The sequence below is a fragment of the Dyadobacter linearis genome (genome assembly GCF_907165045.1).
Taxonomy (GTDB): Bacteria; Bacteroidota; Bacteroidia; order Cytophagales; family Spirosomataceae; genus Dyadobacter; species Dyadobacter linearis.
In genome coordinates, this window is sequence record NZ_CAJRAU010000007.1 from 288,358 (window position 1) to 334,057 (window position 45,700).

Annotated in this window: 44 protein-coding genes and 1 other RNA gene (1 of these 45 cut by a window edge); 23 read left to right on the top strand and 22 right to left on the bottom strand. The window is 46.3% G+C overall.

Annotated elements, in window-relative coordinates; genetic code table 11:
* A protein-coding gene (locus KOD92_RS22320) for an RNA polymerase sigma factor (protein WP_229254803.1) crosses the window boundary here: on the bottom strand, window positions 1-338 show its 5' portion. It extends 247 nt beyond the left edge of the window; the window shows 338 of its 585 coding nt (coding positions 1-338); it begins with the start codon at window positions 336-338; its stop codon lies off the left edge, out of view.
* 141 nt (window positions 339-479) lie between these two features.
* Between KOD92_RS22320 and KOD92_RS22325 the strand changes: the two genes are divergently transcribed.
* From KOD92_RS22325 to KOD92_RS22340, 4 genes are all read left to right on the top strand, one after another.
* A complete protein-coding gene (locus KOD92_RS22325) occupies window positions 480-1,181 on the top strand; it encodes an NUDIX hydrolase (protein WP_215235821.1) in 702 nt (233 codons plus the stop codon).
* Between the two features lie 297 nt (window positions 1,182-1,478).
* Window positions 1,479-3,164 carry a ribulokinase gene (locus tag KOD92_RS22330; RefSeq protein WP_215235822.1) on the top strand — a complete coding sequence of 562 codons (1,686 nt, stop codon included), beginning with the start codon at window positions 1,479-1,481 and terminating at the stop codon, window positions 3,162-3,164.
* A 22-nt stretch (window positions 3,165-3,186) separates the two neighbouring features.
* A complete protein-coding gene (gene araA, locus KOD92_RS22335) occupies window positions 3,187-4,677 on the top strand; it encodes an L-arabinose isomerase (RefSeq protein WP_215235823.1) in 1,491 nt (496 codons plus the stop codon).
* Window positions 4,678-4,682: 5 nt separating this feature from the next.
* The gene (locus KOD92_RS22340; protein ID WP_215235824.1) at window positions 4,683-5,384 is read left to right on the top strand and encodes an L-ribulose-5-phosphate 4-epimerase; all 702 of its coding nucleotides are present in this window, start codon (window positions 4,683-4,685) and stop codon (window positions 5,382-5,384) included.
* On the opposite strand, the gene KOD92_RS22345 is transcribed toward KOD92_RS22340, so the two are convergent.
* The 7 genes from KOD92_RS22345 to KOD92_RS22375 form a co-directional block, all read right to left on the bottom strand.
* Window positions 5,385-5,531, bottom strand: a complete 147-nt coding sequence (locus KOD92_RS22345) for a hypothetical protein (protein ID WP_215235825.1) — start codon at window positions 5,529-5,531, stop codon at window positions 5,385-5,387. It abuts the gene before it with no gap.
* Between the two features lie 128 nt (window positions 5,532-5,659).
* Window positions 5,660-5,848 carry a hypothetical protein gene (locus KOD92_RS22350; RefSeq protein ID WP_215235826.1) on the bottom strand — a complete coding sequence of 63 codons (189 nt, stop codon included), beginning with the start codon at window positions 5,846-5,848 and terminating at the stop codon, window positions 5,660-5,662.
* A 333-nt stretch (window positions 5,849-6,181) separates the two neighbouring features.
* Window positions 6,182-6,571, bottom strand: coding sequence for a response regulator (locus KOD92_RS22355; protein WP_215235827.1), 390 nt, complete (start codon window positions 6,569-6,571; stop codon window positions 6,182-6,184).
* A gap of 13 nt (window positions 6,572-6,584) precedes the next feature.
* Window positions 6,585-7,676 carry a sensor histidine kinase gene (locus KOD92_RS22360; protein ID WP_215235828.1) on the bottom strand — a complete coding sequence of 364 codons (1,092 nt, stop codon included), beginning with the start codon at window positions 7,674-7,676 and terminating at the stop codon, window positions 6,585-6,587.
* Window positions 7,673-9,835: a sensor histidine kinase gene (locus KOD92_RS22365; RefSeq protein WP_215235829.1), complete on the bottom strand. Its 2,163-nt coding sequence runs from the start codon at window positions 9,833-9,835 to the stop codon at window positions 7,673-7,675. Before KOD92_RS22365 ends, KOD92_RS22360 begins: the two co-directional genes overlap by 4 nt.
* A 1-nt stretch (window position 9,836) precedes the next feature.
* Window positions 9,837-10,535 carry a hypothetical protein gene (locus tag KOD92_RS22370; RefSeq protein WP_215235830.1) on the bottom strand — a complete coding sequence of 233 codons (699 nt, stop codon included), beginning with the start codon at window positions 10,533-10,535 and terminating at the stop codon, window positions 9,837-9,839.
* Entirely contained in the window at window positions 10,535-12,808 is a 2,274-nt protein-coding gene (locus KOD92_RS22375) for an Rv1355c family protein (RefSeq protein ID WP_215235831.1), read from the bottom strand. The genes KOD92_RS22370 and KOD92_RS22375 overlap by 1 nt, the downstream gene beginning before the upstream one ends.
* Before the next feature lie 392 nt (window positions 12,809-13,200).
* Here KOD92_RS22375 and KOD92_RS22380 point away from each other — a divergent pair, with 392 nt between their 5' ends.
* The gene (locus KOD92_RS22380; RefSeq protein WP_215235832.1) at window positions 13,201-13,668 is read left to right on the top strand and encodes a response regulator; all 468 of its coding nucleotides are present in this window, start codon (window positions 13,201-13,203) and stop codon (window positions 13,666-13,668) included.
* On the opposite strand, the gene KOD92_RS22385 is transcribed toward KOD92_RS22380, so the two are convergent.
* Window positions 13,633-13,854, bottom strand: coding sequence for a hypothetical protein (locus KOD92_RS22385; protein ID WP_215235833.1), 222 nt, complete (start codon window positions 13,852-13,854; stop codon window positions 13,633-13,635). The two genes, KOD92_RS22380 and KOD92_RS22385, sit on opposite strands and share 36 nt — an antisense overlap.
* A 181-nt stretch (window positions 13,855-14,035) precedes the next feature.
* Between KOD92_RS22385 and KOD92_RS22390 the strand changes: the two genes are divergently transcribed.
* Complete coding sequence (locus KOD92_RS22390) at window positions 14,036-14,197, top strand: hypothetical protein (RefSeq protein ID WP_215235834.1); 162 nt, start codon at window positions 14,036-14,038, stop codon at window positions 14,195-14,197.
* A gap of 54 nt (window positions 14,198-14,251) precedes the next feature.
* Window positions 14,252-15,385: a carboxylesterase family protein gene (locus KOD92_RS22395; protein WP_215235835.1), complete on the top strand. Its 1,134-nt coding sequence runs from the start codon at window positions 14,252-14,254 to the stop codon at window positions 15,383-15,385.
* On the opposite strand, the gene KOD92_RS22400 is transcribed toward KOD92_RS22395, so the two are convergent.
* A complete protein-coding gene (locus KOD92_RS22400; RefSeq protein ID WP_229254804.1) occupies window positions 15,386-16,663 on the bottom strand; it encodes an acyltransferase family protein in 1,278 nt (425 codons plus the stop codon).
* Window positions 16,664-16,712: 49 nt separating this feature from the next.
* On the opposite strand from KOD92_RS22400, the gene KOD92_RS22405 reads away from it, so the two are divergent.
* The 3 genes from KOD92_RS22405 to KOD92_RS22415 are packed head-to-tail and all read left to right on the top strand — an operon-like array spanning window position 16,713 to window position 18,754.
* Window positions 16,713-17,141, top strand: coding sequence for an SRPBCC family protein (locus tag KOD92_RS22405; protein WP_215235836.1), 429 nt, complete (start codon window positions 16,713-16,715; stop codon window positions 17,139-17,141).
* Window positions 17,142-17,185: 44 nt separating this feature from the next.
* On the top strand, window positions 17,186-17,497 hold the full coding sequence (locus KOD92_RS22410; RefSeq protein WP_215235837.1) for a MerR family transcriptional regulator: 312 nt from the start codon (window positions 17,186-17,188) through the stop codon (window positions 17,495-17,497).
* A gap of 30 nt (window positions 17,498-17,527) precedes the next feature.
* Window positions 17,528-18,754, top strand: a complete 1,227-nt coding sequence (locus KOD92_RS22415; RefSeq protein ID WP_215235838.1) for a M20/M25/M40 family metallo-hydrolase — start codon at window positions 17,528-17,530, stop codon at window positions 18,752-18,754.
* Between the two features lie 3 nt (window positions 18,755-18,757).
* On the opposite strand, the gene KOD92_RS22420 is transcribed toward KOD92_RS22415, so the two are convergent.
* The gene (locus tag KOD92_RS22420; protein WP_215235839.1) at window positions 18,758-19,267 is read right to left on the bottom strand and encodes a metallophosphoesterase family protein; all 510 of its coding nucleotides are present in this window, start codon (window positions 19,265-19,267) and stop codon (window positions 18,758-18,760) included.
* A 273-nt stretch (window positions 19,268-19,540) separates the two neighbouring features.
* On the opposite strand from KOD92_RS22420, the gene KOD92_RS22425 reads away from it, so the two are divergent.
* The 5 genes from KOD92_RS22425 (at window position 19,541) to KOD92_RS22445 (ending at window position 25,873) form a co-directional block, all read left to right on the top strand.
* Window positions 19,541-22,381 carry an outer membrane beta-barrel family protein gene (locus KOD92_RS22425; RefSeq protein WP_310589451.1) on the top strand — a complete coding sequence of 947 codons (2,841 nt, stop codon included), beginning with the start codon at window positions 19,541-19,543 and terminating at the stop codon, window positions 22,379-22,381.
* Between the two features lie 23 nt (window positions 22,382-22,404).
* Complete coding sequence (locus tag KOD92_RS22430) at window positions 22,405-23,145, top strand: GLPGLI family protein (protein WP_215235840.1); 741 nt, start codon at window positions 22,405-22,407, stop codon at window positions 23,143-23,145.
* 198 nt (window positions 23,146-23,343) lie between these two features.
* Window positions 23,344-24,231 (top strand): OmpA family protein, encoded by an 888-nt coding sequence (locus tag KOD92_RS22435; RefSeq protein WP_215235841.1) that lies wholly within the window; start codon window positions 23,344-23,346, stop codon window positions 24,229-24,231.
* 76 nt (window positions 24,232-24,307) lie between these two features.
* The gene (locus KOD92_RS22440; RefSeq protein WP_215235842.1) at window positions 24,308-25,261 is read left to right on the top strand and encodes a threonine ammonia-lyase; all 954 of its coding nucleotides are present in this window, start codon (window positions 24,308-24,310) and stop codon (window positions 25,259-25,261) included.
* A gap of 135 nt (window positions 25,262-25,396) precedes the next feature.
* Window positions 25,397-25,873 (top strand): hypothetical protein, encoded by a 477-nt coding sequence (locus KOD92_RS22445; RefSeq protein ID WP_215235843.1) that lies wholly within the window; start codon window positions 25,397-25,399, stop codon window positions 25,871-25,873.
* A 59-nt stretch (window positions 25,874-25,932) separates the two neighbouring features.
* Here the strand turns inward: KOD92_RS22445 and KOD92_RS22450 are convergent, their stop codons facing one another.
* Genes KOD92_RS22450 through lpxK form a run of 3 tightly spaced genes read right to left on the bottom strand, consistent with a single transcriptional unit; the run spans window position 25,933 to window position 31,919 of the window.
* A complete protein-coding gene (locus KOD92_RS22450; protein WP_215235844.1) occupies window positions 25,933-28,839 on the bottom strand; it encodes a PD-(D/E)XK nuclease family protein in 2,907 nt (968 codons plus the stop codon).
* Between the two features lie 21 nt (window positions 28,840-28,860).
* Window positions 28,861-30,852, bottom strand: coding sequence for a putative porin (locus tag KOD92_RS22455; RefSeq protein ID WP_215235845.1), 1,992 nt, complete (start codon window positions 30,850-30,852; stop codon window positions 28,861-28,863).
* An 8-nt stretch (window positions 30,853-30,860) separates the two neighbouring features.
* Window positions 30,861-31,919, bottom strand: coding sequence for a tetraacyldisaccharide 4'-kinase (gene lpxK, locus KOD92_RS22460; RefSeq protein WP_215235846.1), 1,059 nt, complete (start codon window positions 31,917-31,919; stop codon window positions 30,861-30,863).
* A gap of 69 nt (window positions 31,920-31,988) precedes the next feature.
* On the opposite strand from lpxK, the gene KOD92_RS22465 reads away from it, so the two are divergent.
* Window positions 31,989-33,071, top strand: coding sequence for an o-succinylbenzoate synthase (locus KOD92_RS22465; RefSeq protein ID WP_215235847.1), 1,083 nt, complete (start codon window positions 31,989-31,991; stop codon window positions 33,069-33,071).
* A gap of 182 nt (window positions 33,072-33,253) precedes the next feature.
* Here the strand turns inward: KOD92_RS22465 and hemF are convergent, their stop codons facing one another.
* Complete coding sequence (hemF, locus tag KOD92_RS22470) at window positions 33,254-34,168, bottom strand: oxygen-dependent coproporphyrinogen oxidase (protein WP_215235848.1); 915 nt, start codon at window positions 34,166-34,168, stop codon at window positions 33,254-33,256.
* A gap of 110 nt (window positions 34,169-34,278) precedes the next feature.
* Between hemF and KOD92_RS22475 the strand changes: the two genes are divergently transcribed.
* Together KOD92_RS22475 and KOD92_RS22480 are read left to right on the top strand one after the other, a co-directional pair.
* Window positions 34,279-34,557 (top strand): type II toxin-antitoxin system RelE/ParE family toxin, encoded by a 279-nt coding sequence (locus KOD92_RS22475; protein WP_215235849.1) that lies wholly within the window; start codon window positions 34,279-34,281, stop codon window positions 34,555-34,557.
* A gap of 11 nt (window positions 34,558-34,568) precedes the next feature.
* A complete protein-coding gene (locus KOD92_RS22480) occupies window positions 34,569-34,904 on the top strand; it encodes a HigA family addiction module antitoxin (protein ID WP_215235850.1) in 336 nt (111 codons plus the stop codon).
* Between the two features lie 76 nt (window positions 34,905-34,980).
* Here the strand turns inward: KOD92_RS22480 and KOD92_RS22485 are convergent, their stop codons facing one another.
* The 3 genes from KOD92_RS22485 to KOD92_RS22495 form a co-directional block, all read right to left on the bottom strand.
* On the bottom strand, window positions 34,981-35,415 hold the full coding sequence (locus KOD92_RS22485) for a PepSY-like domain-containing protein (protein ID WP_215235851.1): 435 nt from the start codon (window positions 35,413-35,415) through the stop codon (window positions 34,981-34,983).
* Between the two features lie 103 nt (window positions 35,416-35,518).
* Window positions 35,519-36,967 (bottom strand): TlpA family protein disulfide reductase, encoded by a 1,449-nt coding sequence (locus tag KOD92_RS22490; RefSeq protein ID WP_215235852.1) that lies wholly within the window; start codon window positions 36,965-36,967, stop codon window positions 35,519-35,521.
* Window positions 36,968-37,002: 35 nt separating this feature from the next.
* Window positions 37,003-37,377 carry a BlaI/MecI/CopY family transcriptional regulator gene (locus KOD92_RS22495; RefSeq protein WP_215235853.1) on the bottom strand — a complete coding sequence of 125 codons (375 nt, stop codon included), beginning with the start codon at window positions 37,375-37,377 and terminating at the stop codon, window positions 37,003-37,005.
* A 172-nt stretch (window positions 37,378-37,549) separates the two neighbouring features.
* On the opposite strand from KOD92_RS22495, the gene KOD92_RS22500 reads away from it, so the two are divergent.
* Window positions 37,550-39,862, top strand: a complete 2,313-nt coding sequence (locus tag KOD92_RS22500) for a TonB-dependent receptor (protein ID WP_215235854.1) — start codon at window positions 37,550-37,552, stop codon at window positions 39,860-39,862.
* Between the two features lie 229 nt (window positions 39,863-40,091).
* Window positions 40,092-40,463: a transfer-messenger RNA gene (ssrA, locus tag KOD92_RS22505) on the top strand.
* 217 nt (window positions 40,464-40,680) lie between these two features.
* Here the strand turns inward: ssrA and KOD92_RS22510 are convergent.
* The 3 genes from KOD92_RS22510 to KOD92_RS22520 all read right to left on the bottom strand — a co-directional run bounded on the left by KOD92_RS22510 (window position 40,681) and on the right by KOD92_RS22520 (window position 42,470).
* A complete protein-coding gene (locus KOD92_RS22510; RefSeq protein ID WP_215235855.1) occupies window positions 40,681-41,040 on the bottom strand; it encodes a nuclear transport factor 2 family protein in 360 nt (119 codons plus the stop codon).
* Window positions 41,041-41,111: 71 nt separating this feature from the next.
* Window positions 41,112-41,765 carry a hydrolase gene (locus KOD92_RS22515; RefSeq protein ID WP_215235856.1) on the bottom strand — a complete coding sequence of 218 codons (654 nt, stop codon included), beginning with the start codon at window positions 41,763-41,765 and terminating at the stop codon, window positions 41,112-41,114.
* A 111-nt stretch (window positions 41,766-41,876) separates the two neighbouring features.
* Complete coding sequence (locus tag KOD92_RS22520) at window positions 41,877-42,470, bottom strand: Crp/Fnr family transcriptional regulator (protein WP_215235857.1); 594 nt, start codon at window positions 42,468-42,470, stop codon at window positions 41,877-41,879.
* 219 nt (window positions 42,471-42,689) lie between these two features.
* Between KOD92_RS22520 and KOD92_RS22525 the strand changes: the two genes are divergently transcribed.
* From KOD92_RS22525 to KOD92_RS22535, 3 genes are read left to right on the top strand one after another with little or no spacing between them, the layout of a single operon-like run.
* Entirely contained in the window at window positions 42,690-43,601 is a 912-nt protein-coding gene (locus KOD92_RS22525; RefSeq protein WP_215235858.1) for an NmrA family NAD(P)-binding protein, read from the top strand.
* Between the two features lies 1 nt (window position 43,602).
* Window positions 43,603-44,340: an SDR family oxidoreductase gene (locus KOD92_RS22530; protein ID WP_215235859.1), complete on the top strand. Its 738-nt coding sequence runs from the start codon at window positions 43,603-43,605 to the stop codon at window positions 44,338-44,340.
* Window positions 44,341-44,374: 34 nt separating this feature from the next.
* A complete protein-coding gene (locus KOD92_RS22535) occupies window positions 44,375-45,289 on the top strand; it encodes a helix-turn-helix domain-containing protein (protein ID WP_215235860.1) in 915 nt (304 codons plus the stop codon).
* Window positions 45,290-45,368: 79 nt separating this feature from the next.
* On the opposite strand, the gene KOD92_RS27560 is transcribed toward KOD92_RS22535, so the two are convergent.
* On the bottom strand, window positions 45,369-45,563 hold the full coding sequence (locus KOD92_RS27560; RefSeq protein ID WP_215235877.1) for a pirin-like C-terminal cupin domain-containing protein: 195 nt from the start codon (window positions 45,561-45,563) through the stop codon (window positions 45,369-45,371).
* Window positions 45,564-45,700: the final 137 nt, after the last annotated feature.

Below are 45,700 nucleotides of genomic sequence, written 5' to 3' on the forward strand. Positions count from 1 at the left end.
GTTTCCTCGTGGCCGGGCTGGTGGATAGTCCACTGGTCGTAATGGCGGCGGCGGGTAAGTTCTTTTCTGTAAAATGAAATAACCTGCCTTTTGGCGATCGTGAACAGCAGTGACTTGCAGCAATCGGCATGCATGCGATCGCGTTGCTGCCAAAGGTTCACAAAAAGCTCCTGAATAATCTCCTGAGCCGCAAATTGATCGTGAACTTTACTGTAAGCATAATTAAAAAGCGACTTGAAATAGCGATTGTAAAGCGCTTCAAATGCCAGCTCATCGTGCTGCTCACGGATCAGCGTAAGGATATTTTCATCGGAACAGTTGTCGTATATGTAGTTCATAATGAAGATGGCCTGTGAAATCTGACTTTAACGTGGTCGGAAGGGTTTACAAAATTCGCAATTAAATTTGTTCAGGGGTCTTTGTCCAGATTAAGTATTCTCTTTCTTTTTTTTACTTTCTTAATATAAAATTAACATCACTTGAAAAACTACCCACAGGCTGCACGCATTCTCGTGGCGATCGACTGCATCATTTTTGGTTTCGATGGCAAGGAAATCAAGCTATTGCTGATCAAAAGGAATTTTGAGCCGGAGAAGGGAAAATGGTCGCTGATGGGCGGTTTTGTGAATGAGGACGAGGATCTTTCCGACGGTGCTGCCAGGATACTTTATAACCTGACCGGCCTGAAAAATATTTATGTGGAGCAACTGGAAACGTTCGGTAAAGCCAGGCGCGATCCCGGCGAGCGGACTGTCTCGGTGGTTTTTTCTGCACTGATCAAAATTGACGCGCACGATTCCGAAGCTGTGCGAAGCCACAATGCATCCTGGATAGCCCTGGACGCGCGGCCGAAGCTGATATTCGACCACGAAGAAATGGTTGCGCGCGCTATCGAACATTTGAAATACAATGCAGCACTTCACCCGATCGGCTTCGAGCTGCTGCCCGAACGTTTTACGATCCCGCAACTTCAAAAACTCTACGAAGCGATTTATAATATCCCCATCGACCGGCGAAATTTCAGCAGGAAGCTGCTTTCAACCGGCTTACTGATCGATACGGGCGATAAAAATAACAACGGCGCAACGAAAAAGGCGACGCTCTACAAGCTGGACACCGAGAAGTATAAAGCCAATTTCCATTCCTTCTGGAATTTTATGCCCGATTCGATGAAGGAATGAAGGAATGATTGAATGATTGAATGATTGAATGATTGAATGAGATAGTGAATGATTGAATGACTGAATGATTGAATGACCGAATAATTGATTAGTGTTATTGAGTTTCTGTTGTGATTAAGAGCTATAAAGAATTACACAATTATTCATTCATTCGAAACTCCATTCATTCATTCGATCATTCAATCATTCAATCATTAATAAATTGTGTCAATTTTACACCAGAAACAAATTTAATTATATTTGGTAGTCGATAATTGAAATAAAAGTCAGCCGGTAAACTATCCTAAACCTATTCAGATGAAGCAAGATTATGTAATTGGAATTGATTTCGGGACCGACTCGGTGCGGGCATTGGTGGTGAATGCGCACACCGGCGAACAGGCAGGTACCGCTGTGCAGGAATATGAACGCTGGAAGCAGGGGAAATACTGCGACGCCTCGCAATCCCAGTTTCGCCAGCACCCGCTCGACTACCTGGAAAGTATGGAAAGGGCAGTGATCCAAGCGCTGGACAATGCACCTTTCGAAGCCAGGAATCTGGTGCGCGGAATTTCGGTAGATACCACCGGTTCCACTCCGGTAGCGGTTGACAAAAACGGCACGCCGCTCGCGCTGCTGCCTGAAATGGCCGAAAATCCGAACGGAATGTTCATTTTATGGAAAGATCATACTGCCAATGCAGAAGCTGAGGAGATCAACCGCCTCGCCGATTCCTGGCCTGAAAACTATATCCGGTTCGTAGGCGGTATCTATTCTTCTGAGTGGTTTTGGGCAAAAATACTGCGTACCCTGCGCGCAGATCCGGAAGTGCGCGAAAAAGCATTTTCCTGGGTCGAGCATTGCGACTGGGTTTCGGCTGAGCTGACGGGTGATACCGATCCTTTAAAACTGAAAAGATCACGCTGCGCGGCTGGGCACAAGGCGCTCTGGCATCAGGATTTCGATGGGTTGCCTTCCAATGATTTCTTGAAAAAGCTCGATCCGCTACTCGACGGTTTGCGCGACCGCTTGTTCGATACGACCGAAACTTCCGACAAACCAATGGGCACGATCTCGGATAAATGGGCCCAAAAGTTCGGTATTCCGGCGGACACTGTGATCGGAGTAGGCGCTTTCGATGCGCACATGGGCGCTGTGGGTGCATTGATCGAACCTTATTCATTATGCAAAGTGATTGGTACTTCAACCTGCGATATGCTGATCGCGCCGAATGAGGAAGTCGGTCACCTGCTGATCAAAGGAATTTGCGGGCAGGTCGACGGTTCCATAATTCCGGGAATGCTTGGAATGGAGGCGGGGCAATCGGCTTTCGGAGATATTTATGCCTGGTTCGGAAAGCTTGTTGTGGAGCCGGTACGAACATTGCTTGGCGAAGAAGCTGCAAAAGAAATAGCAGCCAAACTAATACCGCACCTGGCTGAGCAAGCTGGAAAATTGCCTGTAAAAGAGACAGATCTCATCGCGGTGGACTGGCTGAATGGCCGGCGTACACCCGACGCTAAACATACATTGAAAGGTGGAATTCTGGGCCTTAACCTCGCGAGTGACAGTCCCAAAATATTCAAAGCGCTGGTGGAATCAACCGCATTCGGATCCAAAAGTATCGTCGAGCGTTTCCGGAACGAAGGAGTACCGATCAACGATGTGATCGCGATTGGCGGCGTGGCTAAGAAGTCTGCATTTGTAATGCAAACACTCGCCGACGTGCTGAATATGCCTATCAAAGTAGCTGCGTCCGAGCAGGCTTGTGCATTGGGAGCGGCCATGTTTGCAGCGGTTGCGTCGGGCATTTACGCTACATTACCCGAGGCGCAGCAGGCGATGAACTCAGGCTTTGATGCAGTATATCAGCCGCGCCAGAAAGAGGCGCAGGTTTACGAGCAGCTTTACCAGAAATACCTTGTTTCCGGTGCATTCCTGGAAAATGAATTTCTCAAAAAATCAGAGCCAGCTGTTATCATACCAGTTGCTGATACTTATTAAAACATTCTTTTAATTAATCCCAATGCTAGATTTAAAACAGTTTGAGATCTGGTTTATCACCGGAAGCCAGCATTTGTACGGAGAAGAAACGTTGCGCCAGGTCGATGAGCATTCACTTGCTATTGCCGGTTCGCTGGACAGTTCTTCCCAAATACCTGTCCGGGTCGTTTTTAAGCCGGTCGTAAAGTCTTCAGAAGAGATTTTCCAGATTATCCAGGAAGCGAACAGCAAACAAAATTGCATTGGAATCGTGGCCTGGATGCACACTTTTTCTCCTGCAAAAATGTGGATCAGGGGCTTGCAGATCCTGCAAAAACCTTTGCTGCATTTGCATACCCAATTCAACCGCGATATCCCGTGGGCCAGCATTGATATGGATTTTATGAACCTCAACCAGTCTGCCCATGGCGACCGGGAATTTGGGTTTATGATGACCAGAATGCGGCTCAACCGGAAGGTAGTTGTGGGGCATTGGCAGCAGGAGCAAGTGCAGGAACAAATCGGCCAATGGGCCAGGGTTGCTGCGGCACGCCACGATTTGCAGGGAGCGAAATTTGTCAGGTTTGGTGATAATATGCGTCAGGTGGCAGTTACCGACGGAGATAAGGTAGCCGCAGAAATGACTTTTGGATTTTCGGTCAATACCCACGCGGTAGGTGACCTGGTTCAGGTGATCAACCAGGTTTCGGACTCCGACGTAGACAGGCTGGTGGAAGAATATAGCGCAGCCTATGAAGTCGCAGAAACGCTTAGAAACGGGGCCGGAAGGCATTCGTCGCTTCGTGATGCCGCCCGAATTGAGCTTGGGATGAAGTACTTTTTGCAGGATGGAAATTTCAAGGGATATACCAATACGTTTGAAGATCTGCACGGGATGAAGCAGCTGCCGGGAATCGGCTCGCAGCGGATGATGGCGGCGGGTTACGGGTATGCAGGCGAAGGCGATTGGAAAACGTCGGCGATGGTGCGCGCATTAAAAGTAATGGCCAGCGGACTGGAAGGCGGAAATTCGTTTATGGAAGACTATACCTATCATTTCGACCCGCAAAACAGCCTGGTATTGGGCTCGCACATGCTCGAAATATGCCCGAGTATTGCTGCCGGAAAACCTTCCTGCGAAATCCACGCATTGGGAATAGGAGGCAAGGAAGATCCGGTGCGCCTGGTATTTGACGCGCCCGCCGGGCCTGCAATAAACGTGTCTCTGGTGGATCTTGGAAATCGTTTCCGGATCATTGTGAATGAGGTAGACGCCGTGGAGGTAACTGAGAAACTGCCGAAATTGCCTGTTGCCAGGGCGCTATGGAAGCCGCAGCCAGATATGCAGACAGGTTGTGCAGCCTGGATTTACGCCGGCGGTGCGCACCATACTGTTTACAGTCAAAATCTGACAGTAGACCATATTGAAACTTTCGCTGAAATGGCGGGTGTGGAGCTGGTTGTGATTGATAAAAATACAACGCTAAGACAGTTGAAAAACGAGTTGCGGTGGAGTGAGGGATTTTATAAGTAACTAATATGTCGAAATATAAATACCTGAAAGAGCAGGTTTACGAGGCCAATATGGAGATTCCGAAGGAAGAACTGGCGATCGTTACATTCGGTAACGTAAGCGGGATCGACCGGGCGGCGGGCGCTGTGGCTATCAAGCCAAGCGGCATTCCTTATCACCGACTGCGGCCGGAGGATATTGTAGTAGTGGATCTCGATAATGTGGTAATTGAAGGATCCATGCGGCCGTCTTCGGATACTAAAACGCATACCTTGCTTTATAAAAGCTTTCCTTCCATCGGCGGGGTTTGTCATACGCATTCTACTTATGCTGTGGCGTGGGCGCAGGCGATCCGGCCGATTCCCAACCTGGGTACCACCCACGCGGACCATCTTACGGCGGCTATACCCGTTACAGAAGTAATGTCGGATGAAATGATAGAGGGAAATTACGAGCTCGAAACGGGCAATCAGATTCTGGATCTTTTTGCAGCACAGGGACTGAGCTATGAAGAAGTGGAAATGGTGCTGGTCGCCTGCCACGGACCATTTACCTGGGGCAAAGATCCGGCGAAAGCTATATACAACTCTGTGGTCCTGGAAGAAATCGCCAGAATGGCTTATCTGACTTTACAGATAAATCCTTCGGCAGGCACCATCAAACAAAGCCTGATCGATAAGCATTATTTCAGGAAACATGGAAAAAATGCCTATTACGGGCAGGAGTAGTTATTTTTTATCCATCCGCTGACTGGCGATTTTCCGCATCTGACGCAAAGCTTCCTCTCTCGAAATTCCTTTATTATTGGACTTGGCCTCTTCGATCGCCTCTTTCGTGAACCGGCCTTTGATCATATTATACAGGGCAAAAAACATAGTGGATCCGCTGATTATTGTTTTGAATATCTGATAATCAAACTTACCAAACAATCGCCTATAAAAAAACTGCCGGATGTAGATACATCCGGCAGCGGTATTTTCTAAACGTTGAGTATGAATTGACCTTAACCAATTGCTTCCTTACGCAGCTTGCTGCCCGGATTAAATTCATCTTTGATCCAGCGAACAAAGTTGTTGGAATTGGTCTTGTAAATTTCTATTGATAAAGGTTTAATACCGCTGAACTCCACTTCTCTCACGTATTCAGCATGCAACTTTAAAATTTCTGAAAGGGTCTTGCTGTCAGTTTTCATTGAAAATCGGTGAATGTTTAGGTTTACAAAGATTGTTCAGAGGGTTCCAACAAACATGTTCCCAAACACCGGATGCTTTTTACGAAATGCAAAAATTTATATTTTAAATTTTTTTAATTACATAAACGGGTATTTGTATCCACAAGTTTATTTAAAAAAAGCTTCCTAAAATTGGAATATTGTTACAAAATGGGACAGATTGTGTAAATCGGGGAGGGGAGCAAAAAGTTTGTTCTCGTGCACAGCTGGGTTGGGAGCTGTGAAAGAATCAATAAAAGTATGCCTGATCAGCAAGTTTGGGAGGGGAGACGCAGGGTAGGGTAATGGGAGAAATCAAAGCGATAATCTGTTTTTTAAATAGCTGACTTCCAGGGGTTTTGGAAGCAAATCGATGATGTGCGGGCTGGCCTTCGCTTTTTCGATATCGCGTGTGTCGATGGTCGAGGAGAGCATGAATATCTTGACTTTTTCTCTCAGGAACCCGGGCAGATTTGCGTATTCGTCCACAAACTCAAACCCGTTCATATCGGGCATTTGCAGGTCGAGTAAAATGATCGTTTCAGGAAGTACAGAACCCTCGGTGAGCAGGTGTTTTAGCGCTTCCCGCGCAGAATTGAAGGTTTTGACAGTATCGGTTATCCCGCTCTTGATGAGCAACTTTTCGTAAATGAATAGATCGAAGGCGCTGTCGTCTATCAAACAGAAGTGTAGAAGAGGCTTCATGAGCGACCGTAGTTTATTTTCTTATTGAGGGAATATTGATTTCAAAAACGCTGCCCTCACCAATCTTGGAACTGACACTGATCTGACCTTCCAATTTGGAAATTGCTTCATGCACAATATACAATCCAATTCCGGACCCGCTATTGGTGGCGCCGGCGCGGTAAAACATCCGGAAGATCTTATCCTGATCCGATTCCTTAATACCCAAACCATTATCTGCCACAGTGATCCTGGCTTCGGTAGGGGTAGATCGCACCGTTAAGTGCACGTAGGGGTCGGGCTTGGATTTGTCCTGAAATTTGATCGCATTATTAATTAGGTTATTAAAAATGATCCTGAGCTTCATCACATCAGACTGGAAGTTGCCTGACTGGTCAATATCCGTGGTCATTTTCAGGTTACCGTATTCGGGCAGGTATTGAATAGTGGCTTGTACTTCCGTTACCAGTTCGTCAAAACTGATATCTGTGACCACCGGCACGCCGCGCGCGTTTTTATAATAGTCAATGATATTGATAATGAAAGTATCCAGCTTTTTGACCGATTGGCGGATCAGTTCCAGGTACTCATTCTGCGACTGAACATCTTCTTCCAGCAAAGCCAGGTTCACAATGCCCAGAACCGACATAAGCGGTGCCCGAAGATCGTGGGAGGCGCTGTATACAAATTTGTCCAGCTCTTCATTTGCCTTTTGCAGTTCGCTGTTGCGCTGTTTCAGGTCTTCCCGGGTTTTGTATATCTCGTATGCATTTGAAATCGCAGTTTCAACATACTTATAATCCCAGGGTTTGTCGATAAACCTGAAAACCTCTCCTTTGTTGATCGCATCGATCGCCGCGCCGATATCTGTATGCCCGGTGATCAGGATGCGGATAGGTTTTGGGAATTTTAATCTGATCTTTTCAAAAAACTGAACGCCCGACATCACCGGCATACGCTGGTCGGCCAGGATAATGCAAAAATCTTTTTTCTCCAATATCTCTTCTGCCTCGACGACAGACGCCGTGATCGTGATGTCGTATTGCTTTCTGAAAGAAGCCTTGAACGAATGCAGGTTATGCTCCTCGTCGTCGATATAAAGAATAGTTATTGGTTTTTCATTCATCGAAATTCAGGGATAGGGCTTACTTTTCTTTTAACTGGAAGCGTAATTAAAAATTCTGTTCCCTCGCCTACCTCGGTATTAACCTGGATAGAACCGCTATGGACTTCTATGATTTTGAAGACGATCGAGAGGCCAAGGCCCGTTCCGTCGCCTACTTGCTTGGTCGTAAAAAAGGGCTCGAATATCTTGTTTTTGACTTCCTGCGTCATTCCAGGTCCATTATCGCGCATGGAGATAGAAATGTTGTCAGGGTCGCTTAGCCACGTTTTTACCCATATTGTCGGGGTCTTATCTTCTTGCTTGTCTTTGAGCAAAGCGTAGATTGAATTAGTCAGTATATTCATAAATACCTGATTTAGCTTGCCTGCGTAACATTCGATACTTGGCAGATTGCCCAGATCTTTAACCAGCTGAATCGCATTGCCCATCTGATAATTCAGGATGATCAAAGTCGATTCTATGCCTTCGTTGATATTGACGATATTCAGGTCCAGCTCGTCGATCCGCGAAAAGATCTTTAATCCCTTCACGATTTCGACAGTTCTGTTCGCCCCATCCTCCATACCCTTTAAAAGCGTGTCGAGCTCAGTTTTAATGTAGTCCAGCTCAAGTTCTGCTTTCAATTGCTCAATTTCGCTCATTTTAATTTGCAAATCCTCAAGAGACTCCACGTTTTGAATATTTTCGTAGGAATCGAGGATTTCAAGTACATCGTCAATATCCCTTCTCAGGGGCTTGATATTAGAGCTTACAAAATTGATCGGGTTATTGATCTCGTGCGCAATGCCGGCGGTAAGCTGACCTAATGAAGCCATTTTCTCGGAATCGATGAGCTGCGTTTGCGCATCTTTGAGGCGGGTTAATGCCATATTCAGGTCCTGGTTGGCGAATTGAAGCTCGGCTGTACGTTCGTTCACGCTTTTTTCCAGGAATACATTCTGTTCCATGATGATCTTTTCATTTTCCATCGAGATCCGGAGCGCCTGCGCCTGCGACTCTTCCCTTTCTCTCTTGAAAATATTGATCTTGTCTGCAAGTGCTATTGACAGTAATACAACTTCCATAATGGAACCGAACTGCATGGTGTAAGTCGTAAATACATTATACGGCAGCACGTTTACATTGCGGAGAATAAATAGGAAAAGGCCGAGCAGAAATATAGACCAGCCCAAAAGGAAAAGCTTGGCCGGGCGGTAATTTTCTCTGGATAACTTAATACTGATCACAAGACAGCAAAGCGCCCCGAAAGCGCCTGTAAAATCCACCACCCTGAAACTCAAAAGCTGGAATCCTGTCATATTCAGCACCGTGGATATAGAATACAGCACCACGATAATCGGCATAATGATCGTGGCACGGGGCCAGTTTTCTTTTAGCTGCAGGAAATGCTTAAGGAAGTACATCACCGACACGCCCGCAACACCGGAGAAGTAAATCGCTGCTACTGAATTGAAGGCGGGCGCATTTGGCCAGAGGTATTTGAATGCATATCCCGAAAGTGTGGTTTGGGCCAATCCGATGGAAAGCACGTAAAGTACGTAAAAGAGGTAACTTCTGTCTCTCGTGGAAAAGTAGATAAATACGTTGTAAAGCACCATTACCACGATAATCCCACAGAAAATGCCGTTGATGGTCTCGCCGATCTGGGCAGTTTCAAAGAATACCTCCCGGTCGCGCACAAGTAGCGGCAGCACGACCTGATTTGACCCTATTACTCTCAGATAGTAAGAATGCTCTTCGTTGGGGCCCAAACCGAGCCGGAAAACGAGGTTCTGGTGTTTGATGAGCCGATCGCTGAAACGATCGGTATTCGTGTAGGCTTCGGAGCGGACTTCGTTCTCGCTGATCTCAAAAAGCTCGCAGGAATGGATCGAAGGCTGGGCGAGTTCCAGGTACAGCATTTCCGCTGCCGAACTGTTTTTGATAGAAAACCTTACCCAGAAAGTGGATTGACTCAATCCGAGATTGGGAACTTCATCTTTGCTTTTGGCAAATCCCTGCACCTTGCGGACCTCGTCGAGGGTTAGTGAGCCCGATGTATCTTCATAAATTTCGAGGAATTTTCCAATGATCAGCGAGCCGTTTTTATAGTCCGCAGTTTCAGCGGAACTCTTTCCGGCGAATACGATCAATAAAAGTACAAGTAGCAGTCTCACCATATTATACCTTTATTTTAATATTCAGATCATAATGTAAAGCTATCTCACCTTTCGGGCCCTGCTCAACCGCGAATTGAACGGGGTTGTTTCTTAAACGTTTAATATGCTTCAATTCTTCTTCATGTGCAAGAGGCAATTGTTCCAGGTCAGTCACAACGATCGCAGTTGCTATCAGGCCTTCCTTAGGGTAATAGAACGTACCATTATTTCCCAAGGTCCGGATCACCTCGAAACCGAGCCTGAGACACTGTCGCAATGTGGGCGGCGAACATAATGCAAGCAGCCTTGTAATATCAAGCCCGGTAGTAAGCGCAATACCAACCCGACCCAGAAAAACGCTTCCTATCCCGAATCCTGCAACTTCCTTGCTGTTGAAAGCGCCGCAAAGCTCCGCAATTTTCTCGTCCTTCAGTTCGTCTACATAGCTGTAAATGCGCGTATCCTTTTTTGCAATAGCGTGTTCCATCGGCATTTTGCGTGTTTCCTGCCGAACCTGAAGCCGGGCGCCGCCGTAGATCTTTCCGCCGTCTTCCGACTCCACAATGATCACGAATGTATTTTCATCTTCCAGCCAATCGCGATTGGCGGAAGTTACCTGCTTTACCCCGTAAGCTTCTAAAACTTTTCTGTGCTCGTCAATATATCTGAGGCAGGTTTCACTGTCTTCGGTAGATTTAAATGCTCGTATTTTAGCTACCATCAAATTTCGTCATTTACAATAAACAATATTTTATCTAGTGTCAGGCGATTCGTTTTAGTAGCTATCGTTGCAGACTTTTGTATTCTCAGAAGAAAAACCGGGCCTGATTCGATCGGCAGTTTCAGGGTGTTGTAAAAATGATTCGCTAAACGTTGAATTTTGTTCATATCTGTATTGTCGAGTCCGTCACCGTTTTTCATTCGCTCAAAAAGAACCACCGGTGAATAAAGGATTTCTGCCGCTAGTCCGAGCTTTAAAGCCCGCAGCCAGATTTCCTGAACTATTCTTCCCGAATCAAATGCTTCCTGTCCCGGTGATGTAACAGAAATAGCGGCAATGCATGGGGAAGTGGCGATCGTGCGGCCGATCAGTCCGGCCACCAGATTTCCACCGTCAATATCTTTCAAAATCCCCGCAATCTTTTTGTCTTTTACAATCGAAAGGGCCGTCAATAGGCCAGGATCGGAGGTATAAGTGCTCAGCGGAATGCTGTTTTCACTTTCTGCATTTGCCTCTTCATTCGTTTTGATAACCTTCCCGAAAAAGTCAGCATGCCCCTCATCATGCAGTAAAGTCACCAGGTCACAAGCACCGACAACTTCTGCGAGTGTGCGAATATGGGCCGAATCCTGGATAAAGTCAATCCGCCCGTGTATTATTCCGTGAGCGGCTTGTCCGAGGTAGTCCAGGTCAGTGTCTGTCAATTGCAGCGATTCTCCCGCTGATCTGTCCGTCGCACGGATATGTATAAATGGCGAAAGCGAAGAGGCAATATCGACTGGTTCCCGGGAGGTAAATTCGATCGTCACCACGAGGTCCGGCTCGTTATCTGCCGGAAAAATATGGCTTGTTGCGTGATATCCCAGCTCAGCACTTTTGATCACGACATTCTGAAATGCAGCGCCAAGTGCAAAATGCGCTAGAATGTCTTTATAATATAGGAATGGCAGCGAGCGTGTTTTGTCATGAAAAAGATGGAGCCGGCCATTTCGGTAAACCCATTTCCAGGGCTGTACATTACCATAGGAAGGAGCATGAGATGCAGCTTCCACGATTAGTTTAATGTGTTCCGGGTCAAGAAAGATTTCGGGAGGACTTGCGGAAAGCGAATCCACTGTTGCAATCGCAGCTGCCAGATCGAAAGGTTTCTCCGTGTGGATACTAACAGATTCAGCCGGACTTCCGGCAGTATTGCCCACCAGTTGTTCCAGATCCACATAATACCTGCCCGATTCTGTAAATTGATCCAGCAGGATCCTTCTTGAAACGTCGGCCACTACGCCGCCGCCCAGGGTTACTGCGCTGGCCAGCTGCGGCCAGGTGCTGATCGACTGCCCCACTTCCAGCAGCGACGCCCTGCCTCTGAGAGAAGCTTTCGACACATCAATAATCCGCATCACAAGCCCGACCCTGTCCGCGGGGGAAATATTTTGCAGCCTTTCTTTGGGAATATCACTCAGCAGGCCGTGCAGTATCGGCCGGTCATTATGAAGATCAAACCTTTCCACATCGAGTAAACCCCTGTCGCTGGTCTCCATTACCACGGGGATACCAAGTGGTCGGGCTGCTTCACGGCATTTTATCTTGATCTCAATATCATCACATTCGTCGATCAGCAGGTCCAGCTTACCGTCTTTGGTCAAAAAATCATTCAGATTATCCGTAGTGATTCCTTCGGTGTAGCATTCAATGTGAAGGAACGGATCGAGTTCTGCAATCTCCCGGGCGGTGATCACACTTTTATTGAGGCCGCAGTTGTGAATTCCGGTCCTGATCCTGTTGAGGTTACTCAGTTCCAGCGTATCAAAATCGGCCAGCCGCAAGGAGCCGAAAGATCTTTCTGTGGCGAGTGTCAATGCGACGGAGTGCCCAACGGATAGCCCGATTATGCCAATCCGGCGTTTTGATAGGGAGTTTTGTTCCTGCAACGTGATTTTGTGCCGGTTGCGGGCGGTGCGGAGTTCGATGAAATCGGCCTCATCCAGCAAGTGCAGGAGGCGGTTTGACCAGGGATAATATACCCAGCAGCCTTCGAGGTCGGCGTCTTTTTCGGCTGTCCACCCGGCGTACCTTTCGTCGAGCTGTTGGTCGGATAAGCGTTCCCGGGGATTTCTGACCTTCATCAGCTCTTTCGACTGAGATTCGAACAAATTCAAAATGAGCGCATTGCGATATTCGCCTGTCAACAAATCAAATTTCTGCCGGTCAGCATATTGTTCTTTGGGAATGAATACCGGGCGGTAAATTGTGTTTAGGATCGTCTCAGCGTACATGTTGTAATTTTCGGAGGGCGCCTCTGAGAAAAGTCATTTTCCTTGTTTTAAGTTTTACAAAAATGTTCTTGATCTTAGTGTGCGCCATTTTGATTATCCAACCCTACCAGTAAAAAAGTGTATTGGCAACAGTTGCTTAAACATTTACAAATTGCTGAAATTATTTTTGTAAAACTACCACCAACGCACCGCTGCTGAAAATATTTGAAGAACGGTTACAAAAATATTTGACGAATAATGCCGTAAACCAGTTGCTCTCAGCTTGTTTGCAATTGTCTGCCGAGGTTACGTACCCGAATTTCGATTCAAGAATGTAGAATTATCTTTATATTATCATTGAGCTTACGATATTTGCAGTTACAACCAAGCCACCTCAAAGTTTAAATTTGATAATGGAAACTAAAGGGAAGATTAGCGTACTCTATGTGGACGACGAGATCAATAACCTCAACTCGTTCAAAGCAGCTTTCAGAAGAGACTTTAATATACTTATAGCCACGTCCGGCCGGGAGGGTTTGGAATTGTTGAAACACAACATTGTGCATGTGATCATCACCGATCAACGCATGCCTGAAATGACGGGGGTAGATTTCCTGATTGAAGTATTGAAAGAATACACTGATCCGGTCCGGATCCTGCTCACTGGGTACACTGATATTTCTGCTGTGATAGATGCGGTCAACAAGGGACATATCTACTATTACCTCAATAAACCCTGGGACGAGCAGCAGCTACGTATTATCATTAAAAATGCATACGAGATATTTCACCTGCGGGAAGAAAACAAAGAGCTGATCGAAAAGTTACTCGATGTAAACGGGCAGTTAGAATTTCTTTTGAGACAAAATCTTCTTTCCTAGGCGCAGCAGGCGCGGGCGATCTTCACTCCTTGGTAAAAGCAGCGTTTTGAAATTGGTCATAGCGGGTACCATACCTTTAAGCAGGTAAGTAAGCACCGAGAATGCCGAAGTAACGAGAATCGCGAAAAACAGGATCGCCGTGAAGAGCAGATTTCCTATTGCTTTGAAAAATATGATAATGTCCATCTTCTGATAAGTTAGCGTGTTGACTCTGTTTGATATAAAATCGTACCAGCACCTTATACTTTGCTTCAAAATCAGCTTCTTCGATGTTCTCTCCCTTAGCTGGTATCCTTTTTTAAGAATAAATAATGTGCTTGGGAAACTGATCCAAAGCCGCATTTTACCAGCTAAACCATTTTCAATCATGAAAAAAATTGTCGCAATAGGCGTGATATCCGGAGTTATTTTATTTGTTTACCTGAATTCCCTCGCCAGACAAATGGACGGGAAGTTGAGAAAGGAAAAAAAGGACGGAGAAATTGCTAAAAAAAACGAAACAGAAGGGTATTTTTACCATCAATCCTAGTAAGACCGGGAAACCGGCTCTACAAAACAAAGACGGTAAAGCGTTCTGAGGCCAATGCTGAGAAAAATATACTTCTGGAGTGCCTTTACCATGATCGTCTGGCTGTGTACCAACTGCGGCGGACCGTCGGTGGTGCGTCCGCTGCCGGAGCCGGGAGGGGAGGATACTACCGGCATTGATACCTCCGTTGTGACCGATCCTGATACAATGATCGTAGATACACTCCCGGTCGTTGACCGGGATTCTGCTTTTGCATTATCAAACCGCTTCGGCACAATCAACATTTTCACAGAGGCTGACCTGGTAAAAAAAACCGGCGTTTATTATAAAGCGAACGATTTTATAGGCAGGCCAGTCACGCTGGATTACAGCTTCATTTATGCAACGAAGGACACGATGCAGCGCAAGCCTTTTGTATTAATGGTACATGAAGGTGCATTTCTGTTTGGTACGCTGGACAACGAAATGGGCAAAGCGACGTGGCTCGCCAGAAAAGGTTATGCGGCGGCTTCTATCAATTATCGTTTGGGATTTAATGGCGGGAGCGAGCAAAACGCCTGTGGCGGCAACAATAGGGAAATTGTGCAGGCTGTGTACCGCGCTGTGCAGGATACCTACGCGGCACTCCACTATTTTGCCGGCAAAGCCGACGAGCTGAATATTGATCCGGCGCAGATGATACTGGCTGGCAGCAGCGCAGGTGCTATTACAATATCTGCATTGCTATATATGCGTGAAGCCGATTTTGAAGCATTGCTTCCCGGGATAGTCAAAACCCTCGGGCCACTTGATCCTAACCCGAAAGGCGCGCCTTACAGGGTACGCGCTCTGCTTTCTTATATGGGTTACGGTGTTTTCAAGAGCAGCTACATTACTGCGGCAAATGCCAAGCCGACTGTGTTTTTCCAAAGAACAGGGGATAATGTGCTGCCTTACCAGAAAGGTACTTTCCTTTCCTGCCCATTTTATCTCAGCTCCGAAGGCGCCAAGCCTGTTTCGGATCAGCTCAGACGATTGAAGGTTGCATTTGAACTGAACTATCAGCCTGAACAAGGCCACCACCTTAGCTATACCGAAGAATATGTAACGAACCGTTACGCGCAATTCATGAAGCGGCTCTGGGCTGGCAACCGGCACCAGATCGTAAATGAAAACTTCAAAACGGTAGAGGATATTGAGATAAAATGATCAGGCCCGGGCTTCCTGCGCCTTTTCACGCTTTTTTCTACTTTCCATCATTGGGAAAAGTGATTTGAGAAAATTAGAAAATCTCAGCTCTAAATAATGATAAGATAATTGCGAAAGCGTGAGCGTGACTGAAAGCGACAGGAATAGCATAGCTGTGCCCGATCCAAAAACAGGGTAGCCGAGTTTGGCAAAGAATATAGGGATAATTACCAAAACCGGCATGTGGATCAGGTAAATGGAAAACGACATATCGCCTGTCCGTACCAGCCAGGCGGGGAAATGCAACCGGGTGCCGGATTCATGGAAAATGATCGCGAAGAACAATGCAAATGCGCCGAAACCCCACTGGAATGGACCCAGCCCGCCAAAGAACCCAGATAAATATTGCCAGATCACCAGCAGTACCACCGCAGAAGTAAGTCCTTTTCTTGAAAACAGGGAAGTGAAAAATGCGTGCGTGACGGGGTTAATGTAAAGGAGCCCGATGATTACGCCGTAGACAAAATTCCATATAATCGGGTTAGTGATCATATTCAGGTAACCTGAACCAAAGTCGGGAGACTGATCCGGCTTAAAGGTAAAATAGCCTGCGGTAACCGGAATAACGACGAGCGTGATCAGAATTAGTAAAAAGAAAACCGGCCACCGGTATCTTGCAAAGAACAGCGAGACAGCGATTAGCAAATAGAAATAGATCTCGTAGTTAAGACTCCACCCGACAGAAAGTGTCGCATTACCATAAAATGGCGGGTCGGTGTGAGTGAGCGGGATGAATAGCAGGCTCATGATCAGGTCTTTCATGAATCTGCTATCGGCCGAAAATCCGTGGTGGATATAGTAAAACCAGAGCGTCATAATCGCGTAGGTCGGCCAGATCCGGACAAACCTTTTTACCATAAACTGGTAAATCGCCAGCGGCGACGACCGCATATTGCGGGTAATGTAAACCATAATAAACCCGCTGATCACAAAGAACAAAGCCACACCGGCCGGGCCTGAACTGAACAAAAAATCGACTTCCTGTTTGAAAGGCTCACCTTTCGAGAAAACGTCTTTAGAATGAAAAACCGTGACTATGAGCGCTGCGATCGCCCTGAGTATCTGAATGCTGTCAATCTTGGAATCGTTACGGGGCAGTGTTGGCGCTTCGATCATATTTAAATGGAAATTATCATTTTCAGTTCCTGCCGGCTTGCGCGTATATTGTGCGCCAAAAATGGAGTAATTTCTTTTGAAACGCAGACATTTTGTTGAGAAAATAAACGCAAGGCTGCGCACGGCATAATTTTTACCCTGCGAAGTTAACTAAGCCTATAATTTCGGATACATGAACGAACAACTGATCGTAAAGCAGGAAATACTGATTGAAGCGCCCGTTTCCAAAGTTTGGGAAGTGCTCATCGCCCCCAAGTATATCAGGCAATGGGACGATCTGCCGCAGGATTTTGGCGATTACTACCTGGAAGTCGGCCGGGTGATTGAATGGACCGGTTCTACGCGCCTGACAGTAACAGAATGCGAACCGCACGAGAGACTGGCGATGAAACTTTATGCATTCAAATGGGAGCTTCCCCCGGCTTCCTATGATATCGCGTATACTTATCAGCTTTCGATTGAATACAACGGAACACGTTTGTCACTACAAATCGGAGATTTTTCCGCATTGCCCGAAGGTAAGAACTACTACGACAGCTCGCTCGAATTTGCAGGCGCAGCACTGGAAAAGATCAAAAGTTTAGCCCAAAACAGGATGTAATGGTAGAGCGGTAATTATCTTTGTAAGACTCGCTTAAGAATACCATGGAACCAAAGGCAAAGCTTTATTACGACATCAATGAGGTAGCGGAACTGCTTAAAGTGGAAGCGCCGACGCTCCGTTTCTGGGAAAAGAAATTTCCTCAGCTGGACCCCAAAAGGGACGCCAGGAACAGACGAAGGTATACCGAAAGGGATATTGAGATCATCAAAAAGATCATGCACCAACGCGAAAAGCAGGGGCGCACCATCAAAGGTACCCGCGAGCAGCTGCGGAGAAAAGAAGAATCTGAACTGATGATCCAGCGATTAATGCGTGTACGGAAGTTTCTGGTGGAGCTGAAAGACAATTTGTAGCCTTCAATTTATTCCTTTTAAAGATATTAAATGAAACACCTGTTTTGTCTTGCATTCAGTGCTCTTATCTCTTTCGGGGCCGCAGCGCAGACTTTCGAAACGGCGTCACTTCGTCGGCATATTACCTTCCTGGCTTCCGATGATCTGGAAGGTAGGGGTACTGCCAGCCTGGGCGAGATCCGGGCGGCCAATTATATAGCAGATCATTTCAAAAGTTTGGGATTGAAACCTGCGGGGACCGGCGACAGCTATTTTCAGCCTTTTGAAGTTTCCTTTGCGATCGAGGGAAAAGCGCATTTAATGACTGGCCGGAATGTGGTAGCGTTGCTGGATAATGGCGCGGCTAAAACCATTGTGATCGGCGCGCATTATGACCACCTTGGGAAAGGTTTCCAGGGCAGCTCGCTTTCGCCGGACAGCAAAAATATGATCCATAATGGAGCTGACGATAATGCGTCGGGAACCACGGGCGTAATGGAACTGGCGAAGTACTTTGCCGAAAACAATGTTAAGGAGAAACATAACTATCTTTTTATAGCTTTTTCAGGCGAAGAGCTGGGGCTGATCGGTTCGAAACATTTTACCGAAAAACCCACTATTCCACTGGCTTCTATGTCCGCGATGATCAATATGGATATGATCGGGCGGCTGGATGAAACGAAAGGTATGATCGTCTCAGGGTGGGGGACGAGTCCCGTGTGGGGAAAGCTGATCCCGGATCTTGCAAAAAAGCAGAATTTGAAATATACAGTCGATTCATCAGGTGTCGGCGCTTCGGACCATACTTCCTTTTATCTCAAAAATATCCCGGTTGTGCAGTTTTTTACGGGCGCGCATGGCGACTATCATAAGATTTCAGACGATCCTGACAAGATCAACTACGAAGGAGAAGCCAGGATCCTGTCACTCATCGCCGGCCTGCTCACTAAGCTCGACAATGAAACCGGTGAACCCGAGTTCGTAGCTGCCGGCAACCCGCATGCAGGGGAGACGACCAGCAATTTCAAGGTGACGCTTGGGGTGATGCCGGATTATAGTTATTCTGGAAAAGGTCTTAGGATCGACGCAGTTTCTAAGGCTCGCCCTGCTGAAAAAGCGGGCATATTACCTGGAGATGTGATTATGAAACTGGCTGGCGAGGAAATCGGCACTATTTATGATTACATGGAAATCCTGAGCAAACACGAAAAAGGCCAGCAGGTAGATGCAGAGTTTATACGCGGCAAAGAAACCAAAAAGGTGAAAATTACTTTTTAAACCTCAGTTAATAGCTCCCCGTTTCCCAAGTTCAATCGCCTCCATCTGGCTGATCAGCCCGTCATGCATATTGAAGCGCAATACCGTGCGGATCTTGTGAAAACCTTCTTTTCCCGCCGCGCCGGGATTAATGTAAAGCATATTGTTCAGCTTCGGGTCGCGGATAACGCGCAGAATATGTGAGTGGCCGCAAATGAAAATGTCGGGCAGTGTCGATTTCAATGTTGGCATCACGATTGGGTTATATCTAGGTGGCGCGCCGCCAATGTGCGTGATCCAGATTCGAAATCCTTCGAGTTCGAAATGCTGGTGCTCCGTGGTGCGGATCTGAATTTCACTATTATCAATATTCCCGAATACCATCCTGGTCGGCTTGAATGCTTCCAGCTTTTCAATAATCTCCACCGAGCCAATATCCCCCGCGTGCCACACTTCGTCACAATTGGAGAAATGACTGAAAATCCTTTCGTCCAGATAACCGTGTGTGTCCGATAGCAAGCCGATACGCTTCATTTTTCCTGTTTAATACTGAATAGAATTGCAAATATGGCCATTGAAAATCCTTCCCGGAATGTTTTGTGAAATTTTTGTTAAGTTTAAGTAACTTATATATAAATATTTTACAGATATTGTTAGGCAAAACTTAATTAAAGTTAAATTTATCTTATTTCTGTATAAATTTTCACTAAAACTAAATTTGTAGTTGTAAAGTGTTTATCCTTTGTATATTATTGTAGAAATGTAATTCGTCAGTTACAAACCTTCTTACCAAACCTTAGCCACGCCTTGAAAAAAATCTTACTCCTGGCCATTTTATGTCTCACAATGTCGGTTGCGCACGCGCAGACCTCGGGACGATTTACATTGAAAGGAAGCACGGTCGATACTGCCGGTGTCCCGCTTCCGGAATCAACGGTGATGCTGCTTACTCCCAAAGATTCGACGCTTGTCAACTTTGCGCGGACAGCTAAGGACGGAACTTTCGAATTCAAAAATGTGAAGCGGGCCAACTACCTCATCAAGATCACTTATGTGGGGTATCTTCCTTACCAGGAAGCTGTTAAACCGAAAGACGATGATGTTACGGATCTGGGCAAGATCAAGATGACATTTATGGACCAGGTGCTGTATGATGTGGTGATCAAGGCATTTCGCGCGCCGCTGAGTATTCGGGGAGATACGATTGAATATGACCCAAAAGCATTTAAAGTACAGCCAGGTGCGTCGGTCGAGGACCTGATCCGGCGGCTCCCAGGCTTGCAGGTAGACCAAGACGGGACGATCAAAGCGCAGGGAGAAACGGTTAAACGTGTAACGGTAGACGGTAAGCGGTTTTTTGGAGACGATACCAAGGCTGCAACGAAAAATTTACCAGCAGAAGCGATTTCCAAAGTGCAGGTATTTAATGAAAAGACAGAACAATCCAGGATAACCGGCGTAGACGATGGTAAACACGAGAAAACGCTGAACCTGCAATTAAAGGATAGTCACAAAAAAGGCGGTTTCGGAAAAGCGACGCTTGCCGCAGGTACCGATAAACGCGTGGAGGGAAAGATCAACTACAACCGGTTTAATGAGAAAAATCAGTTCTCGGTAATTGGTCTTGGAAATAATACCAACCAGGGCGGCATGTCGTGGGACGATTACCAGGACTTCAAAGGAAGCCAGTCTTTCAACTGGGGCGACGACGGGGATTTCGGGTTTGGCGGGGGAGTCAGGTATATCTCGTTTGGTGGTGATGACGATGAAAGTTTGACGATCCAGGCAGGTAGGGGAGCGCAAAACCGGGGTTTTAACAAGAACTGGGCAGGCGGCGCGAACTACAATTTTGACACCAAGAAAACCAAATTCAACACCAGCTACTATTATAACCAAACGACGCAGGATCTGGACGCTACTGCGCGGCAAACGAACTTCCTGACCAATTCGGCATTCACGAAGGTGGATACTAACGGAAGGTTGAACTTCAATGAGAATCACAGAGGTAGCTTGCGGTTTGAAAAAACGATCGATTCGCTGAATACGCTGATTGTTTTGTCTAATATGCGCATTGGAAGTGGTACTGCCGACTATTTCAGTCACCAGGAATTCTTCCGCGGGGCTCAGGATACAACGCAGCTTTCGAATACCAGCGACCAGCGCAATTTTTCTGATTTCAATTCTTTTGCTCTGGGCAATACTGCTATTTTCCGTCACAAGTTCAAGAAAAAAGGAAGGAACTTCGCAGCCAGTGTGGCGTACAATGTGAATAATTCGGAAGGTACGATCGACCAGAAATCGACCAACCGGTTTTTCAGAACTTCGGAGACGACGCCGGACAGCATATTGAATATCAATCAAACCAACTATACCAAGAGTTTGCGGAACCAGATCAAGGGGAGTGTGCTGTTTATTGAGCCTTTTGCGAAGAAGTTTGTTGTGGAGACATTCTATAATTACAGCCTGAAAAGTGACGATGTGGACCGGGATGTATTTGATATCAATGAGAGCGGGTCGGTCAGGAACACGAATCTGAGCCGCTATTACCGCAATATCTCAACTTATAACCGCCTCGGAACTTCGGTCAGGTACTCGCATAATGGTTTGAATATAGCGGCGGGAGTCGGCGCACAGCAGATTCACCTTGACGGTAAGTTCTCAGTGGATCAGAACGACGCAGTCCGTACCAATATCGACAGGAAGTTCTTCAATTTCGTGCCGAACGTTTCCCTGAATTTTGACCTGAAACAAAACAGATATCTGTACGGTGGCTATAATGTGTCCGTTCAGGAGCCTAATATCCGCGACCTGCAACCGATCGTCGATAACAGTAATCCGCTGTATATCCGGGTAGGTAATCCGAGTCTGGTACCTACTGTGAACCACTCTGTGAATCTGGGATACAACTATTTCAATCCGGGCAGCTTCATCCAGATGTTCTTCGGGGCTTATTATAACTACTATGACAATCAGGTGATTTATAGTCAGCGGGTATCTGAAAATCTGGTTACTACCACGATGGCGGAAAATATCAGTGGCGGTAAAAACTTCAATTTGTACGGTAACTATGGTTTCCCGATCGTGAAAACGAAGAGCAATTTCAATATCAATGCTTCCTACAACCGGGGCAACAACCTGACGAATATCAACGGCGAGCTGAACGAGACGAAAAACAACGGTTACAACTGGGGCGCGCGACTGGATTTCACACCGAGCGACAAGTTTACGGTTTACACCAATGCAAACTGGAATATCACTGATACCAAATATTCGATCAGCTCGGGGCAAAACCAGAAGATCATCAATACCAATTATGGTGCGGAAATGAATGTTAAGCTGCCTAAGGATATTTACTTTAATAGTCGCTTTTCATATAATTCTTACGTAAACAACCGTTTCGGTTTTGACCAGAAAATGCCGATCCTGAACGTGTCAGTATTCAAAACCATGCTGAAAAGCAAAAAAGGGGAAATCAGACTATCAGCATTTGACCTTTTCAACAAAAACCGCGGGATATCGCAGTCAGCTTACCAGAACTTTGTTTCCCAGGAGCAGGTACGCACATTGGCGAGATACTTTATGCTGAGCTTTACCTACAATATGCGCGGGGTAGCGCATTCGGTTCGCCGGAAAGGTTTCGGATATTAATCAACAATCAATTATTAGGAGTTATGAAAAAATTATTTGCCCTGTTCCTGGTGATCGCCGGCTTGCCCGCATTGGCCCAGTCAGACGGCTTGGTTGTTACCTACGAGCGGACATTCTTCTGGTCGAAAGTGTATGAAAAGCTTACATTCCTGTCGGAAGAGGAAAAAAGCAGGATGAAAAATTCCTGGGGCGTGAACGATGAAGGCTGGAAGAGCAAAGGTCAACTTGTTGCAAGCCCGGGTCAAAGTAAATATGTGGAACTGGAAGAGGAAGCCGACGGCGGTTACCGGGGCCGGAAAAGTGAATACCTTGTTTTCCGCGATTTTGATAAAGCGAGGAAAATGGAGCTCGAAGAGTTTGCCGGAAAAATGCTGCTGATAGAGGACACACTGATTGCGCCAAAATGGAAAGTAATGAATAAGATCAAGGAAATCGGCGGGTATATGTGTATGATGGCAGTTTCGGAGGATTCTATAAAAGGTCAGAAAATTGAAGCCTGGTTTGCCAACGACCTGGCTTACGGGAGCGGCCCGGAACGTTACTACGGCTTGCCGGGTATGATCCTGGAAGTGGATGTAAACGACGGCGAAATGCTGCTGACCGCTATTAAGGTGGAGAAAAAACCGGTAACCGAACTCCTTGCATTGCCGAAGAAGATCAAAGGCAAAAAGATCACGACGACGGAGTACGAAAAGATGATGACGACCCACTTCCGCGACAGCATCAAATCACGCCGGAACCCGTACTGGGCTGTGAGGTATTAGAGTGAGCTTAGAATTGTTAATATTTGCTAAGGAGCTTCCAAAAAGGGGAAATTGTAAATCACAATTTCCCCTTTTTACGTACCTTTGCGCTTTGAAAACGCATCCCAGGGTTTTCTGGCTCGATATTTTTGTTGTCAGTGTAGTTGTACCATGTTTTACTTAACAGTGTTTAATTTTTTTTAACAACCCTTGTTCCCTATGAAAAATACGCTTTTAGCAGTTGCTATGCTCTTCGTACTTGGCTCATGCGCCAGTAAGAAAAAGCTACTTACAGCGCAAAAACAGGCTAATGAAATTCAAATTCAATTAGACAAAGCGAGAGCTGACCTGAATGATTGTGACAGCAGAACTGCTGGTTTGAATAATGATTTGAAGGCTAAAAATGACGAGTTGACCAGCAAAAACGCCAAATTGAAAGAGCTGGAAGAACAAGTTGAATTCTTGAAAAAGAACAATAATAACCTGCTTGACCGTATGTCTGATCTTTCAGTGATCAGCAAGGAAGGTTCTGAAAGCATTAAGAAATCGCTTGCTATGATGGATGCGCAGGGAACTCAGATCAGAGACCTCAATTCAAGCATTCAAAAGAAAGATTCTTTGAATATGGCGCTGGTACTCAACCTGAAACGTTCACTGGCTGACGTAAGCGACGAAGATGTTCAGATCGAAGTGAAGAAAGGCGTAGTTTACGTGTCTCTATCGGACAAAATGCTTTTCCGCTCAGGAAGCTCCGTGATCAATACTCAGGCTGAGAGCGTGTTGAGCAAAGTAGCCAAGATCCTGAACGATTACAAAGAAATCGAGATCCTGATCGAAGGTCACACGGATAATGTACCTATCGCGACAGATAAAGTGTCTGATAACTGGGATTTGAGCGTTTTGCGCGCTACTTCGGTTGCTCGTACACTTCAAAAGAAATACGGTGTTGAGCCGGTTCGTATGATTGCAGGTGGCCGTGGCGAATATTTACCCAAAGTGGCAAACGATTCTGCTCCTAACCGCAGCCTGAACCGTCGTACCGAGATCATCATTACTCCTAAATTGGATCAATTCTTTAATCTTTACACACCTAACGCGGGTAAATAAGATTATTGCAGATATTCAGGAGCCCGCAGGATTAGTCCCGCGGGCTTTTTTTATTCACTCCAATCCCGATTATCCAATGTCAGAAACTGTACCTACCAGAGAAACCATTGAAGCGGCGCACCAACTGGTGGCTCCCTGGATCCATCGCACGCCGGTCATGACCTCGCAGTTCTTTAACCGGCTCTGCGGTGCGGAGCTTTTTTTCAAATGCGAGAATCTGCAAAAGATAGGCGCATTCAAAGCGCGGGGCGGACTGAATGCGATCTTATCATTGTCGCCTGAGCAACTGAAAAACGGGGTTACCACGCATTCTTCCGGTAACCACGCGCAGGCGATCGCATTTGCAGCGGCAAAGGTTGGCGCCAAAGCTTATATTGTAATGCCTGAAAACTCTCCGCTGGTCAAGATCAGGGCGGTGGAGGAATATGGTGCGGAAATTACGTTTTGCGTCAATACGCCGGAAGCCCGGCAGGAAACGGTGGATCAGATTACTGAAAAAACGGGCGCTACCTTTATTCATCCTTTCAATAATTATGAAGTGATCGCGGGCCAGGCAACTGCCACCAAAGAGCTGATCGAGGACGTAAAAGCGCATCTTGATGTGATCGTGGCGCCGGTAGGAGGGGGAGGATTGCTGAGCGGTACCGCACTTTCGGCGCGCTACTTTTCGCCGGAAACGAAAGTGTATGCAGGCGAGCCGGAAGGAGCGGCCGATGCGGTATTGTCTTTCAGGAGTGATAAAATTGAAAAAGCACCTTACGTGAAGACGATCGCCGACGGGTTGCTGACCTACCTGGGAGACAAGACGTTTCCGATCATCAAGGACCACGTGACAGACGTTCTGCTCGTGTCGGACGAGGAGATAATCGCCGCAATGCGCTATCTCTGGGAAAGGATGAAAATCGTTGTCGAGCCTTCGGGAGCTGTTTCGCTTGCGGCTATTATCAGAAACAAAGAAGCCTTTACAGGGAAGAAGATCGGCGTGATACTGACCGGTGGTAATGTCGATTTAGGGAAACTGCCATTCTGATAATCAGTAGAATCGAAGAAAAGCGGAATTTTCATAAAGAATAGTATGCGGATCGGGCTTAAACACCGTTATAGAGAAAATAATTATATTTATCGAACCAACAAACTGGTAACTATTTACACCAAACATTGAAGTATGAAAAAGCTGATTTTTTGTTGCCTGGTCGTTTTAATGGGCGCTTGCAAAGACAAAAAGGAGAATGTGGAGCCGGAGACCGATTTCGCTCCTGATTTTGCCGGAGTCTATGCTACAACAACAGTAATACCACCGTCAAGGACAGATTTTAACTGGGTTGTTACTCAAAATGCAAAGAACCAGCTGAATATCGTTTTCACAAAAGACACTGAGGTTTCGGCTGCCGGAAGCACGATATCATTGCTGCAAACCTACAAGCTGATCAATGTAAAAACGACCAGCAAAGATATGATCGAGCTGGACGAAACTGTGGATGTGGAGCAAAGCAATGGAAAGCAGCTCAGACAGAAAGTTCAGGGAACAGGTACAAGAGTGATCAATAAGGACGGAATTCCGCAGATCAATATTACCTTGAAACTGACTGACGCGAGTACCAACAATGCAATCGAAGAGTACCTCGAATTCAAGAAGAAGTAAGTAAAGAAAGAAATATTATCAAAAGGGGCGGCTGACATATCAACCGCCCCTTTTGATTTTTATCTCCCGCAAATGCCTGTAAAATCGCAATAAGTGCAGATCGTCAGATCGTCCGTTTTGCGGAAAGGAATATCGGGATCGAGCATTACATTCAATATATCAGCCAATATCTCCTCCGACTTCCGGATAAAATCTCCCGGCGCCAGTTCATCCGTCAGCTCCATTGGGTTGGAGACCTGGTTTTTGGGATCGCGGAATGAGTAAAATCCTGATTTTACCGCAAAATCGCCGAAGTTGTAAGTAGTATCTCCCAACTTCAAACCGTTTTCATCGAGCATTTTCCGGTACATCAGGTATTCGTACATCCACAGCTGGCGTACATAGCCCATTTTTCGATCCGGATCTGTTTTTAAAACTTCTTCCCGGCGCTCGGGGTCCGCGAGTTTTTGCTTTCCCGCTACCTCCACGCTGCCCGTTTTGTAATCCATCACAAATAGCATCTGATCCTGCTCGTCAAGTTCGATGCGGTCTATTTTCCCGCCAAGGCGCACGGGCGTGTAAGTTCCCTGCAAAACGAGCTCGATCTTCGTACTGATCTTTTGCTCTGCCGCCAGTATTCTCCGGCGCGGCCTGAGCTGCATCTGATGTTTGAGAAACACCAGGATCTGCTGCTCGCCGATCTGATAATAGATCCTGTTCAGACCGAGGTCAGTCACATATCCTCTGAAAAGCCGGTCAAACTCTTCTTTGAGCGCGGTCTTGATCTGTTCCTCGGAAGGGTCGATAATATTCAGGAAAAATTCGAGATCCAGACGTTCCAGCGCCGCGTGCAGCCACGTCCCGATCTTATCCATTCCCAGCTCTTCCTCCACTTCTTCCTTCTCTTTTACCCCCACAATATGTTTGAGATAAAACTGCATCGGACAACGGATGAATTCATTTAAATGTGTCGGATAAATGCCTTTATTCGCCAGATACCCACGAATTGCCAGAAGCAAGGCTTCATCTTTCCTTACAGATTCTTCAAGTTCCTGCTGTTGTTGTCCGTCAAAAACGACCCGCTTATGTTCGATACTGATCTTCGGATTGTATTTGGCCAGCTCAAATTCCAGTTGTTGGATAAACCTGCTTTTCTCGCCGCCGCCGGGCGCATTACTTGTACTCGTATAAAGCAAATGCACCTCGCTCGCGCGTTGCAGCAAACGGTAAAAATGGTACGACATCACCGCTTCCTGGTGCAAATGCGTCGGTAACCCCACCGCCTGCGCCGCGTCGAATGGGATCAGTGAATTTTGGCGTTTTGCCTGGGGTAATGTGCCTTCATTGAGCGATAAGATGATAATGCTTTCAAAATCCAGCGCCCGTGTTTCCAGCATTCCCATGATCTGCAAATTGCTAACCGGCTCCCCGCTGAAAGGAATGCGCGTTTGCCGGATCAGTTCAAACATAAATGAACGCAGCGTCCGCAGTGTGATCAGCTCGGTTTTTTCGTCAATAGTTTGTTCAAATTGTTTGAGCAGCGTATAAAAAAGGTAGAGATACTCGGTTTCCAGCGCGTTTTTGTAATCTTTATAAACATCTCGCAGCAACTCGATCAACTGGTAAAAGGTCTGCAAAACCTGATTCGGTTTGTTCTTTTCCCAACGCGTGAACAGTACCCGGAAAAGCGGGTGATTTTCGCCCAGCATCAGCAGCTGATCCGAGTCGAGAAAAACCTGGTTACCGTTCGTGATCTCGTATAATGTCTTTTGAATGATCGTCTGGCCGCTGTCAGAAGGTTTTAGAGCCACATATTCATAATGCCGGATAAACGGGTGGTTCAGTACCTTATCGATCGACTTATGCCCGAACTTCGGGATCCTGATCATTTTGCCAGCCTTGCTTTTAAACTCAACTACATTCTGTTGCAGGTCGAAAATGCTGTCGATTAATGTATATAACAGCGAATTCCGCATGGAAAGGCCCATTGTCACATTGAGGTCGAGCACATTTTCGTCGAGTGAATAGAGCATCGGCATCAGCAAATTCTCGTCTGCAAGCACAATTGCCGTCGGGACCTGCGCGGCTTCGGGGGATGCTTTTATGATCTGGTAAAGCTGCCCTGCTACTTTTGTTTGCAAAGTCGCGTTGGGTACGCCGTACACCGTAATGTGTTTGGAGCTCGAAAGCAGATCGTCGCTAATCCAGTTCCACGGGCCGAATGCGCCGCTTTTCTGGTAGTCCCGCAAACTTTTACCCGCTTCCACATTTTTATTCTCGGACATATAATACCGGTCGCTGTCCCAGAAAACTTCTGCTTTTTCTGCTTTTACCAGCGTAGTAACAATCACCCGCTCCGACTCGGTGAATGCATTAAAACCTGCGAAATAAATCCGCTCGTAATCAGCCCGTTGCAGTAATAGCTCCTCAACATCTTCCGCCAGTTGCCGGTACGCCATGCCGCGGTACGCTTTTCCTTTCTGTTCCAGTTTTTCGCGAAACAGTCTGTACAGGGTTTTTATATTTTGAAAAAGAGAAAAATACTGCTTATGCCCGCCTTCACTTTGCAGCGATCTGCCTTCGGGTAAATTTTGCTGCCACCTTTCAATCGCCTGGGCTTCCGATAAATAGTCGAATAAATAGTCCGTTTTTACGAGGTACTGATCAATTTTATCAAGATCATTCAGCAAAACAGCCGCCCAGCCCATAAACCGCTCAAACTGCACCTCGGGATCGATCTCGCGGAAGGTTTCATACAGATCAAAAAGCAAGTGCACCGGATCTTCAATTTCCAGCGTACACATACTTTCCACAAAATCATCAACCGCGATCACAGACGGGCTCATCATCGGCTCAGTGGTTTCGATCGCCAGCTCCTGCATTAGAAAAAACGCCGCCCGCCGCGTCGGTACAACGATCTGAACCCTTTCCAGCGAAGAATGATTGGCTAATATTCGTTTTGCAACGGAATTGAGAAAGGACTGCATAAAATATTGGATAAGAGCGGCTTAGTCGAAAAGCGGCCAGTTGATCCCGAAAGAAAATGCGCGGGCCAGACCGAGGTATTCGGGTGTTACAAAATATCCTTCCGGGAAAAGGTTAAAATTGCCTCCCTGGTTGAGATATGCCATTTTGAAAAACAAACGAACCCTTTTAATGCGGACATTCGCAAAAACGTCCACCACAACATTCTGATCGAGCCGGTCGGTATTTTGTAAGTGAAACTGTTGTGTAACAGGCATATAAGCATCGGCCAGATAGGAAGAACGGTATCGCGCCGACAGACCAAGCTGAATGAAAAGTACTTTGGCATACACAAAATCAAATGTAGCCTCGCCGCTCGCAAAAACCGTCGGGACGCGCAGTACATCCTTATTATCATTCAAAGTAAGGTAACTCATCGCCGTAAAATTCCAGCGGTTGAGGTGAATACCGGAATTGAAGCCCACCCTGAGCAGTCGAAAACCTGCATTGAGCTGGCGCGGCGCGGCGGAGGTGTCGTAGTAGATGAAATCGTTGATCTGGTGGATCTGTATTTCGGGCACAAACTGGATTTTCTTGGTTTTGAGCGGAAGCGACGCATAGATCGTCTGCACTTTTGTAGGGTCAAAGTTATTTCGCCATTCAAAATGATTACTCAGGTACCGCTCTACCAACAGGTCGGGCGCGGTTTGGATACTCTGAAAACCTGCTTTTCCCCACTTCGTATTGAGCTCACCTTTAAGCCGGTACTCCACATTTTTGGCCAGGTTAAGATCAGCTTCGGCGGTAAGGTAGTTAGCAGAATCTTTCAAATAGTAACCAGCCCAGGCGCCGATGATATTATCAAATCTTAAACCGGTTCGGTAAGAAGTGTAAATGTCACCCACATCGTTGCCGAGCTGGCTCGCGCCCCGCATTCCGTAAAACCGCTGGCGAATGTAAGCACGGTAGTTGAAACCCGAATAATAGCCTTTAATTCCAACCTTGTTGTCCAGGAGTTTGTAATAAATATCCTGCCGCGTCTGGGTCGAATCGAATCTGAAACGGGGATAAATGCCTCTTTGCAGTCCGCGTTCCAGGTCCAGGTCCGTAAACCGGTTGATCGTACTTTGGAAATCGGCCTGCTGAAAAAGCTGGAATCCGTTTGCGAGCCTGTATTGCTGGTACAAATGGAAGACGTGCCGCCGCTCCCAGGAGTTGGCATCGTCGCTGATCTTGGCAGCCCCGTCGTAAGAATACTTTTGTTCAACACCCTCAATCACATTGGGAATAATACCGCCTTGCTCGCGCACTTTCTGGTTCATGTGCCGGTAATGCGCCAGGATCAGGTATTTTTTGTTTTTGGAAAAAAAGCTGGTGTGTAAAAGCAGAGTCCAGTTCTGACCCAGCAATGCTTCGGAGTTGATCGTATTCGCAAAACCATATTGCTTATTGGAGGTAAACCGCTGGCCGCGAATCCCGAAATTGAAGCGGGAATGCACATTTTGCGTGTAAACGAAGGTACCCATCGAAGTTTTGCGTCCCCCTGAAAGGAAGTCCAGCTCGGTATGCTGGGAGCGGGTATCGATGTATTTAACTTCTTCCTGCTTGATCGCGTAAGCGTCGTACGCTCGAAAGCCGAGTTGCTGCCCGATATCTTCCCGGGGCTGATAAAGTAAGTTTCTGGTCGCAGTAACTGCATTTCCCAGGTCCGCCAGCTTGCCCCAGGCTTTGTCCATCGGAAGCCACCGATGGAAATTCGTCAAACCGGTATCTACCCGGTAACGCACCGAATCGCGGTTATTAAGGATATCATTTTCAAAGTAATGCAGGGTTGTGTGCGGGCCGTAGACATTCTTGGTACTATCGTCCAGGATCTGCCCGCCGCCCTGTGCTCCACCGCCGCCAGTCCGTGAACCGGTGCCTCCGCCTCCGCCAGGCATTTGCATACCTCCGGGCATCCTTACCTGGGCGTTTGCCAGTGGTGCAAATAAAAAACCTGTTATAATCCACAGTGTGGCGTAAAAAACAATTCTCATAGAGGAAACTATCGTGCTGCGGTATTTTGAAGTGCCTCAATGCGCAAACCGAACCAGGCATTGAAACGGTCGGTATCGCTGCCAAAATGGACTGTTACGGGAATATAGGCAAATCGGTCAATATGTCCGGACTGCGCTACCAACGGCTTTAATTTGACCATATCCTTTTCAGTTGTTAATACAAAAGTACCGTTTTTTAAGTACTTAATCAGCTCTTCCACGTCTGTCGCCTTGTAATTATAGTGATCAGGGAAAAGCATCTGATCTAAAACGTGAAAGTGGGTGTCAACATATCTGATGAAGGGGCGTGGATCTGCAATTCCGGCGGCTATTTTAACATTCTTTAACTTCACAGGCGAGCCAGCGTAGGTCAAAGGTTCGGCATAATCGGTTTTTGAGAAAAATACCGGTACGTTTTCGGAGGTATATTTATTGATCTGCTCCGTGATCTGTTTCCGAATCAGCGCGTCGGGCTCGTGCGGACATTTCGTTACAATTACTGCATCGGCCCGCTTCGCACCGTTTCGGTTTTCCCGCAACCTGCCGGCAGGAAAGGGAAGGTCTTTGTAAAATGGCCGATTGAAATCACTCAGTAAAATATTGATATCCCGCCGGATCGCCCGGTGCTGAAATGCATCGTCGAGCAGGATGATCCGGGCTTCGGGTCTTATTTCAGCCAGTCGGGCCGCACCCACAGCGCGATCTTCACTTACTACAACGGTAACCGGCTTGTTTTTGAATTTATTATAGAATTGTAACGGTTCGTCCCCGATGGTTTCGGCAGTGGAATTATCGTCGGCCAGCAAAAAACCTTTCGTTTTCCGACCATACCCACGACTTAAAATTGCAATAGGGTTCCGGGCAGAAAGCAGGTTCGCGAGGTACTCAGTTACAGGTGTTTTGCCCGTTCCGCCCACCGTAATATTGCCAATAGAAACAACGATCTGTGACGCTTTTCGAGAAGAAAATGAGCCGCGATCGTAAAGCTGGTTTCGCAGGTCCGTAACCCACCCATATACGCGCGAGAACGGGCTCAATGCTGTTTTTAACCACGGACGATCTTTCATATAGGCTGCATAATTACATATTTTTTGTCTAATATTGTGCCCCTTTTAAATACCTGACACCACGTTCCCATGCCTTTAAAAATTGTGTACAAACCCTGTACGCTTCATTTTCGTAAAGAAGCGGGTACCTCGCGGGGGATACTTACACAAAAAACTTCCTGGATACTGCAAGTTGCAGATTCAGAGCAGCCTGGGTTGACCGGTTATGGTGAATGCGGCCCGCTTCCGGGTCTGAGTGTCGACGATCTGCCCGACTTCGAAACGCAGCTTATTGATGTCTGCGACCTTTTCAACAGCCTCGACCTCGACGTTTTTCCATTTAATCTAGGCATTATCCTCGACCAGGTAGTGCCGCAGCATTTACCTTCCATTCGGTTTGGCGTAGAAAGCGCTCTACTCGATATCATGAAAGGAGGCAAGCGGAAGCCTTTCAAAAATGACTTTGCCGAAGGTAAAACGGGCGTGCTGATGAATGGGCTGATTTGGATGGGATCGTTCGACGATATGTTCGCGCAGGTAGAAGAGAAACTTTCGCAGGGTTTTACAACACTGAAAATGAAAGTAGGTGCGATCGATTTTGACAAGGAATGCCGCATTCTCGAATCCGTCCGCAGTCGCTACCATAAAGACCAGATCACATTGCGCGTCGATGCAAACGGCGCATTTAAGCCGGAAGATGTGGAGCAAAAATTAGCCGTACTTTCAGCTTTTGACCTGCATTCTATCGAACAGCCTATTAAAGCTGGCCAGCATACATTAATGGCCACATTATGCCAAAATTCACCGGTCCCCGTCGCACTTGATGAAGAGCTGATAGGGGTATTCGATTACCGTGAAAAGTTTGCGCTGCTTAAAAAACTGAATCCGCCGTTTATCATTCTCAAACCTACATTACTTGGCGGTTTCCGGCACACGAGCGAGTGGATTGAGATCGCGAACCGTTTGCAAATCGGCTGGTGGATTACTTCCGCCCTTGAATCCAATATCGGACTTAACGCAATTGCGCAATACACAGCTGCCTTCAACAACCCGCTCCCACAAGGTTTAGGCACCGGCCAGTTGTATGTAAATAACTTCGAATCGCCGCTGGAAGTGCGCGAGGGATATCTGTATTATAATGTGGAGAAGGGCTGGGAATTGCCGGCGTTATAATCGGATTACCCCCAACCCCCTGGGAGGGGGGCGATGGTTAGGGGCGTTTTGGCTCGATTACCCCCAACCCCCTGGGAGGGGGCTTTCAAAAAAAGGACGAATTTTACTTTAAGCCCCTTTTTAGGGGGTTGGGGGTGAACCTTTAAGCCCCCTTTTAGGGGGTTGGGGGGTAAGGCTCAACGTCAAACCCAATCAATCCCTTTCTTCAAATAACTCAGCGTTTCTGCCTCAGCCGAGCCACTTTCCGGCGTAAAGTTATATTCCCAGTTGGCCTGTGGTGGCAAGCTCATCAATATCGATTCCGTGCGTCCGTTGGTTTCCAAACCAAACTTGGTACCTCGGTCCCAGACCAGATTGAACTCCACATAACGGCCGCGGCGGAGGTATTGCCACTGTTTTTGTTGTTCCGTAAATGGGTCGTTCCGGTGCTTTTGCATGAAAGAAGTATACACCGGCGCAAACGTTTCTCCTACTTCTTTTACAAATGCGAAAAGTGTTTCTTTGGAAAGATTTTGCCCTTTTCCTTCCTCATTTGGTTTGAGATAATCAAAGAAAATACCACCAATTCCCCGCGTTTCTGACCTGTGCGGGATATAAAAATAATCGTCCGCCCAGTTTTTGAATTCGGGATAAAATGACGGGTGATGCTTGTCGCAAGCGTTTTTAATGCTTTGGTGAAAATGCCGCGCATCTGCTTCCACTACATAATGTGGCGTAAGATCGATGCCGCCGCCAAACCAGCACGTACCGTTGCTCAGCTCAAAATAGCGCACATTCATGTGAATGATCGGGACGTTGGGATTATGCGGGTGCATGACGATCGAAACGCCGGTGGCCGTAAAATGGTAATCGTCGCCGGGATGCAGGTCCATTTGCTGTCGCAACCGGGGATGTACCTCGCCTTTAACACTCGAAAAATTAACGCCGCCCTTTTCGATCACATTGCCATTTTGAATCAGCCGCGTTCTGCCGCCGCCCCCGGAATGGTGTTCCCACAAATCCTCCTGAAACTTCGCAGCACCGTCGGTGGTCTCCAATGCATTACAAATACTATCCTGTAACTCCCTAAAAAAAGACTCTATCTCTTCAACTTTCATAATATACTTACAATATCAAGGCACAAAAGTAACAGAAAACTAAACTGCCTGACAGTATTGCATTAGAAGGATTGGGTTGACACGCGTTACGTAACGTGTTACATTTGCGAATGATCAGAAGCATTGTCAGCAAACCTCTCAGACTGTTCTATCAGAAAGGGGACAGTTCGAAATTGCCAGCGTCCCAATTGAGTAAAATTGGGCTGATTTTGACATTGCTCGACGCTGCCAACATTGCCGAGGATATGGATTTTCCAGGATCGGGGCTGCACAAGCTTTTGGGCGAACTAAAAGAATTCTGGTCTGTTAAGGTCAATGCTAACTATCGTATTATTTTCCGGTTTGAAGGAAAAGACGTAACTGATGTGGATTATCTGGACTATCATTAAATAGGGGAAGTATGAGTGAGAATAACGTAAAAGGGCCGATGAAGATGCCGGTGCATCCCGGCCAGGTACTCAAAGATCTTTATCTTGAACCATTGGAACTGACGATAACAGACGCTGCGAAGGGTCTTGGTGTGACTCGTAAAACGCTTTCACAACTGGTTAACGGACATCATGCAGTAACGCCTGATATGGCACTGCGCCTTGCAGAAGCATTCAATACTACGCCGCAATTGTGGCTAAACATGCAGCAAAATTATGATTTGAGACAAGCAGAAAATAAGGAGAAAAATTACAGCATCACGCATTTCTGGACTGCTGCAAAGTCTGGCAGCGCTCGCAGCGTGTAGCGGCAAGTGTTTAAGGTCTAAAACAAAAAAAGCGGAGCTATCTCCGCTTTTTGCATTCGCGCTATTTCAATCACGATCAATCATCAATCCTTAAAAATGTTCCGCTCAGGTTGAATACCAGCTCTTTGCGGTTGGAAAGTTTTACTTCCTGGGTTGTTTTGCTCTTTTCCCACTCAGTGATAACTTCATCGGGGTAATTATCCTGCACGTATTCAAGTACTTTCAGCGGCACTACGCTGTCGGGGATTCGTTCGTTACCCGGCGCGTCGACGCTGTAACATTCGCCCTGCCGGTCAAATTCCAGTTCGACCTGGTTATCCAAAATCACATCGTAGCTCGTCAGCAGATCGTCGCGGTCGCGTACTACGCGGGCAATACCGGCATCGGGGAAATGGGCTTCGATGAATTCAGTAGCTTGTGCAGGCAAATTGGTTTCGTTTACCACTTTTTCATTGTCACAGCCAGTAACCGCCAGTAGTATCATTACAAAGTAAATCGGGAGTGCTTTCATGATTCTTGTCAATTAAATAAAACATTGCTTTCTCTCCCGACAACTCAAAAACATCATACCCCCACGCGCCCCATTCTTTTTCCTGGATTTTTATCACACTGTCTTACAAAAGCCTTTCAATTTCCGAAACAAGTTTATCGTCAGAAGGTCTTGGTGCGTTAGAATCGACGATCTTTCCCGATTTGTCAATCAGGAAATAGCGTGGAATGCTGGAAATCCGATATTGCTTTTTCAGGTCTGATTTAGAAGGCTGGATCAGTATGAAATTGTTGGGCGTATCGATACCATCTTTTTTTGAAGCCTTTTTCCAGGCAGCACTATTTTCATCCATGGAGATATTTACAAACACCACATCTTTTCCTGCAAATCTCTTTTTAAGCGACTTCGCTGCCGGCGCTTCTGCCCGACAAGGCCCGCACCAGCTTGCCCAGAAATCCACATAAACCACTTTATTACGATGGTTTTTAATTAACTCTTTCCAGGAAATATTATCCCCGCCCGCATTCACCAGATAGCCCGTCGCCGACTTCTTTGTTTCCAGAAAATCATACATTTCTTTAATATATTCTTTTAATAAAGGATTCTGCGCGTCATTTTGAAAACGTTTTGCGAGTGCCGGATTGGGTTTAGTTTCATTGAACATTCCACCCAGCTTGATCAGGTTATATAAAAGGTAATCACGCGTCTTTCCTTTGAATGTATTGCTGTAAATAGCATAAGCTTTTTCCGGCCCGACTTTGTCAGGATCGGCTACGTAATATTTGGCAAAAACCTTCGTGAGATAAGGGAATTCTGGATCAAAAAAACAGCTGTCACAGCTCATCAGAGGCAATAACTCGTCGTGCAATGCCTTATTATCTGACAGGTACGCACTTACTTGAGAAGGTGATTTTTTGTTAAAAGCAAACTGTGATATCTTGTGTTGATAATACAGGTTTCTTTCTAACATCTTATTTTGGTGAATGCTGAAATCGTTTTTAGACGCATACTTTTCCAAAAACTGTACATTGTCTTCATATTCACTTTTCAAAACGGAATCTCTGGATTGAAAATCCAGCTTCGCGAACTTCTGGTATCTCGCCTGGTCTGTAAAATCAAACTCACTAAGTCTCTTCTGTTTAGCCGCGTACTTTTTTAATTCTTTGAATGCATTCAGTTCATAAGTCCGTTTTGCATTGCCGGCTATTTCGAAATTTGAGATCAGTGAATCTTTGGTAATCCGATACTTTTCTCCAGGAATCAGATAAATATAATTCTGTGCTTTCCAGTGAATATCTTTCAGTAAAATGGGGCTGGATGAAATAATAGTCTCTTTAAAAACAGAATCGGTTTTCAGTTTCTCCGGCGTTTCCATCATATTGAAATTGAACAGAGGATCGGTATATCCGAAAAAGAATTGGTCGCCTCGTTTGGCGTCAATTTCAAGGGTAATCACACTATCCTTCGGCGCATTACGAACTGCCGGTTCAGCTGGCTTCTTTTTGTCTTCCTTTTCAGCATTTTGTGAACAGGAAAACAGGTGCAGGGAAAAGAGGAGTAGTAACCTTTTCATCGTAACAGGGATTTAACAGGGTTGGAACAGATTAATTATTCACCTTTCTTCTTCAAGATTTCTGTGTCAATTATTTTCCTCAATTCTTCCAAATCTCTGGCAGTGAGATTGGTATCCCTCGTAAAAAAAGAGCCGAACTGTGCAGCTGAGTTATTGAAAAAATTGCGGATCAAAGCATTCAGGTGCGTTGAAAAATAATCCGTCTTGGCAACCAGCGCATAATATCGCCGCGAGTTTCCATACAGGTTGTAGGCGACGAAACCCTTGTCCTGCATTCTTTTAAGCAGGGTGATCACGGTCGTGGAAGCTGGTTTGGGATCTGGCAGCGCTTCGATCAGATCCTTCAAAAACACGTTTTCATGCTGCCAGATCTGTTCCATAATTTGCTCTTCGGCTTTACTCAGGCTCATTTGATCTACATTTGTAATGTGTACTCTACAAATGTAGATCAATATAGGATTTTAACAAATAATAATTTGAATAATAATATATGAAATGTTGAGATAGTTTTACTCTCAAACAGGACAGTTAGCAACCGGACAGAAACTACTTTTGCACTTATATCTTTTGATCCGTTCCGAAATGCTCAGATTTTTACCAATACTCTTATTCATTTTTACGTCAAGTTTTGCGCAAACCTATACTTCCACGATTCGCGGCACCGTTCGCGATGCAGATACCGGCTCGCCGCTGGTAGGAGCGACGGTGCAATTGGTGCAAGGGCAAACCGGCACCATCACCGGCCCCGACGGCAATTTTCGTTTCGATAAACTCGACGTGGGCCGCTACCAGCTCACAGTCACGTATGTGGGTTATGAAACGATCAGCATTCCTGAAATTTTGCTGGAATCGGGAAAGGAAAACGTTGTTCAGGTCAGGCTGAGCCCGTCGGGTAGACAGTTGCAGGAAGCGACGGTTTCGGCAGCGAGGCCGGTTGCATTCAATAGTGTGCAGCCGATCACGATGGAGCAAACCTTCCGGTACGCGGCAACTTACATGGACCCGGCGCGCGTCGCTACTTCATTTCCCGGCGTGGCGGCGGCCAATGATCAGGCAAATGGGCTGGTGATCCGTGGTAACTCGCCCAATAGTATGCAATGGCGGCTCGAAGGCGTAGAGATCGTGAACCCAAACCATTTGTCCAATGCCGGTACATTCAGCGACCGGCCCACTTCAACCGGCGGCGGCGTGAATATCCTGAGTACCCAGCTGCTGGCGACTTCCAGTTTTCTGTCCGGCCCGTTTCCTGCGCAATATGGAAATGTAACTGGTGGCGTGCTCGATATGAACCTGCGAAAAGGAAACGATGAGCAGACAGAATTTACGGCCCAGGCAAGCGTGCTGGGCTTTGACATCGCTGCGGAAGGCCCATTTTCGAAGAACTCAAAAGCGTCTTATCTCGTCAACTACCGCTATTCGTTTACGGGTTTGCTGGGCGCGCTGGGGGTTAGTTTTGGCGGAGAGGTTATCAATTTTCAGGATCTTTCATTTAACCTCAATTTTCCAACAGCAAAAGGAGGGAAGTTCACGGTTTTCGGAATGGGCGGGTTGAGCGACAATACGTACACACCCGACAAGGATACCACAACCTGGGAGTTCGATAAGGAAGGTCAGAATATTATTTACAAAGGTTCAATGGGCGCTGCCGGCCTCACTTTCGATCAGCCGATCGGTAGCCGGGCTTCGATTCGTACAGTAGTAGCAGGTTCCGGGCTTTATTCGACCAGAAAAGCATTTTTGGTTGATCCAAAAACACTTATGAATAGCGACGTGCTAGGCGATGAGCAGATTTCTGCCTCAAAGATTTCATTCAATACCACTTTCAATTATCGTTTGAATGCAAAGCAACGCTTCAAAGCCGGCTTGTTTTTAACTTCCCAGCAGTTTGAAACGCCCCGCAATTATTTCAATGAATCCGTAAATGCCTGGACGGTGCAGCCATTTGTGAATTGGTCATACCAGGTTGCGCCGTCGGTAACTACTGAAATTGGCTTGCACGCGATGATCAGTAAGTTGAAAGAAGAAGACGCAAAAGGAAGTTTTTTGCTTGAACCGAGAGCTGCTATAAAATGGCAGGTTTCTGATAATCAGCAGCTCAGCCTTTCTTATGGTCTGCACAGCCAGCTGCAATCGCCCAATGTTTACACCGCAACTTACGGAATGACGACGATGAGGCAGAATATGCATTTGACGCCAACGCGATCGCATCATATCGTGCTTGGGTATCAGCAGACTTTCAACAAAAGCAACAGTCTGAAACTGGAAGCTTATATGCAAAACCAGTTTGATGTGCCTGTGGGAGGCGATGAAAGCACTAAATATTCGGCGATCAATCTGATCGAAGAAAGGCCGGCGGTACGTTTTGAAAATGTTGGGACAGGACTTACTTACGGTTTGGAAGCCAGCTTTCAGAAATTCCTGACAAATGACTTTTATATGCTCGTCTCAGGGTCGATCTACGATGCTACTTACGAGGATATGAATGGTATTCGGAGGGCAAGCCGCTTTGGTGGCCGCCACACATTCAGTCTCACGGCGGGCAAGGAGCTGAAATCGGGTAATGCGAATATCTGGGGTATCAATGCAAAAATTCTCTGGATAGGCGGCTTTCGTGACAGGCCGGTCGATGAGGAATATTCCCGTATCCTGCAAACCACTTTGTACAGCAACTCGGGCATATATTCTGTTAAATTGAAAGATTACTTCCGCCCGGACCTGAGAGTGTACTGGAAAAAAAGCAAAGCAAAATACAGCCGCACCCTGGCACTAGACCTGCAAAACGTTTCCGGAACCAAAAACGAAGCCTATCGCTATTTCGACATTCGCCAGGACAAGGTGGTAACCCAGAATCAGCTGGGCCTGATCCCGGTGCTGAGTTATCGGTGGGAGTTTTAGTTTCAATGATTGAATGATTGAATAAGTTTTGAGTCAATGAGTCAATGGGTGAATATTGAATAACCAAACAAGGTCGAACAACATCGAACAACACCTAGCCATACTTGACAATAAATGACCCAATGACAACAAATGCCCCAATGACTTTTGACATCGCGAAACTTTTCCATACAGAAAAATGTAACTATACTTGCAACCGACTTCATATAGGTCCAATGCCAACAAAAATGGGGGTGACTGGAATTGACAGCGGGTTGGAAGTCTGTGTGTAAGCATGTCGGGAGTTGAGATTACCTCCCGTAAATAATGATCTCAAACAATAAATGGCGAATCTACTTACGCCATGGCTGCTTAATCCGGAGGATTAAACAAATGCCATCATCCCTCCAACCTACGTGCTGATGGTTGGGCTCCGGGGTGTCGCAAATCAGCGCTGGTTGGAATAGTGATACGGAAATCCAACGAGACACCAGTATCTAAGGCTTTGATGCGGGTCCGCCGTGCACCTTGTCGAGCTCGAAAACCTAATCACGGATAAGCATGTAGAAGGCGCAGGGTTTCCCTGTTCTGGACCAGGGTTCGACTCCCTGCATCTCCACGAGTACCAAGTACAAAAAGTATCAAAAGCCTGCAAATCAATGATTTGTGGGCTTTTTGATTTTTATGCTAAATCCGAATTTTTCAATTCAAACAAAATCAAAGGGACGAATTCGGGACTAAATCTTAAAAACATTTTTTGGTCCCAAATTCGTCCCTTTTAGTCTTCTAAGGAGCTAATATTTAGAAAGATGTGTTTAACTCGGGATGCAAAAAGCTTGTCAGCTATCCAGAAAAACATACAATGACTTGATTTTTCCATTCTCAAAATGGGCAATATCCATTCCGGTTGCGACAGGAGATTCACCTCTGGGGCCTGCTCCCCAGATCAGCCTGCCGATGTTGTTATTGATTATAACAGGTTTAAGTTTGGTAAATACAAACTCTGCGGGCAAATGTTTCAGGGTGGATGTTACGCTGCTATTGATCGCATCAAAACCTGTAACCTGGTCGTCCACGTGGTATAGATTTGCTGCGGGATCGTAAATTTTCTCAATGGCCTTCAACCTGGCTTCCGGGTTTCTTTCATTCCAAACCTGGTTGAGATTATTTTCCATCATCAGGGCTGCTTCCTTGCTCATGTTCTTTAATTTTTGTTGTGAGAAAAACAAAAGCAACATCCTGAATTGGTCAGGATGTTGCTTTCCGATTGTCAATTATTTTCTGGTACAGGAGTCGCTAGAAGTTGTAGTTCCCAAGCGAGCGATACGTCGCTTCCTCCACCGTGTTCCAGTAAAACACCGGATAATGGACGGGCTGTTTCCATCCGGGCCCAGTCGCGTTGCCATTCGGCGGCAACGGCCATCCAGTTGATCGGCACCACTCCGGCCTGAACCATTCGGCGCACTGCCATATCATGTGCTTCTGCGGTGACGCTTCCACATGCATCTGTAACCACAAATACGTCATAACCTTCGCTTAATGCCTGGATCGCTGGCATAGCAACGCAAACCTCTGTCCACAAACCGCATAGGATCAGCTGCTTACGGCCACTTTCTTTTACAATGTCCGTCACCTTGGGATCTTCCCATGTATTGATGAATGTCCGGTTGATCGGTTTTTGTTCAGGGAAAACATCCTGGATCTGTTTGATGATGTAGCCGCCGCGTTCTTCAATAACCGTAGTCAGGATGGTTGGGACATTGAACACTTTTGCTGCCTTTGAGAGACCTGTAACATTGTTGATAATGATGGTAGGCTCGTGGCTGTTCAGGTTGGTGAACTGGTAAGGCTGGTGATCGATGAGGACGAGAATGCTGTCTTCCGGACGCAGAAGGGCTTCCAGACCTGTTTTTACATTTTGCATGATACTTTGCTTTTGATTTATAAAGTCAAAGTTCCGATGCAGCGTAAAAGTAAAAGATGATCTAAGTCGAGAAATAGAGTAGACTAATGTCTACGTGGAAGGGTGAAGGAGCTAAATGGACTTATCTTGTAACAGCTGTCGTCTGACGCGGCTCAGCGTATCTTTTGTAATACCCAGGTATGATGCGATAATATGCTGCGGAAATCGCTGTGTTAATTCAGGATAGCAGTCGACGAATTCAGTGTAGCGTTTTTGGGCAGTGGAGCTGATGGATGAAGTGAGCCTGCGTTGATTAGCAATGTTGTTTTTTTCGTCAAGCTGCTGGATCATTTCACAAAATGGATGGATCGTCTTGATCAGTTCCAAGGTGTTGGCCCTGTTAATCAAAAGCATTTCAGTGTCCTCCCAGGCATCAATATTATAAATGCTTGGCGAAAGCATCACCCAGCTTTCGCGGTCGCCCATCCACCAATCTTCAACCCCTAACCTGATGATATGTTCCGAGCCTTTATCATCCACTGAATATTGCCTCATGGCTCCTTTTACGATAAAAGCAAAATGTTTGCACTGGTCGCCGGCCTGTAAGAAATATTGTCTCTTCCTTAGTTTGGCTGGAACCAATGCTTTTTTAAGCAAAACCTTATCGTCTTCTGAAACGGGTTCAGAGCTAAATTTTTCAAGATAATTAAAAAACGCGTCGTACATATATTGCGGTATTACTGCCCGGCAACTCGTCGGCCTTTGGCGCACATCCATGTAAATTATTGAAATACGACGAAAATAGCTAGTAAGTAACGGCAAATCAAAGTTTACCCAAGAGTTAGCATTATCCCGTTTCTCAATTTTGTTATGACATGCTCCGATTCTGTTAGATCTGCTTTTTGAAGGTTGCGCAGCTTTGTAATACAAAAAAACAGAAACAGAATGAACATTGTAATCACAGGTTCGCTGGGCAATATCAGCAAACCGCTAGCAGAAGAATTAAGCCGGAAAAACCATTCCCTGACCATCATTAGCAGTAAAGAAGAGCGGCGGCAGGCCATTGAAGCATTAGGCGCAGAAGCAGCAATTGGCAGCATTCAAGACGTCGATTTTCTAACAGCCACATTTAAAGAAGCCGACATTGTTTATCTGATGGAAGCATGGGAGGGCATCGGCAACATTTTTGATAAAAATGCAGATTTTGTTGCTGCTTTTACCAAAGTCGGAAACAACTACAAACAAGCCATTGAAAACTCTGGCGTAAAGCGGATTGTACATTTAAGCAGCATTGGCGCCCATACCAACCAAGGAATCGGGAGCCTGTATCTGCACAATACGGTCGAGACGATCCTGAATCAACTTCCCGAATCTGTTACTATCAAATTCATGCGGCCGGTTGGGTTTTTTACCAATTTATACCGGTATGTCGCTTCCATCAAATCGCAGTCAGCCATCATTCAATCTTATGGCGGCGATCAGAAAGAGCCTTGGGTTTCTCCCCTGGACATTGCGGCAGTCATTGCAGAAGAAATGGAAAAACCTTTCGAGGGAAGGTCCGTTCATTATCTGGCAAGCGACGAAGTTTCCCCCAATGAAATCGCAAAAGCGCTAGGTGACGCTATCGGAATGCCCGTTCTAAAATGGCAGGTGATCCCGCGTGAACAGATGCTGCAACAAATCCTGGACGCCGGGATGAACGAATGGATCGCAAAGGGCCTCATTGAAATGCAGGCTGCGCAACAAGACGGAAGCCTTTACGAAGATTATTACCGCAACAAACCAACAATGGGCAAAGTAAAGCTCGCTGATTTTGCAAAAGAGTTTGCATTAACCTATCACAACCAATCCAACTAACATGAAAAAAGTACTGATTACCGGAGCTAACAAAGGTGTTGGCTTTGAAACCGCACGCCAGCTTCTGCTGCAAGGATATTATGTATATCTCGGAAGCCGCACATTATCAAATGGCCTGGACGCAATCGAAAAGTTGAAAGCCGAAGGCCTGAATAATGCCGAAGCAATCGAACTGGATGTTACGGATGCCGCCTCAGTGCTGGCTGCACGTGCCATTATTGGAGAGAAAACCCAGTCGTTGGATGCACTGATCAACAATGCAGGGATCAATGGTGGAATGCCACAATCGGCTTTGGAAGCGGATATTGATCAATACGCGAAGGTATTTGACACCAATTTATACGGAGTGATCCGGGTAACACAGGCGTTCATTGACCTGCTGCGCAATGCGCCTGAACCCCGGATCGTCAATGTATCATCGAGCGGATGCTCTTTGACGCTGCACAGTGATCCAACCTGGAAATACTACGATCACAAAGCTGCGGTTTACACTTCCTCCAAAGCTGCGATGAATATGTACACCATTAACCTGGCTTACGAGCTTCGGGACACGCCTTTCAAGGTCAATGCAGTTTGCCCGGGCTTTGTGGCTACGGATTTCAATGGTCACCGGGGCACAGGAACAGTTCAGGAAGGAGGAGCGCGAATCGCCAAATACGTGATGATCGATAACGACGGGCCAACCGGGCAGTTTTTTAGCGAAGAATATAATCCGGAGACGGGCGTAACGCCCTGGTAGGGCATATTTGGTCAAAGTTCAATATCTTTAAGTTATGAAAACAGAAGCGCCTGCTTTATACAAATTTGAATCATTGACCGACTTTCACCGGGTGTTTGGGCTTCCCAAGCCTTTGCACCCGATGGTAAGTTTTATCAATATCAAAGATATGACCATAACTCCGGGTGCATTGCCGCCCTCAATGGTTATGCCTTTTTACAAGATCGCTTACAAAATGAACCTGTGCGGGAAGGCCAAGTACGGGCAAAATTATTACGACTTTGGCGAAGGCGGCCTAGTGTTTACCGCGCCGGGGCAAATTTTTGAAAGTCCAAGCGCGAGTGCAACTTCCGGTTTCCTGCTGCTTGTTCACCCCGACTTTATGCTTTCCTACCCGCTGGCCGGTACAATTAAGCAGTACGGCTTCTTCAACTATGCAGCCAATGAGGCATTGCATCTTTCAGAGAAAGAACGTGTCGCTATTTTTGCAGTTTTCAATATTATCGAGGAAGAACTAGATAACAGAATTGATCAATTCAGTCAGGATGTGCTGATTTCCCAGATTGAACTGCTGCTTAATTACAGCAACCGGTTTTACGGGCGGCAATTTATTACCAGAAAAGTTGGCAATAATAACCTGCTGCAAAAGATCGAAGATATTTTAGATGATTATTTTAAAAATGGAACCGCTTCTGAAAGCGGCGTTCCTACCGTTCAAGTGCTTGCCGACAAATTAGGCATGTCGGCAAGTTATTTGAGTGATATGCTGCGGTCGTTGACAGGCGAAAATGCCCAGCATCACATTCAGGAAAAGCTTGTTGAAAAAGCTAAGGAAAGACTGTCAACTTCCAACGCATCCGTCTCTGAAATAGCGTATGAACTCGGATTTGAATATCCACAATCTTTCAGCCGACTTTTTAAAACAAAAACAAATCTTTCCCCGCTTGCTTTCAGACAATCATTTAATTGAAAATGCAACAGTTAGTACTTTTACTTTCCTCAAAATATCCGATACGTGCGTGATAATTGATGATAAATAAAGCGACTCCTTACTGCGCTTTTGCCCTTTGTTTTTCGTAATCAATCTTGCCGTAATCTCCATTATAGTAGTCGCGGTAGGCATTGGCTACATCTAGCTTGGAATTCATAACGAATGGTCCTTCTGCAAAGATCGGCTCTTGATAAGATCCGCCGCCGAACAATATGAAGTCGCAAGCTGCTGCATGCTCATTCCGCAGTTCAATGCTGCCTTCTTAGATATTCCTGTGAAAGTACTCCAGTGTTCCTGGGCAAAAGACGCCGTTAATTCCTGCGCAAACTACGCCACCTAAAAGTGGCTAACGGCACTGAGCGAGAGTGATAATTTAAACTTAATGATTTT

What these genes read in the sequence shown, in the direction of transcription:
- KOD92_RS22530 (WP_215235859.1), top strand. Translation starts at nt 43,603, where the DNA reads ATGAAAAAAGTACTGATTACCGGAGCTAACAAAGGTGTTGGCTTTGAA.
- KOD92_RS22510 (WP_215235855.1), bottom strand. Translation starts at nt 41,040, where the DNA reads ATGAGCAAGGAAGCAGCCCTGATGATGGAAAATAATCTCAACCAGGTT.
- KOD92_RS22535 (WP_215235860.1), top strand. Translation starts at nt 44,375, where the DNA reads ATGAAAACAGAAGCGCCTGCTTTATACAAATTTGAATCATTGACCGAC.
- KOD92_RS22495 (WP_215235853.1), bottom strand. Translation starts at nt 37,377, where the DNA reads ATGAGCCTGAGTAAAGCCGAAGAGCAAATTATGGAACAGATCTGGCAG.
- KOD92_RS22440 (WP_215235842.1), top strand. Translation starts at nt 24,308, where the DNA reads ATGTCAGAAACTGTACCTACCAGAGAAACCATTGAAGCGGCGCACCAA.
- KOD92_RS22380 (WP_215235832.1), top strand. Translation starts at nt 13,201, where the DNA reads ATGGAAACTAAAGGGAAGATTAGCGTACTCTATGTGGACGACGAGATC.
- KOD92_RS22500 (WP_215235854.1), top strand. Translation starts at nt 37,550, where the DNA reads ATGCTCAGATTTTTACCAATACTCTTATTCATTTTTACGTCAAGTTTT.
- KOD92_RS22370 (WP_215235830.1), bottom strand. Translation starts at nt 10,535, where the DNA reads ATGGTAGCTAAAATACGAGCATTTAAATCTACCGAAGACAGTGAAACC.
- KOD92_RS22330 (WP_215235822.1), top strand. Translation starts at nt 1,479, where the DNA reads ATGAAGCAAGATTATGTAATTGGAATTGATTTCGGGACCGACTCGGTG.
- KOD92_RS22485 (WP_215235851.1), bottom strand. Translation starts at nt 35,415, where the DNA reads ATGAAAGCACTCCCGATTTACTTTGTAATGATACTACTGGCGGTTACT.
- KOD92_RS22405 (WP_215235836.1), top strand. Translation starts at nt 16,713, where the DNA reads ATGAACGAACAACTGATCGTAAAGCAGGAAATACTGATTGAAGCGCCC.
- KOD92_RS22385 (WP_215235833.1), bottom strand. Translation starts at nt 13,854, where the DNA reads ATGGACATTATCATATTTTTCAAAGCAATAGGAAATCTGCTCTTCACG.
- KOD92_RS22445 (WP_215235843.1), top strand. Translation starts at nt 25,397, where the DNA reads ATGAAAAAGCTGATTTTTTGTTGCCTGGTCGTTTTAATGGGCGCTTGC.
- KOD92_RS22455 (WP_215235845.1), bottom strand. Translation starts at nt 30,852, where the DNA reads ATGAGAATTGTTTTTTACGCCACACTGTGGATTATAACAGGTTTTTTA.
- KOD92_RS22515 (WP_215235856.1), bottom strand. Translation starts at nt 41,765, where the DNA reads ATGCAAAATGTAAAAACAGGTCTGGAAGCCCTTCTGCGTCCGGAAGAC.
- KOD92_RS22465 (WP_215235847.1), top strand. Translation starts at nt 31,989, where the DNA reads ATGCCTTTAAAAATTGTGTACAAACCCTGTACGCTTCATTTTCGTAAA.
- KOD92_RS22340 (WP_215235824.1), top strand. Translation starts at nt 4,683, where the DNA reads ATGTCGAAATATAAATACCTGAAAGAGCAGGTTTACGAGGCCAATATG.
- KOD92_RS22430 (WP_215235840.1), top strand. Translation starts at nt 22,405, where the DNA reads ATGAAAAAATTATTTGCCCTGTTCCTGGTGATCGCCGGCTTGCCCGCA.
- KOD92_RS22480 (WP_215235850.1), top strand. Translation starts at nt 34,569, where the DNA reads ATGAGTGAGAATAACGTAAAAGGGCCGATGAAGATGCCGGTGCATCCC.
- KOD92_RS22375 (WP_215235831.1), bottom strand. Translation starts at nt 12,808, where the DNA reads ATGTACGCTGAGACGATCCTAAACACAATTTACCGCCCGGTATTCATT.
- KOD92_RS22520 (WP_215235857.1), bottom strand. Translation starts at nt 42,470, where the DNA reads ATGTACGACGCGTTTTTTAATTATCTTGAAAAATTTAGCTCTGAACCC.
- KOD92_RS22435 (WP_215235841.1), top strand. Translation starts at nt 23,344, where the DNA reads ATGAAAAATACGCTTTTAGCAGTTGCTATGCTCTTCGTACTTGGCTCA.
- KOD92_RS22365 (WP_215235829.1), bottom strand. Translation starts at nt 9,835, where the DNA reads ATGGTGAGACTGCTACTTGTACTTTTATTGATCGTATTCGCCGGAAAG.
- KOD92_RS22525 (WP_215235858.1), top strand. Translation starts at nt 42,690, where the DNA reads ATGAACATTGTAATCACAGGTTCGCTGGGCAATATCAGCAAACCGCTA.
- KOD92_RS22420 (WP_215235839.1), bottom strand. Translation starts at nt 19,267, where the DNA reads ATGAAGCGTATCGGCTTGCTATCGGACACACACGGTTATCTGGACGAA.
- KOD92_RS22355 (WP_215235827.1), bottom strand. Translation starts at nt 6,571, where the DNA reads ATGAAGCCTCTTCTACACTTCTGTTTGATAGACGACAGCGCCTTCGAT.
- lpxK (WP_215235846.1), bottom strand. Translation starts at nt 31,919, where the DNA reads ATGAAAGATCGTCCGTGGTTAAAAACAGCATTGAGCCCGTTCTCGCGC.
- KOD92_RS22450 (WP_215235844.1), bottom strand. Translation starts at nt 28,839, where the DNA reads ATGCAGTCCTTTCTCAATTCCGTTGCAAAACGAATATTAGCCAATCAT.
- KOD92_RS22410 (WP_215235837.1), top strand. Translation starts at nt 17,186, where the DNA reads ATGGAACCAAAGGCAAAGCTTTATTACGACATCAATGAGGTAGCGGAA.
- KOD92_RS22415 (WP_215235838.1), top strand. Translation starts at nt 17,528, where the DNA reads ATGAAACACCTGTTTTGTCTTGCATTCAGTGCTCTTATCTCTTTCGGG.
- KOD92_RS22345 (WP_215235825.1), bottom strand. Translation starts at nt 5,531, where the DNA reads ATGTTTTTTGCCCTGTATAATATGATCAAAGGCCGGTTCACGAAAGAG.
- KOD92_RS22350 (WP_215235826.1), bottom strand. Translation starts at nt 5,848, where the DNA reads ATGAAAACTGACAGCAAGACCCTTTCAGAAATTTTAAAGTTGCATGCT.
- KOD92_RS22395 (WP_215235835.1), top strand. Translation starts at nt 14,252, where the DNA reads ATGCTGAGAAAAATATACTTCTGGAGTGCCTTTACCATGATCGTCTGG.
- KOD92_RS22490 (WP_215235852.1), bottom strand. Translation starts at nt 36,967, where the DNA reads ATGAAAAGGTTACTACTCCTCTTTTCCCTGCACCTGTTTTCCTGTTCA.
- KOD92_RS22390 (WP_215235834.1), top strand. Translation starts at nt 14,036, where the DNA reads ATGAAAAAAATTGTCGCAATAGGCGTGATATCCGGAGTTATTTTATTT.
- hemF (WP_215235848.1), bottom strand. Translation starts at nt 34,168, where the DNA reads ATGAAAGTTGAAGAGATAGAGTCTTTTTTTAGGGAGTTACAGGATAGT.
- KOD92_RS22475 (WP_215235849.1), top strand. Translation starts at nt 34,279, where the DNA reads ATGATCAGAAGCATTGTCAGCAAACCTCTCAGACTGTTCTATCAGAAA.
- araA (WP_215235823.1), top strand. Translation starts at nt 3,187, where the DNA reads ATGCTAGATTTAAAACAGTTTGAGATCTGGTTTATCACCGGAAGCCAG.
- KOD92_RS22360 (WP_215235828.1), bottom strand. Translation starts at nt 7,676, where the DNA reads ATGAATGAAAAACCAATAACTATTCTTTATATCGACGACGAGGAGCAT.